The 56,805-nt window shown below is 73.1% G+C and carries 47 protein-coding genes, 3 pseudogenes and 1 riboswitch (1 of these 51 only partly in view); of the genes and pseudogenes, 30 read left to right on the top strand and 20 right to left on the bottom strand.

Translation table 11 applies throughout. The features are described 5' to 3' along the window. The first annotated feature begins 323 nt into the window (after positions 1-323). A complete protein-coding gene (locus tag AB0M27_RS31555; RefSeq protein ID WP_365726713.1) occupies positions 324-989 on the top strand; it encodes a hypothetical protein in 666 nt (221 codons plus the stop codon). Here AB0M27_RS31555 and AB0M27_RS31560 read toward each other — a convergent pair. The 6 genes from AB0M27_RS31560 to AB0M27_RS31585 form a co-directional block, all read right to left on the bottom strand. Continuing rightward, a complete protein-coding gene (locus AB0M27_RS31560) occupies positions 986-1,675 on the bottom strand; it encodes a GntR family transcriptional regulator (RefSeq protein ID WP_365726715.1) in 690 nt (229 codons plus the stop codon). The genes AB0M27_RS31555 and AB0M27_RS31560 overlap by 4 nt on opposite strands. A gap of 33 nt (positions 1,676-1,708) precedes the next feature. Further along, positions 1,709-2,710, bottom strand: a complete 1,002-nt coding sequence (locus AB0M27_RS31565; protein ID WP_365726717.1) for a proline racemase family protein — start codon at positions 2,708-2,710, stop codon at positions 1,709-1,711. A gap of 22 nt (positions 2,711-2,732) precedes the next feature. Next, entirely contained in the window at positions 2,733-3,629 is an 897-nt protein-coding gene (locus tag AB0M27_RS31570) for a dihydrodipicolinate synthase family protein (protein WP_365726719.1), read from the bottom strand. A 91-nt stretch (positions 3,630-3,720) separates the two neighbouring features. Continuing rightward, the gene (locus tag AB0M27_RS31575) at positions 3,721-5,112 is read right to left on the bottom strand and encodes an NAD(P)/FAD-dependent oxidoreductase (RefSeq protein ID WP_365726721.1); all 1,392 of its coding nucleotides are present in this window, start codon (positions 5,110-5,112) and stop codon (positions 3,721-3,723) included. Further along, positions 5,105-5,407 (bottom strand): (2Fe-2S)-binding protein, encoded by a 303-nt coding sequence (locus tag AB0M27_RS31580; RefSeq protein WP_365726723.1) that lies wholly within the window; start codon positions 5,405-5,407, stop codon positions 5,105-5,107. Before AB0M27_RS31580 ends, AB0M27_RS31575 begins: the two co-directional genes overlap by 8 nt. Continuing rightward, entirely contained in the window at positions 5,404-6,573 is a 1,170-nt protein-coding gene (locus AB0M27_RS31585) for an FAD-binding oxidoreductase (protein ID WP_365726725.1), read from the bottom strand. Before AB0M27_RS31585 ends, AB0M27_RS31580 begins: the two co-directional genes overlap by 4 nt. 152 nt (positions 6,574-6,725) lie before the next feature. On the opposite strand from AB0M27_RS31585, the gene AB0M27_RS31590 reads away from it, so the two are divergent. The 6 genes and pseudogenes from AB0M27_RS31590 to AB0M27_RS31615 all read left to right on the top strand — a co-directional run bounded on the left by AB0M27_RS31590 (position 6,726) and on the right by AB0M27_RS31615 (position 11,984). Then, positions 6,726-6,848, top strand: a complete 123-nt coding sequence (locus AB0M27_RS31590; protein WP_365726727.1) for a putative leader peptide — start codon at positions 6,726-6,728, stop codon at positions 6,846-6,848. Positions 6,849-6,913: 65 nt separating this feature from the next. Continuing rightward, positions 6,914-7,801: a glutathione S-transferase C-terminal domain-containing protein gene (locus tag AB0M27_RS31595; protein WP_365726730.1), complete on the top strand. Its 888-nt coding sequence runs from the start codon at positions 6,914-6,916 to the stop codon at positions 7,799-7,801. Positions 7,802-7,879: 78 nt separating this feature from the next. Continuing rightward, positions 7,880-7,991, top strand: a riboswitch (SAM riboswitch). Between the two features lie 367 nt (positions 7,992-8,358). Then, positions 8,359-8,553, top strand: a pseudogene (locus AB0M27_RS31600) (amino acid ABC transporter permease); the annotation flags it as partial. Next, a pseudogene (locus AB0M27_RS31605) lies at positions 8,553-8,926 on the top strand (GNAT family N-acetyltransferase); the annotation flags it as partial. The pseudogenes AB0M27_RS31600 and AB0M27_RS31605, both read left to right, overlap by 1 nt. Before the next feature lie 438 nt (positions 8,927-9,364). After that, positions 9,365-10,576, top strand: a complete 1,212-nt coding sequence (locus tag AB0M27_RS31610) for an LLM class flavin-dependent oxidoreductase (protein WP_365726732.1) — start codon at positions 9,365-9,367, stop codon at positions 10,574-10,576. A 25-nt stretch (positions 10,577-10,601) separates the two neighbouring features. Then, on the top strand, positions 10,602-11,984 hold the full coding sequence (locus AB0M27_RS31615; protein WP_365726734.1) for an NtaA/DmoA family FMN-dependent monooxygenase: 1,383 nt from the start codon (positions 10,602-10,604) through the stop codon (positions 11,982-11,984). Between the two features lie 172 nt (positions 11,985-12,156). Here AB0M27_RS31615 and AB0M27_RS31620 read toward each other — a convergent pair whose 3' ends face one another. Beyond that, positions 12,157-12,300: a hypothetical protein gene (locus AB0M27_RS31620; protein ID WP_365726814.1), complete on the bottom strand. Its 144-nt coding sequence runs from the start codon at positions 12,298-12,300 to the stop codon at positions 12,157-12,159. A 94-nt stretch (positions 12,301-12,394) separates the two neighbouring features. Between AB0M27_RS31620 and AB0M27_RS31625 the strand changes: the two genes are divergently transcribed. After that, positions 12,395-14,104 carry a LuxR C-terminal-related transcriptional regulator gene (locus AB0M27_RS31625; protein ID WP_365726736.1) on the top strand — a complete coding sequence of 570 codons (1,710 nt, stop codon included), beginning with the start codon at positions 12,395-12,397 and terminating at the stop codon, positions 14,102-14,104. A gap of 7 nt (positions 14,105-14,111) precedes the next feature. On the opposite strand, the gene AB0M27_RS31630 is transcribed toward AB0M27_RS31625, so the two are convergent. Beyond that, positions 14,112-16,715, bottom strand: a complete 2,604-nt coding sequence (locus AB0M27_RS31630; protein WP_365726738.1) for a CHAT domain-containing protein — start codon at positions 16,713-16,715, stop codon at positions 14,112-14,114. An 85-nt stretch (positions 16,716-16,800) separates the two neighbouring features. Here AB0M27_RS31630 and AB0M27_RS31635 point away from each other — a divergent pair, with 85 nt between their 5' ends. The 3 genes from AB0M27_RS31635 to AB0M27_RS31645 are packed head-to-tail and all read left to right on the top strand — an operon-like array spanning position 16,801 to position 19,336. Further along, positions 16,801-18,225: a S8/S53 family peptidase gene (locus AB0M27_RS31635; RefSeq protein WP_365726741.1), complete on the top strand. Its 1,425-nt coding sequence runs from the start codon at positions 16,801-16,803 to the stop codon at positions 18,223-18,225. Next, complete coding sequence (locus tag AB0M27_RS31640; protein WP_351808120.1) at positions 18,222-18,860, top strand: sigma-70 family RNA polymerase sigma factor; 639 nt, start codon at positions 18,222-18,224, stop codon at positions 18,858-18,860. The genes AB0M27_RS31635 and AB0M27_RS31640 overlap by 4 nt, the downstream gene beginning before the upstream one ends. Beyond that, positions 18,857-19,336: a hypothetical protein gene (locus AB0M27_RS31645; protein WP_365726744.1), complete on the top strand. Its 480-nt coding sequence runs from the start codon at positions 18,857-18,859 to the stop codon at positions 19,334-19,336. Before AB0M27_RS31640 ends, AB0M27_RS31645 begins: the two co-directional genes overlap by 4 nt. Positions 19,337-19,342: 6 nt before the next feature. Here the strand turns inward: AB0M27_RS31645 and AB0M27_RS31650 are convergent, their stop codons facing one another. The 3 genes from AB0M27_RS31650 to AB0M27_RS31660 form a co-directional block, all read right to left on the bottom strand. Beyond that, positions 19,343-20,566 carry a cytochrome P450 gene (locus AB0M27_RS31650; RefSeq protein ID WP_365726748.1) on the bottom strand — a complete coding sequence of 408 codons (1,224 nt, stop codon included), beginning with the start codon at positions 20,564-20,566 and terminating at the stop codon, positions 19,343-19,345. A 115-nt stretch (positions 20,567-20,681) separates the two neighbouring features. Further along, positions 20,682-21,473: an N-formylglutamate amidohydrolase gene (locus tag AB0M27_RS31655; RefSeq protein WP_365726750.1), complete on the bottom strand. Its 792-nt coding sequence runs from the start codon at positions 21,471-21,473 to the stop codon at positions 20,682-20,684. Between the two features lie 380 nt (positions 21,474-21,853). Further along, positions 21,854-24,073, bottom strand: coding sequence for an NADP-dependent isocitrate dehydrogenase (locus tag AB0M27_RS31660; RefSeq protein ID WP_365726753.1), 2,220 nt, complete (start codon positions 24,071-24,073; stop codon positions 21,854-21,856). A gap of 248 nt (positions 24,074-24,321) precedes the next feature. Between AB0M27_RS31660 and AB0M27_RS31665 the strand changes: the two genes are divergently transcribed. Continuing rightward, positions 24,322-25,869, top strand: coding sequence for a M1 family metallopeptidase (locus tag AB0M27_RS31665; RefSeq protein WP_365726755.1), 1,548 nt, complete (start codon positions 24,322-24,324; stop codon positions 25,867-25,869). Here the strand turns inward: AB0M27_RS31665 and AB0M27_RS31670 are convergent, their stop codons facing one another. Genes AB0M27_RS31670 through AB0M27_RS31680 form a run of 3 tightly spaced genes read right to left on the bottom strand, consistent with a single transcriptional unit; the run spans position 25,870 to position 27,141 of the window. Further along, positions 25,870-26,274: a DUF4186 domain-containing protein gene (locus AB0M27_RS31670; RefSeq protein ID WP_365726757.1), complete on the bottom strand. Its 405-nt coding sequence runs from the start codon at positions 26,272-26,274 to the stop codon at positions 25,870-25,872. Between the two features lie 32 nt (positions 26,275-26,306). Next, positions 26,307-26,633, bottom strand: a complete 327-nt coding sequence (locus tag AB0M27_RS31675; RefSeq protein ID WP_365726759.1) for an SHOCT domain-containing protein — start codon at positions 26,631-26,633, stop codon at positions 26,307-26,309. A gap of 49 nt (positions 26,634-26,682) precedes the next feature. After that, positions 26,683-27,141 carry a DUF6325 family protein gene (locus tag AB0M27_RS31680; RefSeq protein ID WP_365726761.1) on the bottom strand — a complete coding sequence of 153 codons (459 nt, stop codon included), beginning with the start codon at positions 27,139-27,141 and terminating at the stop codon, positions 26,683-26,685. A gap of 291 nt (positions 27,142-27,432) precedes the next feature. Here AB0M27_RS31680 and AB0M27_RS31685 point away from each other — a divergent pair, with 291 nt between their 5' ends. The 6 genes from AB0M27_RS31685 to AB0M27_RS31710 all read left to right on the top strand — a co-directional run bounded on the left by AB0M27_RS31685 (position 27,433) and on the right by AB0M27_RS31710 (position 35,319). Next, positions 27,433-28,311: a YhjD/YihY/BrkB family envelope integrity protein gene (locus AB0M27_RS31685; RefSeq protein ID WP_365726763.1), complete on the top strand. Its 879-nt coding sequence runs from the start codon at positions 27,433-27,435 to the stop codon at positions 28,309-28,311. A 112-nt stretch (positions 28,312-28,423) separates the two neighbouring features. Further along, complete coding sequence (locus AB0M27_RS31690) at positions 28,424-29,914, top strand: hypothetical protein (RefSeq protein ID WP_365726764.1); 1,491 nt, start codon at positions 28,424-28,426, stop codon at positions 29,912-29,914. 231 nt (positions 29,915-30,145) lie between these two features. Beyond that, complete coding sequence (locus tag AB0M27_RS31695) at positions 30,146-32,758, top strand: LuxR C-terminal-related transcriptional regulator (protein WP_365726766.1); 2,613 nt, start codon at positions 30,146-30,148, stop codon at positions 32,756-32,758. A gap of 98 nt (positions 32,759-32,856) precedes the next feature. Then, positions 32,857-34,485: an MFS transporter gene (locus AB0M27_RS31700; RefSeq protein ID WP_365726768.1), complete on the top strand. Its 1,629-nt coding sequence runs from the start codon at positions 32,857-32,859 to the stop codon at positions 34,483-34,485. A 16-nt stretch (positions 34,486-34,501) separates the two neighbouring features. Continuing rightward, entirely contained in the window at positions 34,502-35,020 is a 519-nt protein-coding gene (locus AB0M27_RS31705) for a hypothetical protein (protein WP_365726770.1), read from the top strand. A 101-nt stretch (positions 35,021-35,121) separates the two neighbouring features. Further along, positions 35,122-35,319 (top strand): hypothetical protein, encoded by a 198-nt coding sequence (locus AB0M27_RS31710; protein ID WP_365726772.1) that lies wholly within the window; start codon positions 35,122-35,124, stop codon positions 35,317-35,319. Positions 35,320-35,352: 33 nt separating this feature from the next. Here AB0M27_RS31710 and AB0M27_RS31715 read toward each other — a convergent pair whose 3' ends face one another. Further along, complete coding sequence (locus AB0M27_RS31715) at positions 35,353-36,771, bottom strand: DUF2252 domain-containing protein (RefSeq protein ID WP_365726774.1); 1,419 nt, start codon at positions 36,769-36,771, stop codon at positions 35,353-35,355. 318 nt (positions 36,772-37,089) lie between these two features. Between AB0M27_RS31715 and AB0M27_RS31720 the strand changes: the two genes are divergently transcribed. The 3 genes from AB0M27_RS31720 (at position 37,090) to AB0M27_RS31730 (ending at position 38,711) form a co-directional block, all read left to right on the top strand. Continuing rightward, positions 37,090-37,656 (top strand): DUF308 domain-containing protein, encoded by a 567-nt coding sequence (locus tag AB0M27_RS31720; RefSeq protein ID WP_365726809.1) that lies wholly within the window; start codon positions 37,090-37,092, stop codon positions 37,654-37,656. Between the two features lie 120 nt (positions 37,657-37,776). Next, entirely contained in the window at positions 37,777-38,247 is a 471-nt protein-coding gene (locus AB0M27_RS31725) for an SHOCT domain-containing protein (RefSeq protein ID WP_365726776.1), read from the top strand. A 32-nt stretch (positions 38,248-38,279) separates the two neighbouring features. Continuing rightward, positions 38,280-38,711 carry a hypothetical protein gene (locus AB0M27_RS31730; RefSeq protein ID WP_365726778.1) on the top strand — a complete coding sequence of 144 codons (432 nt, stop codon included), beginning with the start codon at positions 38,280-38,282 and terminating at the stop codon, positions 38,709-38,711. A 77-nt stretch (positions 38,712-38,788) separates the two neighbouring features. On the opposite strand, the gene AB0M27_RS31735 is transcribed toward AB0M27_RS31730, so the two are convergent. The 3 genes from AB0M27_RS31735 to AB0M27_RS31745 form a co-directional block, all read right to left on the bottom strand. Further along, positions 38,789-39,877 carry a mechanosensitive ion channel family protein gene (locus AB0M27_RS31735; protein WP_365726781.1) on the bottom strand — a complete coding sequence of 363 codons (1,089 nt, stop codon included), beginning with the start codon at positions 39,875-39,877 and terminating at the stop codon, positions 38,789-38,791. A gap of 182 nt (positions 39,878-40,059) precedes the next feature. Next, positions 40,060-41,592, bottom strand: a complete 1,533-nt coding sequence (locus AB0M27_RS31740) for an amino acid permease (protein ID WP_365726783.1) — start codon at positions 41,590-41,592, stop codon at positions 40,060-40,062. Between the two features lie 43 nt (positions 41,593-41,635). Then, on the bottom strand, positions 41,636-42,622 hold the full coding sequence (locus tag AB0M27_RS31745) for a hypothetical protein (RefSeq protein WP_365726785.1): 987 nt from the start codon (positions 42,620-42,622) through the stop codon (positions 41,636-41,638). A gap of 251 nt (positions 42,623-42,873) precedes the next feature. Here AB0M27_RS31745 and AB0M27_RS31750 point away from each other — a divergent pair, with 251 nt between their 5' ends. From AB0M27_RS31750 to AB0M27_RS31765, 4 genes and pseudogenes are all read left to right on the top strand, one after another. Next, a complete protein-coding gene (locus AB0M27_RS31750; RefSeq protein ID WP_365726787.1) occupies positions 42,874-44,304 on the top strand; it encodes an FGGY family carbohydrate kinase in 1,431 nt (476 codons plus the stop codon). Next, positions 44,301-45,839, top strand: coding sequence for an FAD-dependent oxidoreductase (locus AB0M27_RS31755; protein WP_365726789.1), 1,539 nt, complete (start codon positions 44,301-44,303; stop codon positions 45,837-45,839). Before AB0M27_RS31750 ends, AB0M27_RS31755 begins: the two co-directional genes overlap by 4 nt. Next, positions 45,836-45,961, top strand: a pseudogene (locus AB0M27_RS31760) (FAD-dependent monooxygenase); the annotation flags it as partial. The gene AB0M27_RS31755 and the pseudogene AB0M27_RS31760, both read left to right, overlap by 4 nt. A gap of 222 nt (positions 45,962-46,183) precedes the next feature. Beyond that, on the top strand, positions 46,184-47,431 hold the full coding sequence (locus AB0M27_RS31765; protein ID WP_365726811.1) for an FAD-dependent oxidoreductase: 1,248 nt from the start codon (positions 46,184-46,186) through the stop codon (positions 47,429-47,431). 72 nt (positions 47,432-47,503) lie between these two features. Here AB0M27_RS31765 and AB0M27_RS31770 read toward each other — a convergent pair whose 3' ends face one another. Together AB0M27_RS31770 and AB0M27_RS31775 are read right to left on the bottom strand one after the other, a co-directional pair. Beyond that, positions 47,504-48,268, bottom strand: a complete 765-nt coding sequence (locus AB0M27_RS31770; RefSeq protein WP_365726791.1) for a crotonase/enoyl-CoA hydratase family protein — start codon at positions 48,266-48,268, stop codon at positions 47,504-47,506. Positions 48,269-48,308: 40 nt separating this feature from the next. Continuing rightward, on the bottom strand, positions 48,309-49,283 hold the full coding sequence (locus AB0M27_RS31775; protein ID WP_365726793.1) for a lysylphosphatidylglycerol synthase transmembrane domain-containing protein: 975 nt from the start codon (positions 49,281-49,283) through the stop codon (positions 48,309-48,311). Positions 49,284-49,400: 117 nt separating this feature from the next. Here AB0M27_RS31775 and AB0M27_RS31780 point away from each other — a divergent pair, with 117 nt between their 5' ends. The 5 genes from AB0M27_RS31780 to AB0M27_RS31800 all read left to right on the top strand — a co-directional run. Next, positions 49,401-51,530, top strand: a complete 2,130-nt coding sequence (locus AB0M27_RS31780; protein WP_365726812.1) for an ABC transporter ATP-binding protein — start codon at positions 49,401-49,403, stop codon at positions 51,528-51,530. Positions 51,531-52,254: 724 nt separating this feature from the next. After that, entirely contained in the window at positions 52,255-53,613 is a 1,359-nt protein-coding gene (locus AB0M27_RS31785) for a lectin (protein ID WP_365726795.1), read from the top strand. 24 nt (positions 53,614-53,637) lie between these two features. Further along, complete coding sequence (locus tag AB0M27_RS31790; protein ID WP_365726797.1) at positions 53,638-55,851, top strand: RICIN domain-containing protein; 2,214 nt, start codon at positions 53,638-53,640, stop codon at positions 55,849-55,851. A 94-nt stretch (positions 55,852-55,945) separates the two neighbouring features. Next, complete coding sequence (locus tag AB0M27_RS31795; RefSeq protein WP_365726799.1) at positions 55,946-56,485, top strand: 2Fe-2S iron-sulfur cluster-binding protein; 540 nt, start codon at positions 55,946-55,948, stop codon at positions 56,483-56,485. Next, positions 56,482-56,805 carry the start of a xanthine dehydrogenase family protein subunit M gene (locus tag AB0M27_RS31800; RefSeq protein ID WP_365726801.1) on the top strand. 672 nt of this gene lie beyond the right edge of the window, so 324 of the gene's 996 nt are visible here — the first part of the coding sequence; the start codon lies at positions 56,482-56,484; the stop codon falls past the right edge of the window. Before AB0M27_RS31795 ends, AB0M27_RS31800 begins: the two co-directional genes overlap by 4 nt.

Raw genomic sequence — 56,805 nt, forward strand, 5'->3', positions numbered from 1 at the left:
CCGAGGAGGGTGCCCGACGTCGCCTGGGCGCCGGGCGTGCGCGTAGCACTCTGCCACAGGTTCACTACGCTTCGCTAATCCAACTGGTGAGCCTTTCGACGGCATCCCGCACGGCTGGAAGACACTGGCCCTGCTGCGGTTCGAGCCGGAGGTGCCGGCCCTGATCCGCGACCTGCCCACGGCGTCCGGCTGGTACGAGCACCCGATCTCCGTCTACATCGGGGCCCGGGCCGCATGGGAGGCGCTGGCGCGAGTACGGCGGCGAGCACGGCTTCGGCGCGCTGCTGCGGCGCCGGGTGGAGCACCGGCGGACGGACGTCGGCTTGCTGTCCCGGCAGGCCGGTGTGCCCGAGGAGTGGGTGCGCGGCGTGGTGAACGGCGGCCCGGCCTCGTACACGCTGCTCCGGCGACTCGGCCCGGCACTCGGCCTCCACGCGGCGGAGGTCTTCACACTCGCGGGTGAGGAGGTCCCGGACGCATGCGCGACCGTGGACCCCCGGGCCGGCCGCCTGGTGCCGGACCTCGTGCGGCAGGCCATGAAGCTGTCGCCGGACGGCATCCGGGCCCTGCGCGGGTTCGTCGCGTCCCTGCCGCAGGAGAAGCCCCCGACTCCCGCGTCCGTCACTGTGCCGTACGCCGGGGCGACCGGTCCCGGTGCGCTGCTGATGCGGCTCGTGCACAACCGGAACCTGGGACTCGGGAGTGTGGCGAAGACGTTCGCACTGCTCACCGGCCGGTACTGGTCGGCGGCCACCTATGGCGTGCTGGCCCGGGGCGGCAAGGACGTGACCGCCGATCTGCTGGCCGACTTCGCCGCCGTGCTGGGTGTCGCGGCCCCGGACCTGGCCGCGCTGACCGGCGCCCTGGCGTGTGAGGCGCCGGCGACGGCGGCGGCCGCGGGGCTCGGCGAGCTGATCTGGGACGTACGGCGGCTCACCACCGACCAGATGCGCCGGACGGTCGACCTGGCCGGTTCGCTGCGGCGCTAGGCCCCGCCGCCGGCCCACAGGCTGCGCACATGCCCCAGATGCCGGGTCATGATCGCGTGGACGGCCTTCTCGTCCCGTTCCAGCAGGGCGTCGAGGAGTTCCAGGTGCTCCTCGGCCGAGGCGAGCAGCCGGCCGGCTTCCACCAGTGCCGTCAGACCGTAGAGGCGGGAGCGTTTGCGCAGGTCGGCGACCACCTCGACCAGGTGGGCGTTGCCGGCCAGGGCGAGCAGGCCGAGGTGGAAGCGGGTGTCGGCCTCGACATAGGCGATCAGGTCGCCCGCCACCGCCGCCGTGACGATCTCACGGGCCGCCGGACGCAGGGCCTCCAGCGAGACGCGGTCGGCGGTGCGGGCCAGTGCGACGACGGTCGGTATCTCGATCAGGGCGCGGATGTGCGTGTATTCGTCGAGCTGCTTGTCGGAGACGACGGTGACCCGGAAGCCCTTGTTCGGCACGGTGTCGACCAGTCCCTCCTTGGCCAGGTCCAGCATCGCCTCCCGCACCGGCGTCGCCGAGACGCCGAAGCGGGCGGCGAGCGAGGGCGCGGAGTAGACCTCGCCCGGCCGCAGCTCGCCGGCGATCAGCGCGGCGCGCAGCGCGTCGGCGACCCGCTCGCGGTAGCTGCTGCGCCGGCCGCCGAGCCGGGGGAGGGCGGGCATCTCCGTGCCGCGCGTGTTCTGTGCCATGTCACGCATCACCGGGTGAGTCTAGAGGACGGTCTAGAGGACGAAGCCCTCCGGGAAGGGGTCGGTGGGGTCCAGGAGGTACTGGGCGGTGCCGGTGATCCAGGCGCGGCCGGTGAAGCTGGGCATGACCGCCGGGCGGCCCCCGACCTCCGTCGCGCCCAGCAGGCGTCCGGTGAAGCGGGTGCCGATGAAGGACTCGTTCACGAACTCGGTGTGCAACGGCAGTTCGCCGCGCGCGTGCAGTTGCGCCATGCGCGCGCTCGTGCCCGTGCCGCAGGGGGAGCGGTCGAACCAGCCGGGGTGGATGACCATCGCGTGGCGCGAGTGGCGTGCCGTGGCGCCGGGTGCGTAGAGGTGGACGTGGTGGCAGCCATGGATGGAGGGATCCTCGGGATGAACCGGTTCCGCCTCGGAGTTGATCGCCGCCATCAGCGTCAGACCGGCCGCGAGGATGTCGTCCTTGCGGGCGCGGTCGAAGGGCAGCCCGAAGGCGTCGAGCGGGAGGATCGCGTAGAAGTTGCCGCCGTAGGCGAGGTCGTAGGTGACCGTGCGCCCGCCGGGCAGGGTGATCTTGCGGTCCAGGGCGACTGCGAACGACGGCACGTTCTTCAGAGTCACGTTCCGCGCGGCCCCGTTCTCCACCGCCACCTCGGCGACCACCAGCCCCGCCGGGGTGTCGAGCCGGATGGTGGTCACCGGCTCCACCACCTCCACCATGCCGGTCTCGACCAGCACGGTCGCCACGCCGATGGTGCCGTGCCCGCACATCGGCAGATAGCCGGAGACCTCGATGTAGATGACGCCCCAGTCGCAGTCGGGCCGGGTCGGCGGCTGCAGGATCGCGCCGCTCATCGCGGAGTGGCCCCGCGGCTCGTTCATCAGCAACCGCTTGATGTGGTCGCGGTGTTCACGGAAGTACAGCCGCCGCTCGTTCATCGTCGCACCCGGTACGGTGCCGATCCCGCCGGTGATCACCCGGGTCGGCATGCCCTCGGTGTGCGAGTCGACGGCGTGCAGGACGAGTGTGCTGCGCATGATCCGACTCCCTTGTGCGCGCTTATGCGAGACCCGCGGCGACGGCCTTCTCGGTGGCGGCCCGGACCTGGGCCTCCTGCTCGGGGAGCAGTGGGACGCGCGGCGGGCGCACCGGGCCGCCGTACCGGCCGACGACGTCCATGGACAGTTTGATCGCCTGCACGAACTCCACCCGCGAGTCCCAGCGCAGCAGCGGGTGGAGCTGCCGGTACAGGGGGAGCGCGGTGGTGAGGTCCCCGGCCACGGCGGCGCGGTACAGCTGCACCGAGGCCGCGGGGAGCGCGTTCGGGTAGCCGGCCACCCAGCCCTTGGCGCCCGCCACGGCCAGCTCCAGCAGCACGTCGTCGGCGCCGATCAACAGGTCGAGTTCCGGAGCGAGTTCGGCGATGCGGTAGGCGCGGCGGACGTCACCGGAGAACTCCTTGACGCCGTGGATGTGACCCTCGCCGTGCAGCCGGGCGAGGAGTTCGGGCACCAGGTCGACCTTGGTGTCGATGGGGTTGTTGTACGCCACCACCGGCAGGCCCGCGCGCGCGACCTCGGCGTAGTGGGCGAGGACGGAACGCTCGTCGGCGCGGTAGGCGTTGGGCGGCAGCAGCATCACCGACGCACAGCCGGCCTCACGCGCCTGCTCGGCCCAGTGCCGGGCCTCGGCCGAGCCGTACGCGGCGACACCCGGCATCACCCGTTCGCCGCCGATCGCCGCCACGGCCGTCTCCATCACCCGCGCGCGCTCCTCGGGGGTGAGCGTCTGGTACTCGCCGAGCGAGCCGTTCGGCACGACGCCGTCGCAGCCGTGTCCGACCAGCCAGGCGCAGTGCTCGGCATAGCGGTCGTAGTCGATCGAGAGGTCGTCGCGCAGCGGCAGGGCGGTGGCGACGAACACGCCACGCCAGGGGCGGTTCGGTGACTGGGTCATGCGGAGGTCCCCCATCCAATGAGGTGTGACATATTACTGAGTGCGGTGACTTGTCGACAGGTCTCGGTCCGGGTGATTCGGTCCGGGTGATTCAGTCCTCCGGCAGTGCGGCCAGGACGCCGAGCGGTACCGGCCGGGCGAAGGGGCGACGGCCCGGGGTGAACGGGCATCCGGTCAGGCCGGCCACCGCGGGCGCGCACATCCGGCCCTGGCACCAGCCCATCCCGGCCCGGGTGAGCAGTTTCGCGGTGCGCAGATCACCCGCGCCGAGCGCGCCGGCGGCCGTACGGACCTGACCGGCGGTGACCTCCTCGCACCGGCACACCACCGTGTCGTCCGTGATCCGGTCCGCCCAGTCCGGGGGCGGCGCGTACACCGTCTCCAGGGCCGCGAAGAAGGCCCGCTGCCGGGTCCTGGCCCGGGCGGCCGCCGCCCAGGAGCGCGGGTCGGGGGCGGTGCCGCGCAGACGGGCGGCGATCGAGCGGCCCGCGATGCGGCCCTCGGCGAGCGCGAGGGCCGCGCCGCCGATCCCGGTGGTCTCCCCGGCGGCCCAGACCCCGGGCACGTCGGTGCGCTGCTCGTCGTCAACCCGTACGTCCGTGCCGGTCAGGGTGCAGCCGAGGGTCTCGGCGAGGTCGGTGTGCGGCAGCATGCCGTGTCCGACGGCGAGGGTGTCACAGGGGATGCGGCGCGCGCTGCCGGACCTGATCCGGCCGTCCCTGTCCAACGCGGCGACGGTGACCGCCTCCAGCCCGTCGGTGCCGTGTGCCTCCAGCACCGTGTGCCGGGGCAGCGTGCGCACCCTGTGCCGCAGCAACTGCGCCGCGTACCAGGCGCCTTCGGCGAGCTTGCCGGGCTCCGCCGATGCCAGGGCCGGAGTGCGGCGCAGTACGGCGCCGGGGCCGGCGGACTCGACCAGCGCGGCCACCCGTGCCCCGGCCGCGGCGAGCCCCGTGGCCACCGGGAGCAGCAGCGGTCCGGTGCCGGCGACCACGACCGTGCGGCCGGGCAGCACCAGGCCGCCCTTGAGCATGGCCTGCGCGCCGCCCGCCGTGACGACGCCGGGAAGCGTCCAGCCGGGGAAGGGCAGCACGCGCTCGTACCCGCCGGTGGCGAGCAGGACGGCGTCGGCCCGTACGGTGACCCCCTCCTCCTGCGCGGGGCCGCGCAGGGCGTGCACCGTGAAGCGGTCCGACTCCCGCTGCACGCACCAGACATGATGATTGGTCAGGTGTGTGATGTGTCCGGCATCGACGTGCCGATCGATGCCGTCCCGCAGTCGCTCCCAGGTGCGCCACTGGTGGTGCAGGGCCTCGGGGTGGCGGGCGCCGAGGGCCCGGGCGGGCTGCCGGTAGAACTGGCCGCCCGCCTGTTCGGCCGCGTCGACGAGGGTGACCCGTACGCCCCGGGCGGTCGCCGCCAGTGCCCCGGCGAGCCCCGCCGGGCCCGCCCCGACGACGGCGAGATGCGCTCGCTCAGTCATCGTCCCGTCCCGTCCCCTCCTGTGTGCGGATCGCATCGCCCGGCCGCACCGGCACCAGGCAAGCCCGTTGGTTCGCCCGGCCGTTGACGGTCACCAGGCAGTCGAAGCACACCCCGATCCCGCAGAACACCCCGCGCGGCCGGCCGGCCCCGCGGGTGCTGCGCCAGGAGGTCACTGCCACCGCCCACAGCGCCGCCGCGACCGTCTGCCCGGGCAGGGCCGCGAGGGGCCGCCCGTCGAAGGTGACGGTGAAGGCCTCGCCGGGGCGGGCCCGGGTCAACTCCAGGGGATTCACGCTGTGTCGCCTCCGTCGGTGTCGTATCCCTCGAACCGCTCCGGCCGGAACGGCGTGAGATCCAGTTCGGCGGTCTTCCCGGTGAGCGTCTGCGCGATCAACTGCCCGGTGCCGGCGGCGAGTCCGATGCCGGCGCCCTCGTGTCCGCAGGCGTGGTACAGCCCCGGCGCGCGGGGGTCGGGGCCGATCGCCGGGAGGTGGTCGGGCAGATACGGCCGGAAGCCCGCGTACGTCCGCAGCGCGCGCACGCACTCCAGGAAGGGGAACAGCCCGATCGCCCCGGCCGCGAGCGCCCGTACGGCCGAAAGCGACAGCGAGCGGTCGAAGCCGACCCGCTCCCGGCTCGCGCCGATCAGCACCGGACCGGCGGCCGTGCCCTCCACCACCGGCGAGGTGCGCAGGGCGGCCGAGTCGCTCGCGACGTCGGCCACATAGTCCGCGGCGTACACCTTGTGCCGCACCATCCGCGGCAGTGGCTCGGTGACCAGGACGAAGCCGCGCCGCGGGAGCACCGGCAGCCGGACGCCGGCGAGCGCCGCGAGGTCGCCGCCCCAGGTGCCGGCCGCGTTCACCACCGCCGGTGCGTGCAGGTCGCCCCGGTCGGTGCGGACGCCGGCCACCGTGCCCCCGGCCGTGCGCAGCACCCCGGTCACCGTCCGCCCCGTGTGCAGTCGGGCGCCGGAGGCGCGGAGCAGATGGGCGGCGGCCAGGGCGGGCATGACCTGGGCGTCCTGCGGATAGTGCACCCCGCCCGCCAGGCCTGGAGCCAAGTGCGGTTCGAGGAAGGGGAGTTGCTCTGCGGTCACCGGGTCGGCCACGACTCCCGCGGACCGCTGGCCGTCCGTGAACGCGTGCAGCGCGGTGAGGGCCTCGGGGGTGGAGGCGACCACGAGGCCGCCCTTGGGCTCGTACTCGACAGCGGCTCCCAGCTCGTCACCCAGCTGTGCCCACAACCGGGAGGACAGCAGGGCGAGTTCGAGCTCGGGGCCCGGTTCCTTGTCGGAGACGAGCAGATTGCCCTCGCCCGCGCCGGTGGTGCCGCCGGCCACCGGGCCCCGGTCCACCACCCGCACGTCGAGCCCGGCCCGTGCGGCATACAGGGCGCAGGCCGCGCCGACCATGCCGGCTCCGACCACCACGACATCGCAGGTCAGTCCCTTTGCCACGGCAGTACTATGTCACATGGCGCCCAATCTGAGGAGACCTCCGGCACTCTCGGCCGGCCACACACATGTCCCAGGCGTGGACGCCCCCTTGACGTCCCCGGAAGCCGGATCGACACTCCGGAGTGGGAATCCTAGTGAACGGGTAGGGAATCATGACGCGCCTCGACACGGTCACCGGCCTCGCGGGCCGTACGCCGTTGTGCGCGCCCCTGCTCACCTCCCGCCGGCACATCGACCTGCTGCGTGTCTGCAGCGCGATCAGCGTCCACCGCTGAGCCGGGGCGCCGCGCGCCCCTCGGCCGACGCCGCACTTCCGCACGCCCACGACCCGGGGAGACGCATGTCCACCACTCCGCTCGCCACCCTCCCGTCCGCCCACCGATCCGCCCCCGTCTTCCGGGGGCGGATCGGCCGGGACGCGCGCAGCGGTCACTACGCCGTGCCGCACCGCTACCGGCTCCATCTGTCGACCGCCTGCCCCGACGGGCTGCGCCTCGCCGTCGGCCACAACCTCCTCGGCCTGGACGGCGGTTGTCCGGTCACGGTCCTGCCCGCCGTGCCGGACTGTCCCGGCGGCGGCCACTCCGCGCTGCGCCCGCTGTACGAGGCGAGCGCCCACCGCTACACCGGCCCGGCCCTCGCGCCCGTGCTCGGCGACGACTGGTCCGGACGTATCGTCAGCACGCACGCCCGCGACATCCTGCGCGACCTCGACCGCTTCCCGCACGAGGGCCGCGCCGCCCTGTATCCGTGCGGTCTGGAGTCGGTGATCGAGGCCGTCGAGCGGATGTGTGCCGAGGGCATCGAGGAGGCCGCACAGCGCGCCGGGCAGGCCGGCACCGACCCCGCCGAGCGGGCCGCCGCCCTGGACGTGCTCCTGGACACCCTGGGCCGGCTGGAGAACCGGCTGACCGTAGAGGAGTACCTGGTCGACAATCGGCTCACCGCGGCCGACGTCGAACTGTGGGTCGCCCTGGTGCAGTTGGACACCGTCCACCGCTGTCACCTCGACGCCTCCGCCGTCCACCGCATCGCCGGCCACCGCGCCCTGTGGGCCTACGCCGGCCGCCTGGCCGCCCACCCCGCCTTCGGCCGCCCGCTCGACCTCGACGGCATCTCCCGCCGCCACCACGGCCGTTGCCAGGGCCTGGAGGCCGCCGGGGCTGCCGTCCAGATCCTGGACTGGGCGGGCCACGCCGCGGATGCCGAGGGCGCTTCTCGCAGGTGAGCAGTGGTCGGGCGGCGTCCACCACGCGGACGGCCGTTGACATTCGAACGGGCAACTGCCTTACTTACGGCTCAGAACGGTCATGAGCGTCAGCGCCAAGCCCTGGCTCGCTGACCGGCAACCCTCGCATCGCGGTGGGGTGCCCCAGGTGACGACCGGACCGGAATGACGTTTTCGGTAAGCGCGAGGGCCCGCGGGGCCGGAACAGTGACAGGTGACGTCATGTACGCAGCTTCCAGGACGGCCGCGAGGCGTCCCCAGGGCTGCGTATCGTCGTACGGCGGGCTCCTCGTCGCCGACCGCGCCGTCGATCTGCTCCGCGTCAACAGCGCACTGTGTACCGCACCGGGCTCTGCCCGCTGCCAGGGCTGACGCCCCTTTCCGGCCCCCCTTCTCAGCCCTCGCGTTCCTGACGCACATCGCCGCCGTGGTGTGCCGTCGCCCGCCCGGCCACCGGTTCCCGCGCGCTGCCGTGCGCCGCCTCGTGCCGTAGTGCCGAAGTGGTGCCCGCACCCGCGCGCCGCGAGCCGGGGTGTCCGACTCCGCCGGAGCCCACCATGAGTGAACCCCCAGGCGCCGCCGTCTCCCTCGTCGAGGCGCCGACAGCCGACACCCCGACAACGTCCCTGCGAGCACAGCGAGTTCAGCCGTTGCGCCGGCCGGGCCGGTGGATCGTCACCGCCGTCGTCCTGGTGCTCGTCGCGCAGTTCCTGCACGGACTGGCCACGAACCCGTTCTACCAGTGGGCGCGCCGGAAGCGGTACGGCTCGGGCCCGACGACGTCCCCGAGATCCTCGACCTCGTCGCCCGGACGCGGCCCGGCCCGTTCCTCCGGCGGACCGTCGAGATGGGCGGCTACCTCGGCATCCGACACGAGGGGCGGCTCGTCGCGATGGCGGGGGAGAGGCTACGGCTGCCGGGCTGGACCGAGATCAGCGCACCGATCCCGGTCACCGCGGCCGGGGGCTGGCCACCCGCCTGGTGCGTGCGGTCGCGTTCCGGATCCGGGAGTGCGGGGACACCCCGTTCCTGCATGCCGCCGCCGGCAACACACCGGCGATCCGGCTGTACGAGTCGATCGGGTGCACCCTGCGCCGCCGCTCGCGCGTTGTGCAGGTCCGCAGCGCGGACACAAGCGAGCGGGTTCGCGGCGGGGACACAGGCGAGCGGTTCCGCAGCTCGGAAGTGCGCGAGCCGGTTCGCAGCGCGGGAACAACCGCGGCCGGCCATGTGGGAACAACCGAAGGTGGTCGCGCGTTGTGCGTCTTGACGAGATCCGCGAGGCGGTCGCCCATCCGGCCCGCCCGCGCGCCGGACGGACGGAGGTGACGGCCGTGACACGCGTGCTCCCGCTGTGCGCCCCGTGCCCGTACCGCTCCGTCCGTCTGATATCCCGGCCGCACATAGATCTCCAGCGCGTGTCCGCCGCGCTCTGTCGCCACTGACATTTCTCCCCGGCAGGCCCAGCAGCAAGGCCCGGGTCTGCTCCTGCCGCGCTCGCCCTCGCCGACGCCTGCCCTCGCGAGCCGGTGTTCTCGTACGGACATCAAGGAAGGCACCGACGTGTCCTCAACTCCCGCTTCTCTTCTGCACCTTGCCGTCGCCCTGGACGGCACCGGCTGGCACCCCGCGTCCTGGCGCGAGCCGGTCGCCCGGCCCCGGGACCTGTTCACCGCCGGCTACTGGGCCGATCTGGTCGCCGAGGCCGAACGCGGCCTCATCGACTTCGTCACCATCGAGGACGGCCTCGGCCCGCAGTCCGCGCACTTCCTCGACCCCGACGAGCGCACCGACCAGGTGCGCGGCCGGCTCGACGCGGTCCTCGTCGCCTCCCGCGTCGCCCCGCTCACCCGTCACATAGGCCTGGTGCCGACCGTGGTGGCCACGCACACCGAGCCGTTCCACATCTCCAAGGCGATCGCCACTCTCGACTACGTCAGCACCGGCCGCGCGGGCCTGCGGGTGCAGATCAGCGCCCGGCCGAACGAGGCCGCCCACTTCGGCCGCCGTACCATCGGCCGGATCGAGGCCTACGACAGCCCGGCCGCACGGGACATCGTCACCGAACTGTTCGACGAGGCCGCCGACCATGTGGAAGTGGTGCGCCGGCTCTGGGACAGCTGGGAGGACGACGCCGAGATCCGGGACACTGCGACGGGCCGCTTCATCGACCGGGACAAGCTGCACTACATCGACTTCGAGGGCCGCCACTTCAGCGTCAAGGGACCCTCGATCACGCCGCGCCCGCCCCAGGGCCAGCCCCTGGTCACGGCCCTCGCCCACCGGAGCCTCGCGTACCGGCTCGTCGCCCGCCAGGCCGACATCGGCTATGTCACCCCGCACGACGTGGACCAGGCCCGGGCGATCGTCGCCGAGATCCGCGCCGAGCAGCGGGCGGCGGGCCGCGCCCGGGAAACCCTGCACATCTTCGGCGACCTCGTCGTCTTCCTCGACGACAGCGGGGCCGAGGCTCAGGCCAGGCGGGAGCGGCTGGACGCGCTCGCGGGTGAGCCGTACACGAGCGACGCCCGGATCTTCACCGGCTCGGCCAGCCAACTCGCCGACACGCTGGAGGAGCTGGCGACAGGCGGGCTGACCGGGTTCCGGCTGCGGCCCGCCGTCGCCGGGCACGATCTGCCCCGCATCAGCCGCGACCTGGTGCCCGAACTCCAGCGCCGGGGCCGCTTCCGGCAGGCCTACGAGGCCGGCACCCTGCGCGGCCTGCTCGGCCTCGCCCGCCCCGCCAACCGCTACGCAGCAGCAGCCACCGCCTGAGCAGCCGGAGAGGACGACCGCACCCATGAGCAAGCCGCTGAAGCAGATCCATCTGGCCGCCCACTTCCCCGGCGTCAACAACACCACCGTGTGGAGCGACCCGGCCGCCGGCAGCCACATCGAGTTCAGTTCGTTCGCGCACTTCGCGCGCACCGCCGAACGCGCCAAGTTCGACTTCCTGTTCCTCGCCGAGGGGCTCAGGCTGCGCGAACAGGGTGGCGAGATCTACGACCTGGACGTCGTCGGCCGCCCCGACACCTTCACCGTGCTGGCCGCACTGGCCGCCGTCACCGACCGGCTCGGCCTGACCGGCACCATCAACTCCACCTTCAACGAGCCGTACGAGGTGGCCCGCCAGTTCGCCAGCCTGGACCACCTCTCCGGCGGCCGCTCCGCGTGGAACGTGGTCACCTCCTGGGACGCCTTCACCGGCGAGAACTTCCGCCGCGGCGGCTTCCTGCCGCAGGAGGAGCGCTACTCCCGCGCCAAGGAGTTCCTCGCCACCGCGCAGGAACTCTTCGACTCCTGGCGCGGCGACGAGATCCTCGCCGACCAGGTCACCGGCACCTTCCTCCGGGACGCCAAGGCCGGCGCCTTCGTGCACCGGGGGCAGCACTTCGACATCCACGGCCGGTTCAACGTCCCGCGCTCCCCGCAGGGCCGCCCGGTGATCTTCCAGGCGGGCGACTCCGACGAGGGCCGCGAGTTCGCCGCCTCCAGCGCGGACGCGATCTTCAGCCGGTACTCCACCCTCAAGGAAGGCCAGGCCTTCTACACCGACGTCAAGTCCCGCCTCGCCAAGTACGGCCGCCGCCCCGACCAGCTCCTCATCCTGCCCGCCGCCACCTTCGTCCTCGGCGACACCGACCAGGAGGCCGCCGAACTCGCCCGCGAGGTGCGCCGGCAGCAGGTGAGCGGCGCGACCGCGCTCAGGCACCTGGAGTTCGTCTGGAACCGGGACCTGTCGGCGTACGACCCGGAGGGACCGCTGCCCGACGTCGACCCGGTGGTGAGCGAGGAGCACATCTCCCGGGGCCGCGCCCAGGTGCGGATGTACCGGGATCCGATCGCCATCGCCCGCGAGTGGCGGGAGCTCGCCGAGGCCAACAAGTGGTCCATCCGCGACCTGGTCATCAACACCGGCAACCGGCAGACCTTCGTCGGCTCCCCGGCCACGGTCGCCCGGACCATCAACGACTTCGTGCAGGCGGACGCCTCCGACGGCTTCATCCTCGTCCCGCACATCACCCCCGGCGGCCTCGACCCCTTCGCCGACAAGGTCGTACCCCTGCTCCAAGAACAGGGCGTGTTCCGCGCCGACTACACGGGCACGACCCTGCGCGACCACCTCGGCCTCGCCCACCCCGACGCCGACACCACCGCCGCGCCCGAGCGGGCCGCGTCGTGAAGTTCCTCCGCGTCGCCCACCGACGTCCCCGGACGCGGGTCGTGTGCGAGGACCTCAGGCGAATCTTCACGTGAGTCCGCAATGCGCGGTCGCGGTCGTCACCTCCCCCGCAGGTGACGACCGCGACCGCTCCCCCGGTGCCGGACATGTGGTCGGTGTCGTCCGTGTGCTGTCACCAGCACATGACCGCCGTCTCTCCCGAACCCGACGTGGAGCGGAGGCGGACGCGCACGACATAGCGGCGCCCCTGGACGAGCAGCCCCGGTGCGAAGCGCGGGGCCGGCTGCCGCGGGAGCGAGCAGAGGCGTCGGGTCATGCGGCCAGCGTGCCCGCCCGCGCAGCCGGGCGCCTGAGTCGGGGGCTACTCAAGTCGCCCTGTATCAAACGTGAGTACGCGCGCTCTGCATGATGTGAGGATTTACGAGCAGGACGCCAAGACGCTCGAGCTGCCCTGGCCGTTCACCGGCCGGGACGGGGAACTGGAGCTGGTGCGCACCTCGTCGGCCGCCGGCCGGCAGGGCATCGTGGTGACCGGACCGGCCGGCCACGGCAAGACCCGGCTGATCGCGGAGGCGGTCCGGGACACGGAGTACGCCCTGGTCACCGGCACCCCCGAGGCCCAGGGCCTGCCCTTCGCGGCCTTCGCCCACCTGCTGCCCGAGCCCGTTTCGCTGCACCGCGCGGTGCGGATCCTGGCCGGCGTACGCCTCCTGGTCGTGGACGACGCACATCTGCTGGACGAGGCCTCCGCCGCCCTCGTGCACCAGCTCGCCGTGCACGGCCGCACCCGGCTCGTCGTGGCCGCCGCGGACGGCGTGCCCGCGCCCTGCGCGGTGTCCCGGCTGTGGACCGGGGAACTGCTGCCCCGGCTTGCCCTCGAACCGCTGCCCTGCGAGGACGTCGCCCACCTGCTCGCCGGCGCCGGGCTGGAACCGCTCACCGTCCGCCGCCTGCACCGGATCTGCCGGGGCGATCTGCGGCTGCTGCGCGACGTGGTCGCCGCGCTCGGCACGACCGGGCGGCTGATTCCCGCTCCCGGTACCGAGGAGCGCGCCTGGCGGGGGGCGCTGCCGGTCACGGCGGCCGTAAGGGAGCGACTTGCGCCCGTGCTCGGGCGCTCCCACCCCGGTGAACGAGACATCCTCGAGCGCCTTGCGTTCGCCGAGCCGCTGCCGCTGTCGCTGGACGACCTCGATCCGGCCGTCCTGGAGCGTCTGGAGCGGTACGGTCTGATCCAGGTCGACGACCGAGTCGGCGCCGTCACCCTCGCCCACCCTCTGCACGGGGCGGCCCTGCGGGCCACGTCCGGCCGGCTGCGTGCCCGCAGGCTGGCCGGCACACCGCGCGACCACGGACCGGCCCTCGATGCCGAACGGCGGGTTCTGGTACGGGCGATCGAGCAGTTCGACGTCCGGTCGGTGCCCACCCCGGTGGGGGAGTGGCTGGTGGCCGAGGGTGCGGTGCTCCCGGCCGGGTACGCCGCCGTTCGCGCTCGGTTCGCGCGGCTGCGGGGGGAGGTCCGCGACGCCGCCGCTTGGGCGCGGGAAGGGCTACGGGGAGCACCGGGAGACCAGGGATGCCGTGCGGAACTTCGATCGGCCGACGGGGAGTGGGGCCAGAGCGGGGACGACGACCTCTACGCCCGGTACGACGCCGTGCGCCTCGGTGAGCCCGAGCGGGTCGCCCGGCGGTTGCCCGCCGGCAGTGTGTTCGCGCGGCACGCCGATGCGCTGGCGCGGAAGGACGGGGACGGTCTGGACCGGGCCGCCGAGGCTCTGGAAGAGCACGGCTTCCTGCTCTTCGCGGCCGAGGCTCGTGCGCAGGCCGTGCGGGTGCACCGGGATCCGCGGGCCGCGCGCGTCTCCCGCACCCGTGCCCTCGCGCTCGCGCGCCGGTGCCAGGGTGCGCGGACGCCCGCGTTGGCCGGGCTGGTTCTCGGTGAACTCACCGCCCGGCAGCGGCAGATCGTGACGCTCGCGGCGGCGGGGCTCAGCAATCGGGAGATCGCCGAGCGGTTGACCCTGTCCGTCCGGACCGTGGGGAACCATCTGTACAGCGCGTACAGCCGTCTCGGCACCGGTGATCGGGGAGCGCTGCCGGTGCTGTGCGCATCCGCGTAGGGCCTTTTCACGCCGCCCCGAATGCGGCGAACGCCCAGCCCGTCGCCTGGTGGACCGGGTCCCCGGGCAGGGTGGTGCGGGCATCCCGGAGTGCCTCCGCCAACGACAGCCCCGCGCCCAGGCCCTTGTGCAGGGCCAGCATCAGGGGGACCACGGCCGCGTCGTTGACCGGTGCGCTGCTCGCCACCACCCCGGCCGTGCCGAGCGGCAGCAACGCGGTGACGAGGCCCAGGAGTTCGTCGGCGCCGACGGAGGCGAGGCGGGCGGTGTCGCAGCTGGAGAGGATGATCCGGTACGGGCTGCGGGTGAGCCGTTCGAAGTCGTGCACGATGAGCGGGCCGTCGGCCATGCGCAGGGCGGAGAACAGCGGGCTGTCGGCGCGGAACGTGCCGTGGGCCGCGAGATGTGCGAGGGCCGCGCCGTCGAGGTGTTCCAGCACCCGCGGGACCTGGGCGTCGTCGCCCTCCAGGACGGTCGCCGTGCCGTAGCGGGCGGCCAGTTCCGGTACTTCCGCGCCGCCGGTCGCGAGGCCCGGTCCGCGCACCAGCACATGCCGGCCCCCCGGCGGCGGTTCGGTCTCGCGGGCGCGCAGCCAGCTGCCCGCCGACGGGGACACGCTGAGCACCCGGTGCCGCAGCGCGGGCAGCAGCGCCCACGGCACCCGGTGCAGCGCCCCCGGTGGCACGATCACCGCAGGTCCTGAGCCGAGCTGGGCCGCCGCCGCGCCCAGCAGCAGTTCCTGCAGGCGCAGGCCCGCGGCCTCCACCAGCGGCAGCCGGGCCTCGGCGCCGGGGTGGGCGAGGCGCCGCAGCCCGGCCTGGACGTACTCGGCCTCGGTCACCGCCTCGGCCAGCGGGCCGCCGGTGAACCGCCGTACCCGGCCCTGTCCGCACAGCAGGACGTGCACCCGCCCGTCGACCACGGCGAGCTCGACCAGGCGCGCCTCGCCGAGCCGGTCCAGCAGCCGGGCCGTGTCGAAGCGGTCGCCGTCGTGCGGGGCGGAGCCGCGTATGTGGTGGGTGCGGGAGCGGATCTCCCGTTCCAGGCGCCGCTGTTCACGCTCCAGCGCGGGCACCGGACGGCCCTCCATCCGGGCCTCCTCGGCACGGGCCGCGATCTCCCGGTAGGCGGTCAGACCGCTCAGCAGCGCCGGGTCGGCGGGCGGCCGGGTGGGCGGCGCGGACAGCACGGTGGCCCGCCAGCGCTCGCTCCACTGCAGCAGCCGGCGCGGTGAGCCGTGGGCGAGGCTCACCTCCTGGGCCAGCGCGGCCAGTTCGGCGCCCTGCGCGGTGGCGTGGGCCCGCAGCTCCGAGGCGCCGAGCGTCATCCGGTGGTCGTCCAGCACGTCCAGGCCGCGCCGGCAGGCCTCCAGCGCACCCCGCCGGGACCCGGCCGCGCGCGCCCGGAGCGCCTGTGCCGCCCAGCCCGTGACCCGGGCCGGCGGCGGGCCGCCGTACCGGCTGCGCGCGGCCACCGCCAAGTGTCGTTCGGCGTCGGCGGTCCAGCCCAGCGCGAGCGCGATCCGGCCCGCGAGCAATGAGGCCTCCGGCGCGGCGGGCGAGCCGAAGGAGGCCAGCTTCTCGGCGACCGCCGCCGCGTCCGCCACCAGCCGCCCCGAGCGGCGTCCGGCCGCGACCCGCGCCTCGATCAGGACGAGCCGTGCATGGGTCTCCCACCACATCCGCCGCTGTGCCGCGAACAGCCGTACGGCCACGGCGGCGCGGGCCACCGCGGTGTGCGTTTCCCCGGCCGAGCGGGCGGCCCGCGCGGCGGCCAGCAGCAACTCGGCCTTGCGGGTGGACTGTCCGCCGATCCGGTCCAGCAGCGCGATCGTCGCGTCGGCCTCGGCGAGCGCCTCCGGGGCGAGGCCGGCCGCCATCAGCACCTCGCAGCGCCGGAGGGACAGCATGTAGGTGGGCGTGCCGAGTTTCGCGTACCGCTCCTCGGCCTCGTCCAGCAGACGCAGGGCCGCCGGGATGTCCCCGGACCGGAACGCGGCGAGACCCCGGCTCTCCACCCCGTCGGCCTTGTCGTGCTCCTGGCCGGTGGTGTCCCAGAGCCGCTCCGCAGCCGTGAAGTCCGCGACCGCACGGTCCACCGCGCCGAGCGCCAGATGAACGGTGGCCCGCAGCGTCAGCGCCCGCGCGGTCCAGATGTCGTCGCCGAGCTGCCGCAGCACCGGCAGCGCCCGCCGTACGTCCTCCAGCGCCTCCCGGTGATGCCCCAGCACCCACCACACGTACGCCCGCCGGTACAGCACCCGGGCCCGGGTGTGCCCGCTGCCCCGGGCGACCCCGCGCTCGAAGGAGGTGAGCCCCTGCCGCGTGCGCCCCGCGTGCACCAGTGCGACCCCGAGCGTCGCGAGCACATCGGCCTCACGATCGGCCGACTCGGCGCGCGCGGCCAGGTCCCGGGCCCGGCGTAGATGCCTGAGCGCGATCCGCAGATCCCCGAAGTCCCGCTGCCAGATGCCGAGCACCTGGTGGGCGACGCTGGCGTGCAGCGGCGGCGGACCGGCCCCCAGCACCTGTTCCGCGCGTGCCCGGGCCTCACCCGGGTCGGCGAACACCAGGGGCAGCAGTTCGAGAACCGACTCGCTTCCCGCCGTCACGTCTCGCATGGTAGTGGCCACCTGTATCAGACGGTGGCCCCGCGGCTCTCACTGTCGAACACCGTCAACAGGGGGAGGACAGGACATGGCACCGCAGCGGTTCCACGAGCAGTTCGAGCACATCCAGCGCTCCATGCCGGACGTGTCCCTGGCCATGGGACCGGACGAGGACGCCCACTTCCTCTACGAGAAGGGCGTCGTCCTGGCCCGGGACGGCGAGGAGGCCCGGGTCGTCGAGGACGCCGTGCGCGCACACTTCACCGCGACCGAGGGACTGGTCCCCGACCACGTCCGGCGGGACGGCCCGGAGACCAACCGCACCGGCGTCACCCGCATCCGGGTCGGCGACCCGGGTTCCGGCGACGACACGGTCCCGCACGCGCTGCGTGCCCTGGGGGAGGCCGAGGACCGCCGGGGCCGCCGGCTCGTGAGCCGTAACCACGTGGTGCACATCGCGGTCAACGCCTGCCCCGGCGACGAGCCGGTGCCGGTCGCGCGCACCCAGCCGGCCAACCCGGCCGCCGCCGACGCCGGTTACGACACGGACAGCGCTGTCGGCGTCCTCGTGATCGACACCGGCCTGGTCCACGACCACGGCTCCTACCCGCTGCTCGCCCACACCACGGGCGACGCCCAGACGGCCGAGACCGACGCCGACGGCGTGCTCCGCCAGTACGTCGGCCACGGCACCTTCATCGCCGGGATCCTCGCGGCCGTCGCGCCCAACACCGAGGTGACCGTCCGCTGCACCCTGAACGACGCCGGGGCGATCCTGGAGTCCGAGTTCGGCGCCCGGCTCTTCGAAGCGGTCGACCAGGGCGGCTGGCCGGACATCATCAGCCTCTCCGCCGGCACCCCCACGGAGAGCGGCGAGGGCCTGCTCGGCCTGGACGCGTTCATGCGCGAACTGCGCGAGCAGCGCACGCTGCTGGTGGCCGCCGCCGGCAACAACGCCAGTGACACGCCGTTCTGGCCCGCCGCCTACGCCGCCCTGCCCGAGTACGCGGACAGCGTGCTGTCGGTCGGCGCGCTGCGCGCGGACGGCGACGGCGAGGCCTGCTTCAGCAACCACGGCCCCTGGGTACGGGTCTACGCCCCCGGCGAGCGCCTCACCAGCGCCCTCACCGGCTTCGACACACCCGTGCCGTACATCTACCAGCACTCCACCTACGACGCCTGCCGGTTCGGCTTCGACTACCCGTGCACCTGCCAGGTCCCGCGCCACACCGGTGTGTTGAGCGAGGGCCGGGAGAGCACCGGGGCCAAGCCGGACCAGGTGATGTTCGACGGCCTCGCGCAGTGGAGCGGCACCTCCTTCGCCACCCCGGTCGCCGCCGGTCTCGTCGCCGCGCTGATGTCGGCGCAGGGGGAGCGCGACCCGCGCGCCGCGCTCGCCCGGCTGCTCGCGGCCACCGCGGACACCGCGCAGGTGCGCGGGGCGCACGTCCCGGCGCTCCGGCCGGTTACCTGGCGCCCGGTGCCGGTCGTGGTACCGGCCGTGTCCGCATGAGGTCCGGAACGCTCCGCTCCACGGCGTACGATGACGTGCCGTACATGAGGGGTGGAGCCGTGGACCGAACAGAGGTCGGCGCGCTCGTCCGGTCCGCCGTCGACGGGGACGCCGCGGCCTGGAAGGCGCTGGTGGAAGGGATGAGCCCGCTGGTGTGGTCGGTCGTGCGCGCACACCGGCTCTCCGACGCCGACGGGCACGAGGTCTACCAGACCGTGTGGTTCCGCTTCGCCCAGCACCTGGGCCGGATCCGCGAACCCGACAAGGCGGGGTCCTGGCTGGCCAGTACGGCTCGCCACGAGTGCCTGAAGGTGCTCAAGAGCCTGACCCGGCTGACCCTGACGGACGATCCACGGGTGCTGGACCGGGCCAGCGACGACCGGACCCCGGAGGAGTCGCTGATCGACTCGGAGGACGAGGCGGACCGGGCCGAGCGGGTCCGCCGCCTCTGGCAGGAGCTGGACGGACTGGGGGAGCGCTGCCGGCAGCTGCTGCGCGTGCTGGTGGCCTCCCCGCCGCCCAGCTACGGTGAGATCTCGGCCGCGCTCGGTATCGCGGTCGGCAGCATCGGACCGCTGCGCCAGCGCTGTCTGCGCCGGCTGCGGGCCCGGATGGACGCACGGGGTGCGGCGTGAACGAGGACAATGAGTTCCCGGAAGCGGGCTCGGCGGACGACGAGTTGGCGGACGACCTGCTGGAGGAGGAGCTGCGCCAGGCGGCCGCGGTCCTCGACACGGTCCCGGACGCCCTGCGTCAACTGGCCCTGGACGCCTACGCGTTGCACGACCTGGACGCGAGGATCGCCGAGCTGACCTTCGACTCGCTCGTGGACGCGCTGCCGGTCAGGGGCGTGCCGGACGCCCCGCGGATGCTGACGTTCAGCGCGGGCGAGGTCACCGTCGACGTCGAGGTCACCGAGGACGGACTGATCGGTCAGGTGCTGCCGCCGCGGTCCGCGCGCATCGAAGTGCTCGGCGGCCCGCAGACCGCCCGCCCGCTCGCGGTCGACACCCTCGGCCGCTTCACCAGCGACACACCGCCGGCCGGCCCGTTCGCCCTCAGGCTGCGGACCGGCGCGGAGGTGATCGTCACGGAGTGGCTGCGGGCCTGAACCGGGTCAGGCGGACCAGGTCACGGGGAGCGTCCGCGGCCCGCGGATCATTGTCCTGCGCCGCCACCGCACCTCCTCGGCCGGCACCGCGAGCCGCAGCCTGGGCAGCCGGTCCAGCAGGGCGTCCACCAGCAGCTCGGTCTGCAGCCGGGCCAGCAGCGTGCCGGTGCAGAAGTGCGGGCCGTTGCCGAACGCCACGTGCGGGTTCGGATCCCGGTCGGGGTCGATGCGGTCCGGGTCCGGGAAGACGGCCGGGTCCCGGTTGGCGGCGAGGTAGGAGACGTAGACCGGCTCTCCCGCGGCGATCCGGCGACCGGCGATCTCCACGTCCTCCAGCGCGATGCGGGCGAGCCCGACCGAGCTGCGGTGCGGGATCCACCTCAGCAGCTCGTCCAGCACCGGACCGCGCGCCTCGGGCCGCGCCCGCATCCGCTCCATCAACTCGGGCCGGGTCAGCATCAGGTACAGCATCTGCCCGCAGTTGTGGGTGACGGCCTCGCCGCCGATCTGCAGCGGTCCGGCCAGCCCGACGGCCTCCTCCTCGCTGATCTCCCCGCGCGCCACGGCCCCGCCCAGCATCGAGTAGACGTCCTCGCCGGGGCTGTCGGCGCGGGCCCGGACGGTGGCGGTGATCCACCCGTACAGGCCCTCCTTGGCCCGGCCGGCCGCCTCGGCCCCGTTGGTGGAGATGATCTCCCGGGTCCAGGCGTGCACCTGCGCCCGGTCGGCGGCGGGCACGCCCATCACCTCGCTGACGACGGTGATCGGGAACGGCTCCAGCACCCGCTCGATCAGATCGGCCGGCGGCCCGTCCCGTACGACACCGTCCATCAGCTCGTCCAGGATGGCCTGCGCGCGGGGCCGCAGCCGCTTCATGGCGCTCACCGTGAAGGCGCCGGCGACCGGCTTGCGCAGCCGGTTGTGGTCGGGCTGGTCGGCCCAGGCGAGTGAGCCCGGTCGGGGCGCGAAGTTCGGTGCCATCCGGGTCACCTGACGACTCGTCACCTCGGCGCGGCTGAACCGCGGGTCGTTGGTGATCAGCTTCACGTCGTCGTAGCGGGTCGCAAGCCACGCCCAGCCCTCGCCGAACGGCAGCCGGATCCGGGTCAGCGGACCCTCCCGCATCAGGGCGGCGAGGCCCGGGTCGAAGTCCGTTCCGTCCAGGTCGGGTGTGGGCCAGTCCCGTACGGGCGGCGGGGCGTGGCCGGTGAGCGTGGTCTCCTCGGTCATGCGAACCACCCTGGTACGGGGAGCGGCGGCTGTCTTGCGGGGGTAGTCCAGGCGGAGGAGGTGGGGCGCCTTACGCACGTTGAACACAGCACCGCGCCCTTTTGGGGCGCGGTGCTCAGACCGCGTCGACGAGTGCGGCCAACGCCGTGGCCAGGAGGTCGAAGCCGGGCCCGGCGGCCCCTCCCGGCTCCGCCATGTAGGTGTCCCGCCGTATTTCCACCATCAGGGCGCTGACCCGGGCGTCGGTGCCGTAGAACTCCAGGGGTACGTACGTCCCGGCGAACGGGCTGTCCAGCCCCGTCTCTCCGCAGACCGCGAACGCCTCGCGTGCCGCCTCGGTCAGCTCCGGCGGGGTGTGGAAAGAATCAGTGCCCAGGCACACCGGGGGACGTGGCCCGGTGCCGTGCAGCTCGTAGGGCAGCGGCGCGGTCGGATAGGAGTGCACGTCGATCACCACGGCTCGCCCGGTGGCCGCCAGCCGGTCCGCCACCGCCTCGGTCATGGCCCGCGCGTACGGCCGGAAGTACCGTTCCAGCAGCGGTTCGGGATCGGTGTCCGTGGGCCGCAGCTCGGCCCGGTGCGTGGTCCGGGTGTACACGGCGCCCATGCCGACGGCCGCCATCTCCTCCCGCTCGTCCGGGAACCGCTCGGGATCCACGACCAGCCGGGACAGCCGGTTCACGAACCGCCATGGCGTGCCGGCGGCCAGCCCCGCGGCCCGCTCGGCCAGCTCGGCCGTGTGCGCGTCCGTGATGTGGTCCGACTCCCGCTCCAGCGCGGCGTCGTCCAGCACGATCCCGCGGCGCACGTCCTCCGGGATGGCCCGAGCCGAGTGCGGCACGTGCAGCAGCACGGGGGAGGTGGGGTCACCGGGGAGGAGTTCGTACGAGGGGGCGGGCGGGGTCACGGGCGGCTCCGGGGGCGTTGTCGGTGGCGTGGTGCGGGATCAAGGTGTCACACGGCGCAGGGCGCGAGGGAGGGCGGGAGCTTGGCCGTCGGCGATCCCCGGTCGGGGCGGTCCTGCGCTCCCTGTTCGAGCGCATGGAGGCCGAGCGGCCCGCGAAGAGATGGGCGGCGCCTTCTGGTTCGTCGCGCGGGCCCACGGCTTCCAGGACGCGGACGTGGCAGGAGCTGATCGTGCCGCGCGACTGGTGAGCGGTGCCCGGCAACTCCCCGCCCGGGGCGCCTTCTTGCCCCCGCCTCCCGGCACATGGCTCCGCCCCGGCCGGTGTTGCTGCCGGCCGGGGCGGAGGGCCACTCACGAGGGCGGCTCAGGCGCCGCAGGCACTAGCTCAGGGACGCCAGCGCCTCGTTCCAGGTGGCCGACGGGCGCATGACCGCGTCCGCCTTGGCCTTGTCGACCTGGTAGTAGCCGCCGATGTCGGCCGGCTTGCCCTGGACGGCGAGAAGCTCGTCCACGATCTTCTGCTCGTTCGCGGCGAGGGTCTCGGCGAGCGGCGCGAAGGCCTTGGCCAGGTCGGCGTCGTCGGTCTGCCGGGCCAGCTCCTGCGCCCAGTACAGCGACAGGTAGAAGTGGCTGCCGCGGTTGTCGATGCCGCCGACGCGACGGGTCGGGGACTTGTCCTCGTTGAGGAAGGTCGCCGTGGCGCGGTCGAGGGTGTCGGCGAGGACCTTGGCGCGGCCGTTGCCGGTGGTCTCGGCGTACTGCTCGAAGGAGGGCACGAGCGCGAAGAACTCACCGAGGGAGTCCCAGCGCAGGTAGTTCTCCTTGACCAGCTGCTGGACGTGCTTCGGCGCGGAGCCGCCGGCGCCCGTCTCGAACAGGCCGCCGCCCGCCATCAGCGGGACGACCGAGAGCATCTTGGCGCTGGTGCCCAGCTCCAGGATGGGGAAGAGGTCGGTCAGGTAGTCACGCAGCACGTTGCCGGTCACCGAGATGGTGTTCTCGCCGCGGCGGATGCGCTCCACCGACAGCCTGGTGGCCTCGACCGGGGACAGGACACGGATGTCCAGGCCCTCGGTGTCGTGCTCCGGCAGGTACTGCTCGACCTTGGCGATCAGCTGCGCGTCGTGGGCGCGGTTCTCGTCCAGCCAGAACACAGCCGGGTCGCCGGTGGCGCGGGCGCGCGTGACGGCCAGCTTGACCCAGTCGCGGATCGGCGCGTCCTTGGTCTGGCAGGCGCGGAAGATGTCGCCGGCCGAGACCGGCTGCTCGATGAGCACGGTGCCGGCCTGGTCGACCACACGGACCGTGCCCGCGGCCGGGACCTCGAAGGTCTTGTCGTGGGAGCCGTACTCCTCGGCCTTCTGCGCCATCAGGCCCACGTTCGGGACCGAGCCCATGGTGGACGGGTCGTAGGCGCCGTTGGCCCGGCAGTCCTCGATGACGGCCTGGTAGACACCGGCGTAGGAGGAGTCCGGGATGACCGCGAGGGTGTCGGCCTCCTGGCCGTCCGGGCCCCACATGTGGCCGGAGGTGCGGATCATCGCCGGCATGGAGGCGTCCACGATGACGTCGGAGGGCACGTGCAGGTTGGTGATGCCCTTGTCGGAGTCGACCATGGCGAGGGCCGGGCCCTCGGCGATCTCGGCCTCGAAGGAGGCCTTGATCTCGGCGCCCTCGGGCAGGTTGTCCAGGCCCTTCAGGATGCCGCCGAGGCCGTCGTTCGGGGTGAGGCCGGCCGCCTTCAGGGTCTCGCCGTACTTCGCGAACGTCTTCGGGAAGAAGGCGCGCACCACGTGACCGAAGATGATCGGGTCGGAGACCTTCATCATCGTGGCCTTCAGGTGCACGGAGAACAGGACGCCCTCCTGCTTGGCGCGGGCGACCTGCGCGGCGAGGAACTGCTCCAGCTCGGCGACGTGCATGACGGAGGCGTCGACGACCTCGTCCTTCAGCACCGGCACGGACTCGCGCAGCACGGTGGTGGTGCCGTCCTCGCCGACCAGCTCGATCCGCAGCGCGCCGTCCTCGGCGACGACGACGGACTTCTCGGTGGAGCGGAAGTCGTTCTCGCCCATGGTCGCCACATTGGTCTTGGACTCGGAAGTCCAGGCGCCCATGCGGTGCGGGTGGGTCTTGGCGTAGTTCTTCACCGAGGCCGGGGCACGGCGGTCGGAGTTGCCCTCACGCAGCACCGGGTTGACGGCGGAGCCCTTGACCTTGTCGTAGCGGGCGCGGATCTCGCGCTCCTCGTCGGTCTTCGGGTCGTCCGGGTAGTCCGGCAGCGCGTAGCCCTTGCCCTGCAGCTCGGCGACGGCGGCGCGCAGCTGCGGGATGGACGCCGAGATGTTCGGCAGCTTGACGATGTTGGCGGCGGGCGTCTTGGCCAGGTCACCCAGCTCGGCCAGCGCGTCCGGGATGCGCTGGTCCTCGTTCAGGTACTCCGGGAAGTGGGCGATGATGCGTCCGGCCAGCGAGATGTCCCGGGTGGTCACGGGCACACCGGCCTGCGAGGCGTACGCCTGGATCACCGGCAGGAACGAATGCGTCGCCAGGGCCGGGGCCTCGTCTGTGTAGGTGTAGATGATGGTCGAGTCAGTCACCGGGTGCTCCGCTCCACGTCTGCAACATTGCTCGACATCAAGATATCTCGTGATGGGGGCCGGCTCGACAGGGGTCCCGGCCGTCCCGGCCGGAAAACGTGCCGCGTCGGCGCAACCGCAACCCGCCTTTGGTGGTCATGACAAATGATCACCCGCAGACCACGGGTGATCCTCACCCGCAGACCACGGGTGATCGTCACCGACCGGCGGCCGGACCGACCACCCGGCCGCCCGAGCGAAGGCGGACCATGAGATATCGCAGCAGAGTGACGGCCCCGGCGGCCGCCCTCGTCGGTACGGCCACGGCGCTGACCGTCGGCTCCCCCGCCCTGGCGGCCGGCACGGCCAGGCGCACGGGGGAGCCGGGCCCCGAGACCCTCGGCGACCCTGTCTTCCCGGCCCTCGGCAACGACGGCTACCGCGTGTCGTCGTACCACCTCGACCTCGCCTACGACCCCACGACCCAGCGGGTGGAGTGCACCGCCACCCTCAAGATCCGCACGACCCGGGCGCTGACCCGTTTCTCGCTCGACGCGCTCGGCCTGGACATACGCTCCGTGACGGTCTGCGGCACGACGGCCGTCTGGGAGGAGGGCCAGGAGAAACTGCGGATCACGCCCGCCCGGCCGCTCGCGGCGAACGCGGTGGCGACCGTCCGGGTCGGCTACTTCGCCGACCCGCGCGGCACCCTCTCGCACACGGCCTGGGTGCCCACCCCGGACGGCTTCGCGATCTGCCCGCAGCCGAACTCCGCGCACACCGTCTTCCCGTGCAACGACCACCCCTCGGACAAGGCCGACTTCACCTTCCGCATCACGGTCCCGAACGGGCTGCGCGGGGTCGCGAACGGCGTGCTCACCGGCACCGAGAGCCTGAGCGGCGGCCGCACGGCGTACTCGTACCGCTCCCTGTCGCCGATCGCCACGGAACTCGTCCAGATCACCGTCGGCGACTATGTGATCAAGGACCGGCAGGGACCGCACGGCCTGCCCCTGCGCGACGTGGTCCCGTCGGCCCGCGCCGCCGCCCTGGAACCGGCCCTCGCGCTCACCCCCGGCCTGGTGACGTGGCTGGAGGACCGCCTCGGCGCCTTCCCGTTCGAGACGTACGGCCTGCTGCCGTGCAACTCCGACGACCCGAACGCCTTCGACTTCACCGGCCTGGAGACCCAGACCCTCACCCTGTACAAGCCGAACTTCCTGCTCCAGGAGGAGAAGAAGATCGGCTCGCACATGATGCACGAGCTGGTCCACTCCTGGTTCGGCAACCTGGTCAGCCCCGCCACCTGGGCCGACCTGTGGCTGAACGAGGGACACGCCGACTTCTACGGGCTGCTCTACCGCTACGAGCGCGGCTGGACCGACTCCCTCGGGCTCACCACGATGGAGGCCCGGATGAAGGACACCTACGCCCGCGGCGACCAGTGGCGCCACGACTCCGGTCCGGTGGCCGCCCCCAACGCCACGAACCTCTTCGACAGCCAGCGCTATCTGGGCGGCGTCCTCGTCCTGTACGCCTTCCGCCAGTTGGTCGGCGAGGACGTCTTCCACGCCGTCGAGCGCACCTTCCTGGACCGGTTCCGCAACTCCTCGGCGTCCACGGCCGACTTCATCGCCGTCGCCTCGGAGGTCTCCGGCCAGGACCAGTCCGGCTTCCTGCGCGACTGGCTGTACGGCACGAAGACCCCGCGCATGCCGGGCCACCCCGACTGGACGGTGACCCCGGTCACCTCCTCGCTCATGGCCCCGCACAGCAGGCGCGGCGGCCACTGGCACGAGAACTCCGCGACGCTCTGATCAGCGGTGACGGGCGGGACCTGGACCGGTCCCGCCCGTCATCTCCCGCTCGATCCAGCGGCAGATCACGTCCACCACGTACACATGCTCGACACGCGTCAGCTCCCGCCCCTTGGGAATCCCGTGCCAGCGCTCCAGACAGCCCCGGCAGCAGGTCGCCGTCGCGTGCTGGGCGACGAAGACCGGGTGACCGCGGTACGGCGTCTGCTTGCCGTCCTTGTACGGCTCGGCCGGCGCGAGCCGCCTGGCGATCAGGTCGTAGGCATGCCACCGGATCGTCGCCGGGCCCTTCAGCTCGGCGGTCGCCCGGTCCCGGCCGCGCAGACGGAACCCGGCCCGGAACGGCTGGCGGGCGATCGCGTCCAGCTTCCGGTCCAGCGAACGCGGGTCGGGCGAGGTGGTCATGCTGTGCCGAGCGTACGTCGTGGGGACGTGGCTCAGCCCAGGAGCAGGCGCTTCTGGCTCGCGAACTCCTCGTTCCTCAGGACGCCCTGGGCCTTCAGGTCCGCCAGCTGCTTGAGCTGAGCGATCTTCTCGGTCATGTCGTCGGCGGCCGCGGCCGGCTGTGCGGCGGGAGCGGGCGGCGCCGCCCGCTGCGGCTGCGCGTACCGCGGTGGTGCGTACTGCTGCTCGTACTGTTGCTGTCGTTCGTAGTCCTGCTGAGCCCACCGGCCGGCCTGCCGCCGTGAGACGCGGTTGGACACGGCGGTGGCGGTACCGGCGACGACGGCCGTGCGGGCGACGCCGCGAAGCAGTCCGGGCATGTTCGGTCATCTCCATGGGTCGATGCGGCGGGATACGGGACACTCCGGTTCAGGCAGCCGCGGAACCGCCGGGCGGCACCGTCTCCTCCGTGGCGTCCAGCGCCGCCAGCAGAGCCTGCACGGGTATCCGGCCGCTTGCGACGAGCTGCGCTCCGCTGCGCCTGAGCGCGCCGGCCAGGGGAGCCGCCCACAGGTTCTCGTAGACCAGCACCGCGGCCGAGTTGCCCGGCTCCAGCGCGATGGCCGCCTCCTCGAGGTCGCTCTGGTCGAGCACCCGGGCCGAGGCTCCCTCGAACACCGTCAGATCGGTCTCGTCGCCCAGGTCCTGCAACTCCAGTCCGACGACCGAGCCGTCGGTCTCCTTCCGCACGAAGGCGAGGTCGATGATCCGGACGATCCCGCGGTCGACGAGGTCGACCAGCAGCGGGAACGCCTCTCCCGTCATTCGGTTGCCGGGGAACTCGATGACCAGGTAGTCGACGGGCCCCATCTCTTCGACGCTGTCCATGGCTTCTCCTCATGAGGCGCAGGGGAGGGTACCGCTCGCCCGCCCGTCGCCCCCCGGCCGACGCTCGCCGGCCCCCCGTTGCCTTTCCAGTCCACCACGCGGCGCCACCGCCCGCATATTCAGCGGGCGGTGGCGGCGGGCAGCTGCCCATCGGCCGGGCGCCGGAGTGCCGTGGGGCGCTCGTCCCTCCACCCTGGTTCCCAGGGAAAGGAGCGATGTCATGCCGACCGTCGGGGTGCCGTCAGCGGGCGGGGGCCGGGCGTGCCCGCAGAGTCTCCCCCCGGGACCCTGATGGCGACGGCAGGGCGTGCCAAGAAGCTGGCCGCCTGGGCGACATCGGTCCACCGGCGGGCGGAAAGCCGGTTCCCCGTGGTCACGCATCTCGCGGACCGCATGGTGTCCGTGAACATCTTCGACTCCGCCACGCGCCTCGCGGCGCAGTGCTTCCTGGCCGCGGTCCCCCTGCTGTTCGTGTTCGCGGCGTGCGCTCCGGAGGCGGTGCGCCATCAGCTGATCGCCTCCGTGACAGCGGTCTTCGGACTGACCGGCAAGTCGCGTGCCGAGCTGGAGCAGGTGCTCCAGCCCACGTCCGGCGACCTGAAGCAGACCACCGGCGTGGTGGGCGGACTGATGGTGCTGCTGTCGGCCACCGCCGTCAGCCGGGCGATGCAACGCCTGTGCAAGCGAGCCTGGGAGATCCCGCGCACCGGAACCCGGACCGCCCCCTGGCGGTGGCTGGCCTGGCTGGCCCTGTGGCTCGGTGTCCTGGTGCTCCAGGGCCCGTTGCGCGACGGCTTCGGAACCGGCGCCTGGCTCGGCATCCCGCTCACCTGGGTCAGCCAGGTGGGCCTGTGGTGGTGGACCCAGCATCTGCTGCTCGGCGGCCTGGTCGGCTGGAAGCCCCTGCTGCCGGGCGCCCTGATCACGGCGACCCTCCTCACCGCGGTGGCGGTGACCGCGCGTCTGTACATGCCGCGGGCCCTCGACCGCGCCCTGGCCGACTACGGTTCCGTGGGCTCCGTGTTCGTGCTCCTGTCCTGGCTGATCGTGGTGTGCGTCGCCGCGGCCGTCGGCGTCAGCGCGGGCGCAGTAGTGGCGCAGGAGCCCTTCCTGGCAGGCCGCCTCGGCAGCCCGCCTCCGCTGCGCGAACGCGCGGCGCGGGGCTCGTGAAGCCTCGCCGTGGGGTGCGGTGTCGCCCGTACGGTCCACCCGGCGCGCGCGATGTCCACGGGGCTGCCGGAATGGGGATGTTCAGGCACGCCACCCCGCGGCCGGAGGTCCCGTGAACAAGCCGCCCGACCCGCAGCCACCGGAGCCGGACCCGCACCAGCCGGGGGACGGGCCGGGACGGGACGGGGCCGCGCACCAGCCGGAGGACGCGCAGGGGCCGGACGCGGCCGCGCACCGGGCGGACAACGGCTCGGACCGGGCGGGCGGGGAGGCGGACCGGCCGGGTCAGGACCCGCAGCGGCCCTATCCGGTGCCACCTGCGTCGGACCGTGAACAGCCGCCGGTGGGCCGCTCCGCGGGCCGCGTCGCGCGCACCACCGCCTCGGCCGCGCTCATCGTGCTGACCTGCATCCTCGTACCCGTCGCGCTGCTGGCCACCTGGGTGCACGACATCGCGCTCGACACCGACCGCTATGTGTCCACGGTCGCGCCGCTGGCCACCGAACCGGCCGTCCAGGACGCGGCGGTCCACCGGATCACCGAGGTGGTGGGAGCCTACGTCGACGGCAAGCGGGTCGCCGGGGACATCGCCTCCTGGCTGCGGTCCCAGGGCCTGCCGCCGCTCGCCGCCGACGCGGTCAGCCGGCTCGGACCGACGATCGACTCCGCCGTCGACACGGCCGTGACCAAGATCGCCACCCGCGTCGTCCACAGCGACGTCTTCGTGACGGTGTGGCGCAACGCCAACCGCGCCGCCCACAACGCCGTCGTGCACGCCCTGACCGGCAAGGGACGCGGTGCGTTCGGCGTCAGCGACGACACCGTCACCCTGGATGTGGGTACGGCCGTCGACCGGGTGAAGAACGAGCTCGTCGACGCCGGCCTGAAACCCGCCGCCAGGATCCCGCAGGTGAACAAGCAACTGGTGCTGTTCCACTCCGACGAGCTCGGCAAGCTCCGCAAGGGCGCCCGCCTCCTCGACGTCGTCGGGAACTGGTTCCCGGTGCTCGTCGTTCTCTTCGGTGCCGCCGGGGTCTTCCTGGCCCGCCACCGGCGCCGGGCCCTGGCGCGCACCGCGCTGGGCGCCGCCTTCGCCTGCCTGGTGGTGGCCCTCGGCCTGGTCGTGGCGCGCGACTACTACCTCAATCACCTGCCGCCCGAAGTGCTGTCGAGGGCCGCGGCGGCGGCCGTCTTCGACACGCTGCTGCGCTTTCTGCGGGTCAGCCTCCGTACGGCCGTCGTCCTGGGCGTGGCCATCGCCCTGGGCGCCTATCTCGTGGGTCCGGGACGGCTGCCCGTGGCCGTCCGCGGCTACTCCGACCAGACGGCGGACACCGCGGCGCGCTGGGCGGCCGGCCATCACATCAGCGCCGGGCGTGTCGGCGCGTACGTGCTGGCCTACCGCCGGGCCGTCTCGCTCCTCGCCCTGCTGATCATCGCGCTCGTCTTCGCGCTCTGGAACCACCCGACGGCCCTCACCGTCCTGTTGCTGGTCCTCGTCCTGCTCGGCGTCCTGGCGCTGCTCGCGCTGCTGGCGGCCGCGGGCAGGGTGCAGCTGGAGGCGTCCCGCGGCGCGCCGGGTCGGCCCGGGAAGGAGCGCTGACAGCGGCGTTCACCGGAGCCGGCCCGGCGACCGCGGCCGGCTCAGGGACCTTCGGGTGCGGTGCCGGGAGGCGTGGACGGGCCGAGCGGCCAGGTGCGAACTGCGGGACGGCCGAAAGGCTGGGATCCTGATCGAGTGGAGCCCGCTCCGCAAGCCCGACGACAGGGCGGTGACCCTGTGACCACGCGGCAGAAGCAGACGAGGCGATCGGCCGTCACGCACGTCGATCCCATGGGAGAGCCGTTTCTGCAGACCCGGTTCGCCCTGCCGGCCACGCCGGCCACGTTCCTGCGCCGTCCACGGCTCGCCGAACGCCTCGACCAGGCCTTCGAGACCCCCCTGACGATGGTCAACGGCTCGGCCGGCGCGGGCAAGACCCTGCTGGTCGCGGACTGGGCCGCCCGGCTCGGACAACCGGTCGCCTGGTTCACCAACGAGGTGGGAAACCAGGGCGGCGGAGTCTTCTGGGCCTATGTGCTCCAGGCCCTGCGGGCCGCCGTGGTACCGCTCCCGGCCGACCTCGGCTGCCCCGGCGAGGCGAATCGCGTGGACCGCAAGCTGCTGGCCCGTCTCGCCGACGAACTGAGCGGGCGGGAGCGGCCCGTCGTCCTCGTGCTGGACGAGTTCGACCGGGTGACCTCGGCACGGATCGCGGAACAGCTGGAGTTCGTCCTGCACCACGCCGGTCAGGGACTGCGCCTGGTCCTCGTCACCCGCACCGAGCCGTTGCTGCCGCTGCACCGCTACCGGGCGGCCGGGGCGATGACCGAGATCCGGGACGCCGAGCTGGCCTTCACCGACGACGAGGCCGCCGCGCTCCTGGACCTGCACGGGCTGCGGCTTCCCGCGGAGGCCACCCGTGCCCTGGTGGAGCGCACCGGAGGCTGGGCCGCCGGGCTGCGCCTGTGCGCCCTGGCCGCCCGGCAGAGCCCGGACCCCGAGACGTATTTGAAGGACTTCGAGGCGGGCCGCAGCCCGATCGCCGACTTCCTGCTGGCGGAGGTGCTGAAACGGCAGCCGGCCCGCACACAGGATCTCCTGCTGCGCGTCAGCGTCGTGGAAAGGTTCACCCCGGCACTGGTGGCGGAGCTGACCGGGCGCGGCGGCGCCGAGCAGGACCTCGCCGCACTGCACGGCCAGAACGCGTTCGTGGAGGACCTCGGGCACTCCTGGTACCGCCTGCACCCGCTGTTCGGTGAGATCCTCCGGGTCCATCTGAGGGTCCGCTCGCCAGGGCTCGAGACCGAACTCCACCGGCGCGCCGCGCAATGGCTGCGCGGCTCCGGTGCCCTGGCCGAGGCACTGTCGCACGGCGCCGCCGCGGGCGACTGGAACCTCACCGCCCAGACCCTCGTCGACGACCTGGCGATCGGCCAGCTCTTCACCGGCCTGCGCGCGAGCGACCTCACCGAGCTGTTCTCCCGCATGGGGCCCGAGGCGACGAACGCGGCGGCGGACCTCGTGCGCGCCGCGCGCGAACTGTCCGCGTCCGACGTGGAACGCGGCCTGGTCCATCTGCGCCGGGCCGAGGAGCGCCTCGGCGCGCAGACCGACGCCGCGGGCCGGCTGAGCTGTGTGCTGCTGCAGTCCCTGGCGGCCCGGCTGACCGGCTCGCCCGGCATGGCCGAACAGGCCGTGGCGACGGCCGGGCAACTGCGCGCCGAAGTCTCCGCCCAGCTGCTGGAGAAGCACCCCGAGTTCACCGCCCTGCTGCTGACCCACCTGGGCTCGGCCCGGCTGTGGGCCGGGCACTTCGACGACGCGCGCGCCGCCCTGTCCGAGGTGGCCGGATGCCGCAGCGGCGTCTCCACGGCGCTGCCACGCGAGGACGCCCTCGCGCAGCTGGCGCTGATCGACTACCTCAACGGCTGGCTGTGCCGGGCGGAGCGCAAGGCGCGGGCGGCCCTGCGGGAAGCGGAGCGGTACGGCCTCGGCCGCCCCCGGTCCTGCGGCTCCGGCCTCGGGCAGCTGGTGCTGGCGGCCGTGGCCGTCGATCGCGGCGAACTGGCCCAGGCCCAGGCCCTCTTGGACGAGGTGGCGGACTCGGCAGCCCCGGCCGATCCGGTGACGGCCGCCGGCCGGTCCCTCGCGGCGGCACTTCTGCCGCTGGCGCGGGGCGAGCCACGGGCCGCCGCGGCGGCGGCCGACCTCGACGTACCGGTCCTGGTGACCTCCCCCTGGGCGGAGGCGCAGACGGCGCTGGTCGCCTCCGCGGCCCATCTGGCCGAGGGCCGCCCGGACAGCGCCCTGAAGGTGCTCGACGACGTGTCCTGCGACGGTGAGCCCGGGTGCGCGGCGGAGATGGCCTGGGCCCGCTTCGCAGCGGGCGACCACGAAGGGGCGATCGACCTGCTCGACCACATGCGGACCCAGGGCCGCACCGGCCCGCGAGCGACCGTCCGGGCCGCCCTGGTGCGCGCCGAGGCCGCTCAGGAGTCCGACGTCGCCACCGCGCGCACACTGCTCGCCCGCGCACTGCGGGAGGCCCGGCGCGAGCGGCTGCGGCGCCCCTTCCTCGAAGCCGGACCGCGGATCCGGCACCTGCTGGACACACCGCCGCTGCAGGGCCTGGCCGCCGGCTGGCTCACCCTGTCCGCCCCGGCCTCGCCCGGTGGTCCGGCGGCGGCCGTGGACCCCTTGTCGCCGGTCGTCGAGGAGCTGAGCGGACGCGAACGCGAGGTCGTGGGCAGGCTGGCCGACCTGATGTCCGCGGAGGAGATCGCCGCCGACCTGTACGTCTCGGTCAACACGGTGAAGACCCACCTCAAGAGCGCCTACCGGAAACTCGGTGTGAACGGGCGCGCCGAGGCGGTGCGCCGGGCCCGCGAGCACGGGTTGATCTGACCGGGGGCCGGGCGTCTCGCCCGTGACGGGTGAGGCGCGCAGCGGCACCGCCCGCTCCCCTGAAGGTGGCGGGAGTACGCGGCGAGGTGGTGGACACCATGGGACACTGGCGAACTCTGATCGTGCTCGGGACGGCCCAGTTCCTGATGGTCCTGGACACGTCCGTCATGAACGTCTCCATCAGCCAACTGGTCGAGGACTTCCACACCGAGGTCACCGCCATCCAGGCCGTCATCACGCTGTACGCGCTGGTCATGGCAGCGTTCATGATCATCGGAGGCAGGCTCGGCGACATCCACGGCCGGCGTCGGCTGTTCCTGCTCGGCCTGATCGTCTACGGCACCGGTTCGGCGCTCACCGCCGTGGCGCCCACCCTGTGGGTGCTCGCCCTCGGCTGGTCGGTCATCGAGGGACTCGGCGCGGCGATGGTGCTGCCCGCGATGGCGGCCCTGGTCGCCGAGGCCTATCGCGGCAAGGACCGGGCCGTGGCCTACGGCGTGATCGGCGGTCTGGCGGGTGCCGGAATCGCGGTCGGCCCGCTGCTGGGCGGCTGGGTGACGACGTATCTGACCTGGCGGCTCGTCTTCGCGGGCGAGGTCGTGGTCGTCCTCGTCGTCCTGCTGTGCCACCGGGTGATCAAGGAGGCCGCGCGAACCGGACCGCCGCCCCGGCTGGACGTCGTCGGCGCGGTGCTCTCGGCGGGTGGACTGGGGCTGGGCGTGCTCGGTGTGCTGCAGAGCAGCACCTGGGGCTGGGTGCACCCGCGCAACCCGCCCTTCACGGTGCTGGGCTTCGCGCCCACCCTCTTCGTCGTCGCCGCCGGGGTGGCCGTGCTGGCCCTCTTCGTGCGCTGGGACCGCAGGCGGGAGGCCACGGGCGCCGACCCCCTGGTGCACCTGTCCCTGTTCGGCCGGCCGCCCCTGCGCTCCGGTCTGCTCACCCTGCTGAGCCAGAACCTGATCCTGCTCGGACTGTTCTTCACCATCCCGTTGTACCTGCAGGTGGTGCAGGGATTCGACGCCTTCCAGACGGGGCTGCGGCTGCTGCCGGTGTCCGTCACGATGCTCGTCACCTCCCTCGGTGCCGCCCGGCTCGGCCGCACCATGGGGCCGCGCCGGGTCGTGCGGCTGGGCCTGCTGACGCTGGCCGTGGCCATCGTATGGCTGCTCGCCACCATCGAACCGGAGATCGACAACGCGCAGTTCGCCGGCGCGATGGCGGTGCTCGGCATCGGCATGGGGCTGCTCGCCTCCCAGCTGGGCAACGTCGTCCAGTCGAGTGCCGGTGAGGCGGAGCGCAGCGAGGTGGGCGGCCTGCAGTTCACGGCGCAGAACCTGGGTTCGGCGCTGGGTACCGCGCTCATCGGGTCGATGCTCATCGGCGCGCTGGCGCACGCGTTCACCGCCGGGGTGGAGAGCCATCCCCAGCTGTCGGCCGAGACCCGGCAGCAGACCGGTGTCCGCCTGGAGGCCGGGATCAGCTTCGTGCCCACCGACCAGGTGCGCTCGGCCGCCCAGCGCGCCGGACTGCCACCGTCCGAGGCCGACGCCCTCACCTCCGCGTACGCCTCGGCCCAACTCGACGGCTTGAGGGCGGCGATCCTCGCCACCGGAGGCATCACCCTCGCGAGCCTCCTCGTCACCCCGCACCTGCCGACCGCGCCGGCCCGCCGGCCGCAGCCGGCGAAGGGCGGCGCACCGGCCCGAGTGGCCGGCGCCGAGGAGTGAGCGCGAAGGCGCGGCGATGTCCTCCACCGGCCGCAGCGAGGCACGGGAACGCCGTGCCGAGCGCCGCGCCCACGCTGACTACACGGGTGCCGTGTACGGATCGATGCTCGCGGCGTCGGTGGTGATCGGCGCCGGCGCGCTGGGAAAGTTCCCCCGCGTTGAACTGGTCGTCCTGCTGCTGCTCACCGGCCTCGTCTTCTGGGTGGGGCACGTCCACGCCCAGCTGTTCGGCGCCCGTCTGGCACAACGGGCACTGGACCGGCGAACGGTCCTGCGGGTGTGCCAGGAGGAGTGGCCGATCGTCAAGGCGGCCGTCCCGCCCGCCCTCGCCGTCGCCGTCAGCCCGCTGCTCGGCCTGGGCGTCGACGGCGCGGTCTGGCTGGCGGTCGCCGTTGCCGTGACCGGCCAGGTCGGCTGGTCAGCGGCCGGCGCACGGCAGGCGGGCGCGTCCTGGAGCCTGGTGGCGGGCACCGCCGCGGTCAATCTGCTGCTCGGCCTGGCGATCACCATGTTCAAGATCACTCTGACGCACTGAGGCCCGGGCCCCCGGGAATCACCTGTGCCGGGTGAGCCCCGGTGCGGCCGGGCGGAGCAGGATCGCAGGCAAGACCGCAGCACGCGGCGGGAGAACGGCCCATGCTCTACGAGATCCGCGTCGACGGACAGATGTCGGAGACCCTCACCAAGGCCTTTCCGGAGCTGGATCACGTGATGATGTCCGGTCAGACGGTGCTGTTCGGTCCCGTCATCGACGAGGCGCACCTCTATGGGCTGCTGAACCGCTGCCAGTCGCTGGGACTCCGGGTCGTGGAGATGCGCCAGCTGCCGGAGTGACCGGCGCCCGGCGACCGCCCGGACGGCCGTTCCTCACAGATGGGCCGCCACGATCCGGCCCGAGCGGACGGCCTCGCGCAGCGCCTCGAAGTCCCGCTCGGTGCGGTCCGCATAGGCCTGCGCGAACCCGGTCAGCGCGCGGTCGAAGCGGTCCCCGGCCCCGAGATAGGCCGCGATGGCGACGGAATCTCCGGACCGCGCATGGGCCCGTGCCAGGGCGGCCCCGCACACCTGGCCGGACAGGCTCAGCAGATCCGGGTCCCAGGTCTCCGGCCTGGGGCTGCCCTTCCAGTCCCACAACTGCCGTACGTAGAAGTCCCGGTGACGCCCGTCGAGGCCCGCGACGTGCGTCCAGCCCAGGAAGATGTCACTGGCCGCCTGGATGAGCCGCTGCCCGGCCACCACCCGGTGGCCCTGGTTGTCGTACCGCTCGCCGCCCGTGTGCGCCGCGAGCACCGACTCCTGTGCCTCCTTGGCCTGCAACAGCAGCGGATCGTCGTCGTCCCGGCCGAGCAGCAGCAGGATCCAGCACCGGTTGCCGACACTGCCGACCCCCACCACCTTCCGCGCCATGTCCACCAGCCGGTAGTGCCCCAGCAGGTGCCGCCGGTCCGCGGGCAGGGTGCGCGCGTACGACTCCAGCAGCGCCTGGAGCTCTTTGTCCTCCTCGTCGGGGGAGGTCTCGCCCCGCAGCTCCCGCAGCTCCCGCAGCGGGGTGAGCAGCGGCGGGTCCGCGGCGATCCGGCGGCCCTCGGGGGTGAGCCGGGTGAGCTTGGCGAAGGCCCGCAGATGCGTCCGGGAACGGGCGCGGGTGGCCGCCTCGGCCGTGCGACGCCTGCACTCCTCGTCCATCGAGGCCGCCAGCAGCCCGCGCATCCGGTCGGCGTCGTCCCGGGCGTACCAGATGTCCAGGGTGCGCATGCCGGCGAACTCCCGCATCCTCTCCCGGTAGGCCCGCACGCAGGTGCGCACCGCGTCGTCCTGCTCCTTCTGCGTGAAGCCGTTGTTCCGTCCCGCGACGGCGAGACTGGCCGCCAGCCGCTTGACGTCCCATTCGAACGGGCCCGGGAACGTCTCGTCGAAGTCGTTGATGTCGAACACCAGATGCCGTTCCGGGGAGGCCAGCAGCCCGAAGTTCAGCAGATGGGCGTCCCCGCACAGCTGGACCTGGAGCCCGGTCCCGGGCAGCGAGCCCAGGTCCGCCGCCATGACCGCCGCCGCGCCACGGTAGAAACGGAAGGGGGATTCGAGCATGCGGCCGTAGCGGATCGGCACCAAGTCCGGCACCCGAGTGACCGACTGACGCTCCAGTACGTCGACCACGTCCGGTCGGTCCGGTGCGGCCTCGAACACGCCGTGGCCCGAGCGCGGTGCGTGCCCCCGCGCCCTCCTGCCGTGGGCCGCCCGGTCGGCCGGCGACGAAGCGACGGTGACGGCACTCGGTGCGGCCATGATCCACCCTCCTGGTCCTGCGGCCCGCCTCTCGCCGCCGGTCCCGGGTCGCGCGGGGCCGGGGAACACGGGCCGAGCGCCCGCCGCTCCACCCCACCGCCCGGTCCGGGTGGAGGGATCACCCGCGGCGGGTGATCCGCCGCGGCGGATCCCCCGGGAATGCTGTCCGCTCCAGGGCCGCGGGCCGCCCCGCCGGCAGTGCGCGCGCGGCCGGTGCCGAGCGTGTGAGGAGGAGCCATGACCGAACCGCGTGGACAGCAACCGCGGGCCGGGCTGTCGTATCCGCCCGGCGCGGCGGGCACCGGCCCCGCACAGGCCATGGCGATGATCGCCCGCTCCTGGACCTGGATCCTGGCGTCGGCGATCGTGACGCTCGTACCGGGCGTGCTGATCCTCGTCTGGCCGGACGAGACGCTGCACGTCCTCGCCGTCGTCCTCGGCCTCTACCTGCTGCTCGGCGGCGCGATCCGGTTTGTGACGGCGTTCGCTCGGGAGGACCACGCAGACCGGCTGCCCGGCCTGCTGGTCGCCGTGCTGTACGTCCTGGCAGGCGTGCTCTGCCTGCGCCATCCGCTGCAGACCATCACCGCGCTGGCGCTGGTCGTCGGGCTCGTGTGGCTGGTGTCCGGCGTGTTCACCCTCTACACGGCGATCGCCGCCAGGGACCTGCCGCACCGGGGTGTCGTCCTGGGTGCCGCGCTGCTCGGCATCGTCGCCGGGATCGCGGTGCTGGCGCTGCCCGCCGAGTCGGCGCGGGCGCTGACCCGGCTGCTAGGTCTGTGGCTCGTGCTGCTGGGCCTGGTCGAGCTGGCGGTCGCCTTCACGTGGCGGGCCGCGCTGCGCAGGAGCGGGGCGCTGCCGGGCGCACCCGGCCCCACCGACTGAACGGGGCGCACGATCACCCGCCTCGGGTGAGGACGCGCCGCTTTGACCGTGTGCATGGTGAGAACGGCGGGGACCGGCTCGGCGACCCCGGCGAGCCGGTGCCCTGGATGGAGGAAAGACATGAGCGCGCAGAACTATCTCGCGTACGACTATCCGGTCCTGGGTGTCTTCTGGTCCATGCTGGTGTTCTTCCTGTGGATCATGTGGTTCGTCCTGCTGTTCCGGGTCATCGTCGACATCTTCCGCGACGACGACATGGGCGGCTGGGGCAAGGCCGGCTGGACGATCTTCTGTGTGGTGCTGCCCTTCCTGGGTGTCTTCGTCTACCTGATCGCCCGCGGCAAGGGCATGGGACAGCGGGAGGTGGCGCAGGCGCGCGCCCAGCAGGAGGCGTTCGACTCCTACGTCCGGCAGACCGCGCAGGGCGCGACCGGCACCAGCAGCGCCGACGAACTCGCCAAGCTCTCCGCCATGCGCTCCCGCGGTGACATCACCGACGACGAGTTCCGCAGGGCCAAGGAGCTTGTCCTCAGCGACGCCGGCCCGGTCCGGCGCGGCGGCGAGTCCGTACCCACCTCCACCGGGCGCTGAGGCGCGCCCACGAGAACGAATCGAGGCCTGCTATGACCACGACCCCCTCCGCCCGCGCCCACACCCGCAGCACCAGGCAGGCATGGGCGGGCGGCCTGACCGCCTTCGCGGGCGTCATGCTGCTGCTCGCCGGGCTGCTCGGCGTGTTCCGGGGCATCATGGCGATCGCCCAGGACAACGTCTTCGTGACGACGCCGAACTACGTCTTCAAGTTCAACCTCACCAGCTGGGGCTGGATCCATCTGGTCCTGGGCGCGATCGCCGTGATCGTCAGCTTCGGCCTGTTCACGCCGTCGATGTGGGCACGCGTCGCCGGCGTGGCCATCGCCGGACTGGTGATCATCGCCAACTTCCTGTCCCTGCCGTACTACCCGGTGTGGTCCGTCGTGGTGATCGCGCTGTCCGCGTTCATCATCTGGGCCCTATGCGTGGTACAGGGCAGGGAATCCGCCGAGAGCCCGTAGCAGGGTCCTGACCCGCACGACCGGCACCGCGTGGTCAGCGTCGCCGGGTCGTGCGGGCCGGCCTGTGCGAAGACGGCCTAGTCGCCCCGGGCGGGCGGCGCCAGCTCCTCGCCGCTGCGCTGCTGCGGGATCACCACCGCACCCTGCTGCAGCGCCACCGTCCGGGTGGGCGCCGGGATGCTGACGCCCTCCGCGCGGTAGCGGCGGTGGAGGCGCTTGATGAACTCGTGCTTGATGCGGTACTGGTCGCTGAACTCGCCGACGCCGAGGATCACCGTGAATCCGATGCGGGAGTCGCCGAAGGTGTGGAAGCGGATGGCGGGCTCGTGGTCCGGCACGGCGCCCTCGACCTCGCGCATGGTCTCGGCGACGACCTCCGCCGTGACCCGCTCCACGTGCTCCAGGTCCGAGTCGTAGCCGACGCCCACCTGCACCAGCACCGTCAACCGCTGCTCGGGATGCGTGTAGTTGGTCATGTTGGCCTTGGCGAGCTGGCCGTTGGGGATGACCACCAGGTTGTTGGAGAGCTGGCGGACCGTCGTCTGACGCCAGTTGATGTCGACGACATAGCCCTCCTCGCCGCTGCCGAGCCGGATGTAGTCGCCCGGCTGGACGGTCTTTGAGGCCAGGATGTGGATGCCCGCGAACAGGTTGGCGAGGGTGTCCTGCAGGGCGAGGGCGACCGCCAGACCGCCGACGCCCAGGGCGGTCAGCAGGGGCGCGATGGAGATGCCGAGGGTCTGCAGGACCACCAGGAAGCCGATGGCGAGGACCAGGACCCGGGTGATGTTGACGAAGATGGTCGCCGAGCCCGCCACGCCCGAGCGGGACTGGGTGACCGTGCGGACCAGACCCGCGATCACCCGGGCCGCGGACAGGGTCACCACGAAGATCAGCCACACCTCCAGGAGCTGGTCGGTGTGGTGCTGCACGGTACGCGTCAGCGGCAGCACGACCGCGGCCGCCGCCGCGCCGCCCGCGATCGCCGCCCACGGCACGACCGAGCGCAGCGCGTCCACGATCACGTCGTCGCCGCTCCAGCGGGTCCGCTTGGCGTGCTTGGCGAGCCAGCGCAGCAGGGTGCGGGACAAGAAGGCGAGCACCAGACCCGCCGCCACCGCGATTCCGGCGAGGACGAGGTCGTCCAGGGTCAGCGCGCGGTTCACCGGTCACCTCCGGGGCGCGCGTCGGCTGCGGAGTTGTCAAGTCTCGTCACGTTGTCACCTGCTCGATGTGCGGGATGTGCGATCGCGCCGGCCGGAGGAACACCCTTGACCGACGCGATCGTTCATCCTGCCGTATCCGGAACACCAGTTCGCACCCGGACCGGCGTCTTCGCGCAGGTTGTTCAGACGATGCCCTCCGCGAGTTCGGCCTGGTCGAGGTCGCTGCCGTACGCGGCGGCGGTGGGCGTGCCGTACGAACGGCGGGCGACGTACCACCAGACGGTCGCGAGGACCAGGACGACGGCGAGCGCCACCGACGCGTAGTTCATCGTGTCGACGGTGACCGGCGAGGCCTGCGGCAGGCAGAACAGCACGGTCACACAGGTCACCCAGACCACCGCGATCCAGCCGATCGGCCGGCTCCAGCGGCCCAGATGCCACGGACCGGGCCGGAAACGGTCGCCCGCGCGCAGCCGCAGCAGCACGGGGATGGCGTAGGCGGGGGTGATGCCGATGACGTTGATGGCGGTCACCGCGTTGTAGGCGGTCGTCGAGTACAGCGACGGCAGGGCGAGGACACCGGCCACGACGACGGACAGCCAGACGGCGGCGACCGGGGTCTGGGTGCGGCCACTCACCTTGCGCCACAGATGCGAACCGGGCAGGGCGCCGTCGCGGCTGAACGCGAACACCATCCGGCTGGCCGCCGCGACCTCGGCGTTGCCGCAGAACAGCTGGGCGACGATCACCACCAGCAGCAGCGCGCTGGCGCCGCCGGTGCCCAGGCCGTCGAGCAGGATCTGCGCCGGCGGCACACCCGTGTCGGTGGTGCGCGTGGCGTCGTAGTCCTGGATGGCGAAGGTCAGGCCGGCGAGCAGGACGAAGCCCGCGATCCAGGACGCCCAGATGGACCGCACGATGCCGCGCGCCGCGGACACCGAGGCCTGCGAGGTCTCCTCCGACAGGTGCGCGGAGGCGTCGTAGCCGGAGAAGGTGTACTGCGCGAGCAGCAGGCCGATCGCCGCCACGTAGAGCGGGTTGTGCCAGCCGGTCTCGTTGACGAACTTCGTGAACACGAAGGACGCCGACTGGTGGTGGTCGGGCACGATCGCGAGCGCGCCCACGATGACCGCGACACCCGCCAGATGCCACCACACGCTCACCGAGTTGAGCAGGCTGACCAGGCGGACGCCGAACAGGTTCAGCACCGCGTGCAGCAGCAGGATGGCGCAGAAGATCAGCATGGTCTTGCCGGGCGTGGGTGTGAAGCCCCACTGCAGGTTGGCGAACGCGCCGGTGAACAGGGCGGCGCCGTAGTCGATACCGGCGATCGCACCGAGCAGACCGAGCAGATTCAGCCAGCCCGTGTACCAGCCCCAGCGCCGGCCGCCGAGCCGGTCCGCCATGTAGTACAGGGCGCCCGAGGTCGGGTAGGCGCTGGTGACCTCGGCGAGCGCGAGGCCGACGCACAGCACGAACAGGCCGACGCCCGCCCAGCCCCACAGCATCACGGCGGGGCCGCCGGTGTTCAGGCCGAAGCCGTACAGCGTCATGCAGCCGGACAGGATCGAGATCACCGAGAAGCTGATCGCGAAGTTGCCGAAACCGCCCATGCGGCGGGCCAGCACCGGCCGGTAGCCGAGTTCACGCAGCCGCTTCTCCTCGTCCTGCTGGGGCAGGCCCGGCGAGGGCGCGGGCTCGGGGGTGGGGGACATGCGGGGGACCTCCGGGTCGAGAGCGTCGGGGAGCAGGGGCCGTTCAGGTGCGGGAGCCGTCCGCGGACGCCCGGCAGCGTTCCCGGGCCTGGACGAAGACCTCCACGGCACGGTCGCGGTCGGGCGTGCGGTACATCCAGGGCGGGGGCGTGAAGTACGGTCCGATGGCGTCGAACACCCTTGCCGCGTCGGGGAATTGGAGCGATCCCCACAGCGCGTGGGCCAGATGGTTGAGGTCCGGCAGCGAGCGTTCGGCGCGCTGGGTCTGCTCGAACCAGGAGTGCAGGGCGCGCCGCGCCTCCCGGGCCGCGTCCTCCGCCACCCAGTGCAGGTCGAGCGCCGCGTCGTGCCCGCTGTCGCGCCGGTAGCGCTCGACGCGCACGTACAGCGGCAGCAGGTGCAGCGCCGAGCCCGGCGGGGCTTGCCCGGCGGCCCACTGGGCGTATGCGGCGGCCTCCGCGATCCGCCGCGATCCGCCGCGCGCGTACAGGAACTGGAGCATCCGGTGGTGGGCCTCGCGGTTGTACGGGTCGCGCCGGCCGGCCTCGGCCAGCAGCCCCCAGGGGCCCGGTGGCAGCACCGGCTCGGGCGCGGGCACCCGGTGCTCCTCCCAGCGCTGCTCCGGATCCAGCTGGGCCAGCGCCAGCAGGCACACCCAGGGCACCGGGTCCTGCGGGGCGATCATCGTGGCGGACTGGGCGGCGTCCCAGGCCTCGATCCACAACTCGTGGGTACGGCGGTGCCGTTCGCGCTGGGCGCGCAGGGCCCGTTCCACCCCGACCCGGGCCTGCATCACCGCGGCGTGGACGCTGCCCGGCTCCTCCGTGAGCCAGGCGCGCACCACGTCGGTGCCGGCGGCGGCCGTCGCGAGGACCTGGGTGCGCTGGGTCCACTGCCGGCCGGGCGGAGTATCCGCGAGCAGCGTGCGCATGGCCATCCAGCGGCCGGTGCGCAGGTCCTGGAGGGCGGCGCGCAGGGCGTGGTCGGGACCGGCGGGGTCGTAGGAGGGACGGGGTCCTTCTCTGGCCATCAGCCGTCTGCCCCGGGCAACTGGCGCGCGGGCGAGCTGGCGGGGTGGCGTGGCAACAGCCCTCCTGTGGGCGGCGATCGAGGGGTGGGGCGCTGGTCGGCGGTCACTATAGAGGCGTGGGTTCCGCCTTGCCATTGTTGCCAACTCAACCACTTACTCAGGCCAGTTGGAAACCCGAGGGTGCTTGACGCCGTCCCGCCGCGGCGGCAGGCTGGCGCGGTGATCTTCGGTGCACAGTGGGGCAGGGCGCGATGACGGGTCCGGTGCTCGCCGTCGACCAGGGGACATCCGGCACCAAGGCTCTTGTGGTCTGTCCGGAACGCGGCGTCCTGGGTTCCGGATTCGCCGAGGTCCGCCCCCGGTATCTGCCCGGCGGACTGGTCGAGGTGGATCCGGCCGGGCTGTGCGACTCCGTGGTCGACGCCGGCCGGCAGGCGCTCGCCGAGGCCGGCGAGGGCGTCGTGGCGCTGGGCCTGGCCAACCAGGGCGAGACCGTCCTCGCCTGGGACCCGGCCGATGGCCGCCCGCTCACCGACGCCCTGGTGTGGCAGGACCGGCGCGCCGAGACCGTGTGCACCGAACTCGCCGAGCACGCCGAGGAGTTGCGGCAGCTGACGGGGCTGCCCCTCGACCCGTACTTCGCCGCGCCCAAGATGGCCTGGATCCGCCGCCACCTCACCCGCGAGGGCGTCGTCACCACCTCCGACGCCTGGCTGGTCCACCGCCTCACCGGCGCCTTCACCACCGACGCCGCCACCGCCGGCCGTACCCAGCTCCTCGATCTGGACCGCGCGCAGTGGTCGCCGAGGGCGCTGGAGATGTACGGCCTGGCGGACGAACGGCTCCCGCAGCCCGCCGACAACGCCCAGCCCATCGGCACCACCACGGCGTTCGGCCGCGAGATCCCGCTCACCGGACTGATCGTCGACCAGCAGGCCGCCCTGCTCGCCCAGCGCGTCACCGCACCCGGCGCCGCCAAGTGCACCTACGGCACCGGCGCGTTCCTGCTCGCGCACTGCGGCGACCGGCCCCGGCGCGGTACCTCCGGCCTGGTCAGCTGCGTGGCCTGGCGGCTCGCCGGAACCACCGCCTACTGCCTGGACGGCCAGGTCTACACCGCGGCCTCCGCCGTCCGCTGGCTCTGCGACCTCGGCGTCCTCTCCTCCGCCGCCGACCTCGACCCCGTCGGCGGCGCCGTCCCCGACAGCGGCGGCGTCACCTTCGTCCCCGCCCTCGCCGGACTCGCCGCCCCCTGGTGGCGCGGCGACCTGCGCGGTTCGCTCACCGGACTCGGCCTCGACACCGGCCCCGGCCACCTGGTGCGCGCCCTGTGCGAAGGCATCGCCGCCCAGGTCGCCGAACTCGCCGACGCGGCCGCCGCCGACCTCGGTGCCCCGCTGGACACGCTCCGCGTCGACGGCGGCCTGACCCGCTCGGCCCTGCTCATGCAGACCCAGGCCGACCTGCTGCAACGCCCCGTCGAGGTCTCGGCGCTGCCCGACGCGACCGCACTCGGTGCGGCCGCCCTGGCCCGCCTCGGCGCGGACCGTACCCTGGGCGTCGAACAGGCCCTGCCCGCCTGGAAGCCCGCCGCCGTGTACGAACCCCGCATCACCGCCGACCAGGCCGCCGAACGCCGCGCCGGTTTCCGCGCCGCCGTAGAGGCCCTGCTCGGCTCATGACCGTCACCGCGGACGGCCCGCTGCCCACACGGACGTACGACGTCGTGATCGTCGGCGCCGGGGTCGTCGGCTGCGCCGTCGCCCGCGAACTCGCCCGCCACCCCCGCCTGCACGTCGCCCTGGTCGAGGCCCAGGACGACGTCGGGCAGGGCACCTCCAAGGCCAACACGGCGATCCTGCACACCGGTTTCGACGCGGCCCCCGGAACCCTGGAGGCCCGGCTGGTCCGCGAGGGCTACGACCGGCTCGGCGCCTACGCGGCCGAGTCCGGCATCCCGGTCGAACGCGTCGGCGCCCTGCTGGTCGCCTGGGACCAGGAGCAGCTCGCCGCCCTGCCCCGGCTGGCCGAGAAGGCCGAGCGCAACGGCTACCACGAGACGCGCCGACTGGGCCCCCACGAGCTCTACACCCGCGAGCCCCACCTCGGCCCCGGAGCGCTCGGCGCCCTGCACGTGCCCGGCGAGAGCATCATCTGCCCCTGGACGACGACCCTGGCGTACGCCACCCAGGCGGTCCGCGCCGGAGTGGACCTGCACCTGAACACCACGGTGGAACAAGTGAGCCGGCGGGACGGCCAGCGCCTCACCACCTCCCGCGGACCCCTGCACGCCCGCCACCTGGTCAACGCGGCCGGACTCCACTGCGACACCCTCGACCGGCTGCTCGGCCACGAGGACTTCGCCGTCACCCCGCGCCGCGGCCAGCTCCTGGTGTACGACAAGTTCGCCCGCCCGCTCATCCGGCACATCCTCCTGCCCGTCCCGACCGCGCTCGGCAAGGGCGTCCTGGTCGCGCCCACCGTCTACGGCAACGTGCTGCTCGGCCCCACCGCCGAGGACCTGGACGACAAGCGGGCCACCGGCTCCACCGCCGACGGCCTGGCCGGCCTCAGGGCCAAGGGCCGCCGCATCCTGCCCGCCCTCCTGGACGAGGAGGTCACCGCCGTCTACGCCGGGCTGCGCGCGGCCACCGGGCAGGAGGACTATCGCATCGCCGCCCACCCCGAGCAGTCGTACGTCACCGTCGGCGGGATCCGCTCCACCGGACTGACCGCGTCGATGGCCATCGCCGCGCATGTCACCGGCCTGCTGGCCGGGAACGGGCTCGACCTCGGCCCGGTGCGCGAGCCCGAGCCGGTGACCATGCCCAACCTCGGCGAGGCCTTCCCGCGCCCCTACCAGCGGCCCGAACTCATCGCCGCCGACCCCGAGTACGGCACCCTCGTGTGCCACTGCGAGCGCGTCTCCCGCGGCGAGATCCGGGACGCCCTCGCGGGGACGATCCCGCCCCGCACCCTGGAGGGCCTGCGCCGCCGTACCCGGGCCCGGGCGGGCCGGTGTCAGGGGTTCTACTGCGGGGCGGCGGTGCGCGAGCTGTTCGAACGGCACCTTCCCGAGGGCGAGTCGGTGGCAGGGAAACCTGCGGGCGGGGAGGCGGTGCGCGGAGAGCGGTCCGGTGGGGAGCAGGCGCGACCGGAGCCGTCCGCCGGGGAACCGGTGCGGCGCCGGAAGCCGTTCGGAAGGGGGCGGCCATGACGGACGTACGCCGTGTCGACGTCCTCGTCGTCGGTGCCGGCCCCGCTGGACTCGCGGCCGCCGCGCGGCTGGCCGCCGCCGGCGTGGGGCGCGTGGAGGTCCTGGAGCGGGAGACCGAGGCGGGCGGAGTCCCACGGCACTGCGCACACCGCGGCTTCGGCACGTGGCCGCGTCCGCTGACCGGCCCCGCGTACGCCCGCCTGCTGACAGAGGCCGCCGTGCGGGCGGGCGCGGTGATCCGGACCGGGGTGACGGTCCTGGACTGGGTGGGGGCCGGGCCGTCGGCGACCGCGGAAGCCACGGACGCGGGGGCGGCTGGGCCGTCCGGCACGCGGCCGGGCGGTGTGGACCCGGCGGCGGCAGGCGCCTCCGGCGCGGGGCTGGGCGCTGCGGACTCCGCGGTCGCCGGGGCGTCCGAGGCGGGTCCGGATCACGCGGACCCGGCGGTGGCCAGGGGATCCGAGCCGAGTCCGGGCGATGGGGACCGAGGCGCGGCCGGGATGTTCACGGCGGGGCCCGCGGGAAGCAGCCGGGCCGTACGGGCGAACACGGCCGGACCGGACCAGGGCGGGCCGGCGAGCGCGGCTCCTGAGGGTCCCGGTGGCGGTCCGGTGTCCGGCGCCGTCGGATCCCGTACCGGTACGGTGCTCACCGCCGTCGGCCCCGGCGGGCCGGAGATCATCGAGGCGCGGGCCGTCGTCCTGGCCACCGGTGCCCGCGAACGCCCGCGCACCGCCCGGCTGGTGCCCGGTAGCCGCCCGGCCGGTGTCTTCAGCACGGGAGAGCTCCAGCAGGCGGTCCATCTGTTCGGGCAGCAGGTCGGCACCCGCGCGGTCGTCGTCGGCGCCGAGGACGTCTCGTACGCGGCGGCCGCCACCGTGCGCGCGGCCGGCGCCGAGGTCGTCGCGCTGGTCACCGAACACCCGCGGGCCCAGACCGGCCGGGCCCGTGCCCGGTCGGCCCGGTTGCGCGACCGCGTTCCGCTGCTGACGCACACCACGGTCACCGAACTCCTCGGCCACGGCCGCCTGTCCGGGGTCCGCGTCCACCATCGCGACGGCCGTACGGCCGTACTGGCCTGCGACACCGTCGTGTTCACCGGCGACTTCGTCCCCGACCACGAACTCGCCCGCCGCGGCGCCCTCGCCCTGGACCCCGGCACCCGCGGCCCCGCCGTCGACGGTGCCCTGCACACCTCCCGCCCCGGGGTCTTCGCCGCAGGGAACGTCCTGCACGCCGTCGAGCGCGCCGGCACGTCCGCCGACGAGGGCGCCCGGGTGGCCGATGCCGTCCTGGACTTCCTGGCGGGCGCTCCCTGGCCGGACCCCGGAGTCCCGCTCGCCGTCGACGCGCCGCTGCGCTGGATCGCCCCGAACCGCATCACCCCGGCCGACCCGCCCGCCCGTTACCTCCTGCGCACCGACGTCCCGCTGACCCGCCCGGTCCTCCGGGTCCACCAGGACGGCCGCCTCCTGCACCGGGAGCGGCCGGGCCTCGGGACCTCGCTGCCGAACCGCCCCCTGACCCTCACCGCACGCTGGACGGGCCGGGTCGACCCGAAGGGCGGCGCGGTCGTGGTGAGCGTGGGCTGAACGGGCCGGACCCGGGCGAGCGGCAGCGGCGCCTGGTGCGGGTACTGGCCGGACTCGACGAGGCGGGGCGGTTCACATATCGGTGAACGACCCGTGCCGCCCGGACCCGGAGGCGAACCGGGCGGCACCCTCCGCGCTCTGCGCCAGCACGCCCAGTCCGTAACGGAGTTCACCGCGCAGTGCCGTCTCCTCGTCCAGCCCCTCCTGGTCGAGGGCCGACGTGCGGTCGCTGCGCAGGCAGGCCTGCGGGAAGCGGGCGATGTCCGCGGCCAGCGCCTCGGCCTCGGCGCGGGCCCGTCCCGTCGGCACGACGCGGTTGGCGAGCCCCATCTCGTACGCCTCGCGGGCCGGTACCGGGCGGCCGGTGAGGATCATGTCCATGGCCCGGCCGGTGCCGATCAGCCGGGGCAGCCGTACCGTGCCGCCGTCGATCAGCGGTACGCCCCAGCGGCGGCAGAACACCCCGAACACGGCGTCTTCCTCCGCGACCCGCAGATCGCACCAGAGGGCGAGTTCGAGGCCGCCCGCCACCGCGTGCCCGGCGACGGCGGCGATCACCGGCTTCGACAGCCGCATCCGGGTCGGCCCCATCGGGCCGTCGCCGTCCTCCGCCACGCGGTTGCCGCGCTCGGTACCGATCGCCTTCAGGTCCGCCCCCGCGCAGAACGTGCCGCCCTCGCCCCACAGCACCGCGACCCGGGCACGATCGTCCGCCTCGAACTCGCGGAAGGCATCGGCGAGTGCGGCGGCCGTGGGACCGTCCACCGCGTTGCGGGCCTGAGGTCGGGAGAGGACGACCGTGGTGACGTACTCCGTGCGCTCCACGCGGACCGGCATGGGAAGCCCTCCTTGTTCTGGTCGGGAAGGCCACTCTGCCTCAGATGACCTTGAACCGGACCAGCGCCCCCAGGGTCAGCGCCCCGGGCAGCAGCGGCACCCACACGGTGATGATCCGGTAGGCGAGGACCACCGCGGTGGCCACCGCGGCCGGCCCGCCCACCGCGACCAGGGCCACGATCAGGGCCGCCTCGACCGAACCCAGGCCGCCCGGTGTGGGGACCAGCGCCACCGCGACGGTGGCCGCGAGGTAGGCGAGCGCCATGTGCGCCACCGGCACCGGCAGCCTGAGCGCCTGGCCGACCGCGGCGAGACCGGCCGCCTGCAGGGCCGGGAAGGCCAGCGAGCCACCCCACAGGGCCAGGGCCCGGGACGGCCGGGTGTGCACCGACCGTGCCTCGCCGAGGGCGTCCCGGACGAACGCGCACACGCGAGTGCGGAGCGGCCGTACGAGGGCCACGACGGCCGCCGCCACCACCAGCAGGCCGGCCGCGCCCAGCAGCAGCGGCACGGTCGAGCCGTCGGGCAGCAGGGGGCCGAGCCGCAGCGCGTCGGGGAAGGCCAGCAGCAGCACGGACAGCAGACCGACCCGGCCCACGGACTCGGCCAGCAGGTACAGGGCGAGCGCGGCCGAGGAGCGGGCCAGCGGCACCCCGCACACGGTCATGAAGCGCAGGTTCACGGCGCCCGCCCCCAGCCCGGTGGGCAGCAGATGGTTGGCCGAGGCCGCCGCGAACTGGGTGGCCAGCAGCCGTCCCTTCGGCAGCGGCTGCACCACCGCGCCCTGGCGGGTGAACGCGGCGGCCACCCAGGTCAGGCAGGTGGCGCCGGCCGCCGCGAGCAGCCACGGCCAGGATGCGCTGCGCAGCTGGCCGAAGCCCTCGGCGAGCAGGGAACGGTTCCGTACGGCGACGACGGCGACCAGCGCGAGCGGCACCAGGCACAACACCTGGCGGACGGGGACGCGACGGGGGAGTCGTCCCCGGGGAGGTGGGGGAAGCGGGACGGCAGTCACATCAGCAGAGGTTTTCCGCGCCATACCAACGGCGGGTGAAGCCGTACCAACGGCGGGTGAAAAGGCAGGAACATTGACCTCAACGAAGCTTGAGGTTCTACGTTCTTTTCCATGAGCATGGAGACCACCGCATGGATGCAGCTGCATAGTGTCATGACGGCGCAGGCCGATCGCCGTCCGTTCGCCCGCGCCACGCTGCGCCGTATCGCCGCCTTCGCCCGCCCGCACCGCGCGGGCATCGTCCGGTTCGTGGTGCTCGGGGTGGTGACCGCGCTGCTCGCCGTGGCCACCCCCGTGCTCGCCGGCCGCGTCGTCGACGCGATCGTGGCGGGGCACGACTCCGGCACGGTGGTCCGGCTCTCCCTGCTCATCGCGCTCGTCGCCCTCGCGGAGGCGGGGCTGGGCATCCTCGGCCGGCGCCTGTCGGCGACGCTCGGGGAGGGACTCATCCTCGACCTCAGAACGGCTGTGTTCGATCATGTGCAGCGCATGCCCGTCGCGTTCTTCACACGGACTCGTACGGGCGCGCTGGTCAGCCGTCTCAACAACGACGTGATCGGCGCCCAGCGGGCCTTCGCCAACACCCTGTCCGGCGTGGTCAGCAACTTGGTCACCCTGCTGCTCACCCTCGCGGTGATGCTCACCCTGTCCTGGCAGATCACCCTGCTGGCGCTGGTGCTGCTGCCGGTGTTCGTGCTGCCGGCCCGCCGCATGGGCACCCGGATGGCCCGTATGCAGCGCGAGGCGGCGGCGCTGAACGCGGCCATGGGCACCCGGATGACCGAGCGCTTCTCCGCGCCCGGCGCCACCCTGATCAAGCTGTTCGGCCGCCCGGAGGAGGAGTCGGCGGAGTTCGCGGCCCGCGCCGCCCGGGTCCGTGACATCGGCGTCCGCACGGCCACGGCCCAGTCCGTCTTCATCACCTCCCTCACCCTGGTCTCCGCCCTCGCGCTGGCCCTCGTCTACGGCCTCGGCGGCTGGTTCGCGCTGCACGGCACCCTGCAGGCGGGCGCGGTCGTCTCCCTCGCCCTGCTGCTGACCCGCCTGTACGCCCCGCTGACCGCGCTGGCCGGAGCCCGGGTCGAGGTGATGAGCGCGCTCGTGAGCTTCGAGCGGGTCTTCGAGGTGCTCGACCTCAAGCCGCTGATCGAGGAGAAGCCGGTCGCCGGCGAGGTCCCCGAGGGTCCGGTCGCCGCCGAGTTCGAGGACGTCCGCTTCTCGTACCCCTCGGCCGACCAGGTCTCCCTCGCTTCCCTGGAGGAGGTCGCCGCCCTCGATAACCGGGGTGGCTCCGAGGTCCTGCACGGCATCTCCTTCCGCGCCGAACCCGGCCAGACCGTCGCCCTCGTCGGCTCCTCGGGCGCCGGCAAGTCCACCATCGCCCAGCTGCTCCCGCGCCTGTACGACGTCGACGCGGGCGCCGTCCGCATCGGGGGCGTCGACGTCCGCGACCTGACGGCCGCCTCCCTGCGCGGCGCGCTCGGCATGGTCACCCAGGACGGTCACCTCTTCCACGACACGGTCCGCGCCAACCTCTTGCTGGCCCGCCCGGAGGCGACGGACGACGACCTCTGGGACGCGCTGGGCCGCGCCCGCCTGGCCGAGGTCATACGGTCCCTGCCCGACGGTCTGGACACGGTGGTCGGCGAGCGCGGCTACCGGCTCTCCGGCGGCGAACGCCAGCGCATGACCATCGCCCGGCTGCTGCTGGCCCGCCAGCGCGTGGTCATCCTGGACGAGGCCACCGCCCACCTGGACAACACCTCCGAGGCGGCCGTCCAGGAAGCCCTCACCGAGGCCCTGGAGGGCCGCACCGCCGTGGTCATCGCCCACCGCCTGTCCACGATCCGGGCCGCCGACCAGATCCTCGTCGTGGAGTCCGGCCGGATCGTGGAACGCGGCACGCACGAGGAGCTGCTGGCGGACGGAGGACGGTACGCGGAGCTGTACCGGACCCAGTTCGCCGAACGGGAGGGTGCCGTGACGGCATCGGCGGAGGGGATTGCGGTGTCGGCCGAGGCGACTGAGTCGGCGGAGGGGATTGCGGGGTTGGGCGAGGTTACTGGGTCGGTTAAGGGGATTGTGCCGCTGGGCAAGGCGACTGATCCGGTTGAGGGGACTGTCGAGTTGGGCGAGGCGATCGAGTCGGCTGAGGGGATTGCGGTGTCGGCCGAGGCGACTGAGTCGGCGGAGGGGATTGCGGGGTTGGGCGAGGCGACCGAGCCGATCGGGGTGACACCGGCGTAGGCCCCGCACGGCTGCCTCGACTTCGCGAACCGCCCCCGCTCCAACCTTCGGGGCACGGCCAGCAGCCATGGCGCGCTCGGCTCGGGTGGCGCCGTGACCCGTTACGACGCGGGCGCGGCGCGGCGCGGCACGGCCCGGACAGGGCCGCGGCCCTGTCCGCGACGAAGTAGGCATCGTCTTGTCGACCGGGCTGACGAGCACCCCGGGCCTACGGTGGAGTCGGGCAGCAGATACGGCAGCCGGACGATCACCACCGCGTCCGCGCCACCTGGTTTCCGGGGCAGCCGGGTCGCGTCAGCCCGGATCAACCCCGCGCGGTACGCGCCGCGCCGCGAGCCCGAGCATCCCCGCCGAACGGCCCACGCCCCAGCAAGGTCCGCCTCGGTCGCAGCACCCGCCCCGTCACGATCCCGGTGTCACAGGCAGGAGCAAGGACCGCGCCGGGCCGCTGCGGCAACAGCTCCTCCAAGGCCCTCGCCGCTGCCCGCGCCCGTGGCCCCGGCCCCGGGACGCGTCGTACCGCCGGCACCTCCTCGTGGTAGTCGATCATTCTGCCATCATCACCCGACGTCCCAGCCCACGTGGCGAGTTACTGCCGTAGCCCTTGACTCCGCTGGTCCGGACCTTTAGTTTCACGCCTTAAACAAAGCCTGCGGACGCCCCAACACTCACTCTGTTCACCGGTGTTGGGCCGCACCCCCCACGCGAAAGGCCGCTTCCGCCCATGGCCAGACCTCTCCCCGCAGCCGTCTCCCTCGGCGTCCTCGCGCTCTCGGCCGGACTGCTCACCGCTTCCCCCGCCCAGGCCGCGACCGGAGCCATCACCGGGCTCGCCGGCAAGTGTCTCGACGTCGCCGGGGCCAACTCGGCCGACGGCACGCCCGTCCAGCTCTACGACTGCAACGGCACCAACGCCCAGCAGTGGACGGTCGGCAGCGACGGCACCATCCGCGCCCTCGGCAAGTGCCTCGACGTGACCGGCAATTCGACCGCCGACGGCGCCAAGGTGCAGCTGTGGAGCTGTACCGGCGGCGCGAACCAGAAGTGGACCGTCACCGCCGCACACGACATCGTCAACCCGCAGGCGGACAAGTGCCTGGACGTCACCGACAACAACTCCGCCAACGGCACCCGGACCCAGATCTGGAGCTGCAGCGGCGGCGCCAACCAGAAGTGGAACGCGCCCGCGAGCGGGGGCGACGGCACCCCGTCCGCGCCGATGGCCGTCGCGCCGTACCTCTACAACGGATGGGGCAGCCCGCCCAACCCGACCACCATCACCCAGGCCACGGGCGTGAAGTGGTTCACCCTCGCCTTCGTGCTCAGCAACGGCTACTGCAACCCGCAGTGGGACGGCAGCCGCCCGCTGACCGGCGGGGTCGACCAGCAGACCGTCAACACCGTGCGGGCAGGCGGCGGTGACGTCATCCCGTCCTTCGGCGGCTACAGCGGCAACAAGCTGGAGAGCTCCTGCTCCAGTGCGAGCGAGCTGGCGGCGGCCTACCAGAAGGTCATCAACGCCTACGGCCTCAAGGCGATCGACATCGACATCGAGGCCGACGCCTACAGCAACGGCACCGTGCAGCAGCGGACCGTCGACGCACTGAAGACCGTCAAGGCCAGCAACCCGGGGCTGAAGGTGTACATCACCATCGGCACCGGGCAGAGCGGGCCCGACACCAGCCTCATCAACCGGGCCGCCTCCTCCGGCCTGACCGTGGACGCCTGGGCCATCATGCCGTTCGACTTCGGCGGCGCCGGACAGAACATGGGCAACCTCACCACGCAGGCCGCCGAGGGCCTGAAGAACGCGCTGAAGAACGCCTATCACTACAGCGACGACCAGGCCTACCGGGACATGGGCATCTCGTCCATGAACGGCATCACCGACAACAACGAGACCGTCACGGTGAACGACTTCCGGACGATCCTGGCCTACGCGCAGGCGCACCACCTCGCCCGGCTCACCTTCTGGTCCGCCAACCGCGACCGGCCGTGCACCGGCGGTCCCGCCGACAGCTGTTCCGGCGTGAGCCAGTCCGACTGGGACTACACCCGCGTCTTCGCCGGCTACACCGGCTGATCCCGCCACCCCCCAGGAGAACCCGTGTTTCCTCGTCCACGCCGCGGACCGACGGCCGTCGCCCTCGTCGCGGCAGCGGCCGCCGCCCTGCTCACCGCCGCGCCGACGCCCCTGCTCGGCGCCGGGCGCGCGCACGCCGCCACCGCCCAGGCCGCCGCCCTGCCCACCGGCTTCGCGACGGTCATCAACGCCGTGAGCGGCAAGTGCCTCGACGCCAGGGCCGCCGCCACCGCGAACGGCACCGCCGTCCAGCAGTACACCTGCAACGGCACGAACGCCCAGCAATGGCGCTTCACCGACGCCGGCAACGGCTACGTCCACATCGACAACCGCAACAACACCAGCCAGGTCGTCGACGTCAGCGACGTGTCCACGGCCGACAACGCGCCCGTCCATCTGTGGAGTTACGGCGGCGGCGCCAACCAGCAGTGGCAGGCAGTGGACGACGGAGGCGGCGCCTTCCACTTCGTCAACAAGAACAGCGGCAAGTGCCTGGACGACCCCGGTGCCTCGACCGCCGACAGCGTGCAGTTCGTGCAGTACACCTGCAACGGCACCGCCGCCCAGCGCTTCCAGGTGGTTCCGGTGACCCAGTCGAACAGCGACCCGGACCTCGGACCCAACGTCGTCGTCTTCGACCCGTCGATGTCGTCGTCCACGATCCAGAGCCGGCTGGACTCCCTCTTCAAACAGCAGGAGTCCAACCAGTTCGGCTCCCAGCGCTACGCCGTCCTGTTCAAGCCCGGCGCCTACAGCGCGGACGTCAACGTCGGCTTCTACACCCAGGTGCTCGGGCTCGGCCTGACCCCGGACGCGGTGTCGATCAACGGTGCCGTGCACGCCGAGGCCGACTGGTTCCAGGGCAACGCCACGCAGAACTTCTGGCGCGGAGCCGAGAACCTTTCGGTCAACCCGGCGAACGGCAACGACCGTTGGGCGGTCTCGCAGGCCGCGCCGTACCGGCGGATGCATCTGCGGGGCAACCTCGCCCTGGACGACGGCGGCTGGTCGTCCGGCGGCTACCTCGCCGACAGCAAGGTGGACGGACAGGTCAACTCCGGCTCGCAGCAGCAGTGGCTGACCCGCAACTCCCAGCTCGGCAGCTGGACGGGGTCCAACTGGAACATGGTGTTCGCCGGCAGCCAGGGCGTCCCGTCCACCAGCTTCCCCGACCCGCCGTACACCACCGTCGCCCAGAGCCCGGTCACCCGTGAGAAGCCGTTCCTCTACGTGGACGGCTCCGGCACCTACCAGGTGTTCGTGCCGTCCGTGCGCTCCAACACCACGGGCACCAGCTGGGCCGGCGGCAGCCCGCAGGGCACCTCGCTGCCGCTCAGCCAGTTCTACGTCGTCAAGCCCGGCGCCACCGCCGCACAGATCAACGCAGCTCTCGCGGCAGGTCAGAACCTGCTCGTCACGCCCGGCGTCTACCACCTCGACCAGACCCTGAAGGTGACCCGCCCCGACACGGTCGTCCTAGGCCTCGGGCTCGCCACCTTCGTCCCGGACAACGGCATCACCGCGATGACCGTCGCCGACGTCGACGGCGTCAAGATCGCGGGCCTGCTCTTCGACGCCGGCACCACCAGCTCGAAGACCCTGGTCGAGGTCGGGCCGGCCGGCTCCACCGCCTCCCACGCGGCCGACCCGACCTCCCTGCACGACGTCTACTTCCGCATCGGCGGCGCGGGCGTCGGCAAGGCGGCCACCAGCCTCGCCGTCAACAGCAACAACGTCATCGGCGACCACATGTGGATCTGGCGTGCCGACCACGGCAGCGGCGTCGGCTGGACCAGCAACACCGCCGACACCGGACTCGTCGTCAACGGAAACGACGTGACGATGTACGGCCTGTTCGTGGAGCACTTCCAGAAGTACCAGGTGATCTGGAACGGCAACGGCGGCCGCACCTACTTCTTCCAGAACGAGATGCCGTACGACCCGCCGAACCAGTCCGCGTGGATGAACGGCTCCACGAAGGGCTACGCCGCCTACAAGGTCGCCGACTCGGTCACCAGCCACCAGGCGTACGGCCTCGGCAGCTACTGCTACTTCAACGTCAACCCGAGCGTGAGCGCCGACCGTGCCTTCGAGGTGCCGGACAACCCGAACGTCCGCTTCACCAGCATGGTCACCGTCTCCCTCGGCGGTACCGGCACCATCAGCCACGTCATCAACAGCACCGGAGGACCCTCGAACTCCTCGACCAACGTCGCGGACCTGGTCCGCTACCCGTGAGCGAAGGGTGTGGCCTCCCGGACGTGTGAGGCACCGCCGCGTGGATACGCGGACTGGACGGACACCAGGGCCCGTCCGGAAGGCCACCCCTGCCATGACCAGAGAAAACCAGCTCTCTCCCGCATCGGAGATCACCCTCCGGGTCAACGGGAAGCCCCACACCCTGCACGTCGACCACCGGCGCGTCCTGCTGGACCTGCTCCGCGAGGACCTCGGCCTCACCGGGGCGAAGAAGGGCTGCGACCACGGCCAGTGCGGTGCCTGCACCGTGCTGGCCGACGGCCGCCGCCTCAACAGCTGCCTGCTGCTCGCGGTCGCCCTCGACGGCAGCGAGATCACCACCGTCGAGGGCCTCGGCGGCGACGGCGAGGAGCCGCACCCGCTGCAGCGGGCCTTCCTCGACCGCGACGCCTTCCAGTGCGGCTACTGCACCCCGGGGCAGATCTGCTCCGCCGTCGGCATGCTCGCCGAGGCCGCCGCCGGCCACCCCTCCCACGTCACCGACCCCGCGGCCCCCTCCGGCCGGCCCGTCCCACTGGACCGGCCCGAGATCCGCGAGCGTCTGAGCGGCAACCTGTGCCGCTGCGGCGCGTACCCGCGCATCGTCGAGGCGGTGGAGGACGTGATCCGGTGAACGGCTTCGGATACCTCAGGCCCGGCAGCGTCCCGGAGGCCGTCGAGGCGTACGCCGCCCACCCCGGCGCCCGCTATCTGGCCGGCGGCACCAACCTGGTCGACCTGATGAAACTCGGCGTGGAGCGGCCCGCCCTGCTCATCGACGTGGGCCGGCTGCCGCTGGCCGGCATCGAGGAGCTGCCCGACGGCTCCCTGCGCGTCGGCGCCACCGTCCGCAACAGCGACCTGGCCGCCGACCCCCGCGTCCGCGACCGCTACCCGGCGCTGTCCCAGGCGCTCCTCTCGGGCGCCTCCGGGCAGCTGCGCAACGCCGCCACC

Source organism: Streptomyces sp. NPDC052107 (assembly GCF_040680215.1).
Lineage (GTDB): Bacteria > Actinomycetota > Actinomycetes > Streptomycetales > Streptomycetaceae > Streptomyces.

What these genes read in the sequence shown, in the direction of transcription:
- AB0M27_RS31635 (WP_365726741.1), top strand. Translation starts at nt 16,801, where the DNA reads ATGGCACCGCAGCGGTTCCACGAGCAGTTCGAGCACATCCAGCGCTCC.
- AB0M27_RS31675 (WP_365726759.1), bottom strand. Translation starts at nt 26,633, where the DNA reads ATGCCCGGACTGCTTCGCGGCGTCGCCCGCACGGCCGTCGTCGCCGGT.
- AB0M27_RS31710 (WP_365726772.1), top strand. Translation starts at nt 35,122, where the DNA reads ATGCTCTACGAGATCCGCGTCGACGGACAGATGTCGGAGACCCTCACC.
- AB0M27_RS31745 (WP_365726785.1), bottom strand. Translation starts at nt 42,622, where the DNA reads ATGGCCAGAGAAGGACCCCGTCCCTCCTACGACCCCGCCGGTCCCGAC.
- AB0M27_RS31740 (WP_365726783.1), bottom strand. Translation starts at nt 41,592, where the DNA reads ATGTCCCCCACCCCCGAGCCCGCGCCCTCGCCGGGCCTGCCCCAGCAG.
- AB0M27_RS31700 (WP_365726768.1), top strand. Translation starts at nt 32,857, where the DNA reads ATGGGACACTGGCGAACTCTGATCGTGCTCGGGACGGCCCAGTTCCTG.
- AB0M27_RS31750 (WP_365726787.1), top strand. Translation starts at nt 42,874, where the DNA reads ATGACGGGTCCGGTGCTCGCCGTCGACCAGGGGACATCCGGCACCAAG.
- AB0M27_RS31705 (WP_365726770.1), top strand. Translation starts at nt 34,502, where the DNA reads ATGTCCTCCACCGGCCGCAGCGAGGCACGGGAACGCCGTGCCGAGCGC.
- AB0M27_RS31685 (WP_365726763.1), top strand. Translation starts at nt 27,433, where the DNA reads ATGGCGACGGCAGGGCGTGCCAAGAAGCTGGCCGCCTGGGCGACATCG.
- AB0M27_RS31615 (WP_365726734.1), top strand. Translation starts at nt 10,602, where the DNA reads ATGAGCAAGCCGCTGAAGCAGATCCATCTGGCCGCCCACTTCCCCGGC.
- AB0M27_RS31715 (WP_365726774.1), bottom strand. Translation starts at nt 36,771, where the DNA reads ATGGCCGCACCGAGTGCCGTCACCGTCGCTTCGTCGCCGGCCGACCGG.
- AB0M27_RS31795 (WP_365726799.1), top strand. Translation starts at nt 55,946, where the DNA reads ATGACCAGAGAAAACCAGCTCTCTCCCGCATCGGAGATCACCCTCCGG.
- AB0M27_RS31560 (WP_365726715.1), bottom strand. Translation starts at nt 1,675, where the DNA reads ATGGCACAGAACACGCGCGGCACGGAGATGCCCGCCCTCCCCCGGCTC.
- AB0M27_RS31595 (WP_365726730.1), top strand. Translation starts at nt 6,914, where the DNA reads ATGTCCACCACTCCGCTCGCCACCCTCCCGTCCGCCCACCGATCCGCC.
- AB0M27_RS31695 (WP_365726766.1), top strand. Translation starts at nt 30,146, where the DNA reads ATGGGAGAGCCGTTTCTGCAGACCCGGTTCGCCCTGCCGGCCACGCCG.
- AB0M27_RS31565 (WP_365726717.1), bottom strand. Translation starts at nt 2,710, where the DNA reads ATGCGCAGCACACTCGTCCTGCACGCCGTCGACTCGCACACCGAGGGC.
- AB0M27_RS31785 (WP_365726795.1), top strand. Translation starts at nt 52,255, where the DNA reads ATGGCCAGACCTCTCCCCGCAGCCGTCTCCCTCGGCGTCCTCGCGCTC.
- AB0M27_RS31725 (WP_365726776.1), top strand. Translation starts at nt 37,777, where the DNA reads ATGAGCGCGCAGAACTATCTCGCGTACGACTATCCGGTCCTGGGTGTC.
- AB0M27_RS31570 (WP_365726719.1), bottom strand. Translation starts at nt 3,629, where the DNA reads ATGACCCAGTCACCGAACCGCCCCTGGCGTGGCGTGTTCGTCGCCACC.
- AB0M27_RS31640 (WP_351808120.1), top strand. Translation starts at nt 18,222, where the DNA reads ATGAGGTCCGGAACGCTCCGCTCCACGGCGTACGATGACGTGCCGTAC.
- AB0M27_RS31720 (WP_365726809.1), top strand. Translation starts at nt 37,090, where the DNA reads ATGGCGATGATCGCCCGCTCCTGGACCTGGATCCTGGCGTCGGCGATC.
- AB0M27_RS31665 (WP_365726755.1), top strand. Translation starts at nt 24,322, where the DNA reads ATGAGATATCGCAGCAGAGTGACGGCCCCGGCGGCCGCCCTCGTCGGT.
- AB0M27_RS31650 (WP_365726748.1), bottom strand. Translation starts at nt 20,566, where the DNA reads ATGACCGAGGAGACCACGCTCACCGGCCACGCCCCGCCGCCCGTACGG.
- AB0M27_RS31590 (WP_365726727.1), top strand. Translation starts at nt 6,726, where the DNA reads ATGACGCGCCTCGACACGGTCACCGGCCTCGCGGGCCGTACGCCGTTG.
- AB0M27_RS31755 (WP_365726789.1), top strand. Translation starts at nt 44,301, where the DNA reads ATGACCGTCACCGCGGACGGCCCGCTGCCCACACGGACGTACGACGTC.
- AB0M27_RS31680 (WP_365726761.1), bottom strand. Translation starts at nt 27,141, where the DNA reads ATGGACAGCGTCGAAGAGATGGGGCCCGTCGACTACCTGGTCATCGAG.
- AB0M27_RS31780 (WP_365726812.1), top strand. Translation starts at nt 49,401, where the DNA reads ATGGAGACCACCGCATGGATGCAGCTGCATAGTGTCATGACGGCGCAG.
- AB0M27_RS31670 (WP_365726757.1), bottom strand. Translation starts at nt 26,274, where the DNA reads ATGACCACCTCGCCCGACCCGCGTTCGCTGGACCGGAAGCTGGACGCG.
- AB0M27_RS31770 (WP_365726791.1), bottom strand. Translation starts at nt 48,268, where the DNA reads ATGCCGGTCCGCGTGGAGCGCACGGAGTACGTCACCACGGTCGTCCTC.
- AB0M27_RS31620 (WP_365726814.1), bottom strand. Translation starts at nt 12,300, where the DNA reads ATGACCCGACGCCTCTGCTCGCTCCCGCGGCAGCCGGCCCCGCGCTTC.
- AB0M27_RS31575 (WP_365726721.1), bottom strand. Translation starts at nt 5,112, where the DNA reads ATGACTGAGCGAGCGCATCTCGCCGTCGTCGGGGCGGGCCCGGCGGGG.
- AB0M27_RS31730 (WP_365726778.1), top strand. Translation starts at nt 38,280, where the DNA reads ATGACCACGACCCCCTCCGCCCGCGCCCACACCCGCAGCACCAGGCAG.